The organism is Streptomyces albiaxialis (assembly GCF_039530985.1).
Lineage (GTDB): Bacteria > Actinomycetota > Actinomycetes > Streptomycetales > Streptomycetaceae > Streptomyces > Streptomyces albiaxialis.
On sequence record NZ_BAAAPE010000022.1, the window covers coordinates 225,312 to 282,982 of the forward strand.

Consider the following 57,671-nt stretch of genomic DNA (forward strand, 5'->3'; position numbering starts at 1 on the left):
CGGCGGGCAGCGCGAGCGGCAACTCGACGGCGAGCAGCAGCCGCACGGGCCCGTACCCCATGCCGCGCGCGGCCTGCCGGATGTCCTCGGGCACGTCCCGCAGCCCGGCGAGGATGTTCCGGACGAGGACGGTGAGGGAGTAGAGCACGAGCCCGGCGATCACGAGCGAGGCCGACAGCCCGTAGAGCGGCAGCAGCAGCGAGAACATCGCGAGCGAGGGGATCGTGTAGAGGATGGTCGTCACGCTGAGGACGGGCCCCGCCGCCCAGCGCCAGCGCCGCGCGGCCACGGCCAGCGGCAGCGCGACGGCGAGCCCGAGCGCGACCGAGACGACCGTCAGCTCCAGGTGCTGGACGACCGCGTCCCACAGCACGGCGCTACGGGTCGTCAGGTAGTCGCCGCAGATCCACGCGTTCCGCGCGAGGCAGTCGTCGGGCGCGCGGGCGGCGATGAGGATCACCCCGCCATGGCATCAGCCCCCACGCGCCCCCGCATCCGCTGCTGGGCCGTACGGGGGCCTACAGCGTGCGGCGCCGTCCTACGAGCCGCACGGGTGCTTCTTCACCGCGTGCGGGGCGATGTCCTCGACGAAGGCCGTGATGGCCTTGCGGCGCTCCTGGACGTCCTCGGGGTGGTGCTCGTTCTCGCTGCCGAAGTGGAACTCCAGCAGGAGGCGCTTGTCCTCGGGGGCGCCCTTCTCCTCGCACGGCACGGACAGCATCGCCGCCTCGTCCGCGACGGCCCCCTTGCCCTTCACCGGCATCTCACGCAGAGGCCTGACGTGGTGCTTCTGGTGGGCCTTCAGCGCGGGGACGGGATCGACCGAGCTGGGCAACTCCTGCTTCGTCCGCACGGTGGCCCAGCCGAAGACCACCGCCGGGTAGTGGTCCACCTCCACGGTGCAGCCGTCGTCGGAGTACAGCAGCGTGCGGTCCGTCTCCCTCAGCTTCTTCCCCTCGGGCGGCAGCAGGTCGCCGAGCGCGTCCTTGTCGACGGTCGTGCCGCAGACCTCGCCGGGGACGGCGAAGTCCCTGCCCTCGTCCGCGCAGCCCGTGAGGCCGACGGCGAGGGCGAGCGCCGCCAGGGCGCCCGCCGCCCGCCGGGCCGTGGTTCCGTGTCGCACGCTTCCGCTACTCCAGTCCCACGATGCGCTTGGCCTCGAGCTTTCCATGGTCGGCCGCGTCGGCGAATTTCCCCTGCACGCCCTTCTCGGTGATGTACCCCTCGCGGTCCTGCGCCCAGTGGCCGTGCTCCTCGCGCCACATCCTCGCGAACTCCTCGAGCTGGTTGCTGCGCACCTTGCTGGCGTCGATGTTCTGACCGGTGGCCTCGGCGGCGATACGGGCCTGCTCGTCCTCCGTCCAGTCCTTGGTGAGGGCGAACATGCCGTTGGCGGCGTGCACGCCGTACGGGCCGAAGACCGGGAGGGCGCTGACCTCGGCGACGCCCATGTACTTCCAGAACTCGTTCCAGCCCGCGTCCTTCTTGTCCGCCTCCGCCTGCTCCCCGATGGCCCGGTGCCGTGCCTCCTCCAGGAAACCGACGGCCCGGCCGCTGTTCTCCACGGCGTCCGTGGGGTCCTTGTGCTCGCGCTGGATGTCGTGGACCATCGCCTCGTTCATCGACTGGTTGAGGATCGCGTAACCCTCGGGCGTACGGGAGATCTGCTTGCTGACCTCCATCACCTGGGACTCGTTCAGCGGTCCGTTGCCGAGGCGCGCGCTCATGGTGTCGTAGACACGGTCGCCGTGGTTGCCCATGAGCATCGCCATGTCGTCGCGCAGCTCCGGCATCATGTCGTTCTTCTTCTCGGCCAGATTGTTCAGCACGTGCTTGAAGATCTCGTTGTGCCGGCCCGTGTGCTCCACGAACTTCGCGTCCGGGTCGTCGGGGTCGATGCCGCTGCCCGCGGCGAACATCGCGTCGCCGAGTGCCTCCGCGTTGCGCCGCTTGCCGTCCTCCCGGTACGGGTCCTCGGCCACGTAGTCGCGGTTGAGGTAGAAGTCCGCGTTCTCCTTGTTCGCGAACAGCTCGGTCGCGAACTCCGGGTTGTGGCTGGTGGCCTGGAGGAAGCCGGTCATCGGGTCGACCGCGCGGCCGAGCGAGGAGGGGTCGAGGTCGGTGCCCTGCCACTCGGCGCGGGACCACGCCTTGCCCTCGTCGCCGAGCTTCTTGTCGAACGCGCGCAGCCTCGACCCGTACTCCGCCAGGAAGTCCTTGTCGAACCTGCCCTTGCCCATGAGGCTGCTCATGACCTGGTAGCCGACCGGGTCGTGCATGGCGTGCATGTCCTTGTACGAGACGGGGCGCGGGCCCCAGTCGTAGATGCCCTGCTTCCACTTGTCCATCTGCGGGCTGTCGACGCGGCTGGCGGTGGCGAGGGTGAAGCTGAGGCTGTCGCGCAGGCGCGTCAGCTCCTTGCCGTGGCCGGACTTGGACCAGACCTCGGGGCCGTCGCCGGACATCAGGCGCCAGAACTTCAGCGTGCCCTCGGGGCCCATCTGCGTGGCGAACCGCTCGGCGAACTCGGGGTTGGTGCGCTGGAGGAGCGCCAGCTCGTTGAGCCTGGCGAGCTTGGTGGGGCTGAGGTCGCCCTTCTCGGCGGCCTTGGCGAGGTCCCGGGCGAGGTGGACCGCGCTGTCGGCGTCGAGCCGGCCGGCGACCTCGGTGGCGTCCTTGTAGCTGTTGTAGGTGGCGCCGGAGAAGTCGTTCGGGTCCTTGACCAGGAAGCGGAGGGTCTCGGCGAGGTTCCGCTCGGTACGGGCCGCCGCGATGAGGATCTTCTCGATACGTCCCTTGACCGCGTCGACCTTCCGCTGGGCGGCCTTCTCCTCCTGCTTGTCCGTGTAGCACTTGGTGGCCATCACGGTGCCGTCGCTCTTGATGATGACGTCCTGGCCCTTGGCCGCCTTGACCTCGTCGCGCAGGTCCTGCTGGTGCGTGTGGAGGCGCTTGCGGGCGATGGTGAGCAGCTTGTGGATGCTCCGCGCCGAGCGGGCCGCGTCGTGCACCTCGGCGGCGACCTTGGGGGCCATCTTCTGGACGCGCCGGGCGTTCTCGCCCTTCCAGGTCGCGTTGGCGATCTGCTTCTCGATGGCCGGGGCGTCGGCTCCCTCGCCCTTCCCGGACGACATGTCGCCGAACTTCTCCCTGATGCCGTCCCAGTCGGCGATGGCCTTGTCCAGCTTGCCGAACTCCAACTGGTCCAGGTCGCGGTAGGAGAGCATGTCCTTGGGCACGGTCGCTCCCCCCTACGCCTGCGCGGTGTCGTTGTTGTGGATCAGCCCCTGGATCCGCGAGAACTCCTTCTTCTGCGCGGCGGCGCCGAGCCCCGTCTCGATGTCCCGCTCGTCCTCGGTGTGGGCCTTGCGCGTGAAGTCGAGGTGGTTGGAGATCAGCGCGAACCCCCGCTTGAGGGTGGCGACCTGGGTGCCCCAGTTGTCGTTCACCTTGAGCATGGCGTTGGCCAGGTCGTCGAGCCCTCCGTCGTTGAGGAGGTAGATGGCCGCGTCGTGCGTGGTGACGCGGGCCTCGTCGCCGGCCTTCTGGAGGCGTCCGTGCAGCCCGAACGCGAGATTGCCGATCCTGCCCAGCTCGTCGTCGTGGACCGTGAGGTCCGAGGCGCCGCCTCCCGAGGAACCGCCGCCGTCCGGGGAGCCGCCGCTCCCGCCGTCTCCCCCGCCCCCGGCGCCGTTCAGCTCCATCCGCGCCGAGCGCTCTCCCGCTGCCCTGTGCTCCGCCCATTCCTGCTCGAACGACATCCGCACTCCCCGTGACGATGTCCCACTGTCCAAGATCCTGGAGGCCAAGTTAGGCCTGTCGGTCCATGAGGACAACGTGGTTACGAGTATCCACCGTTGAGGGCGCTTTCGTCCGGCGCGAAGCCGTACGACGGGTCCTGCTCGGCGGCGGCCTCCCGCGAGCCCCGTGCGTACGCGGAGGCGAACTCGACGGGTTCGGCGAAGCGCAGCGCCTCGCCGTCGAGGGCGTACGCGGTGCGCAGCGTCCCCGTGGCGGGCCCGCTCTCCCGGACCGCCTCCAGGGTCCCGCTCTCCACGGACCAGTCCCCCTCGGCGTACCAGCGCTCGCGCAGCTCCAGCACCCCCTCGGCCGGGCAGCTCCAGCCGAACCGGGTGACGGACAGGCTGCCCGAGGCGCTCGCGAGCACGCTCCAGCCGCGCCCGTCGGCGAGGAAGGCCAGGTCGCTGCTCTCCATCGCGCCCAGGTCGAAGGGCGCGCTGCTCCAGTGCCCGAGGAGCGCCGGATCGCGGTCGCCGCCGCGCGACGGCGGCGGGGTCACCCGCTCGCTCACCGGGTCACTCGCTCAGCGCGAGGTGGACGCCGAAGCCGACGATGGCCGTGCCGGTGACGCGGTCGAGCCCCCGGCGCGCGGCGGGACGGCGCAGCCAGCCGCCGATCGCCCGCGCGCAGCCGACGAGGACCGCGGACCACACGGTGCCGAGGAGGACGTGGACGAGGGTGAGCAGCACGCCGGTCGCCAGGTGCGGGGCGCCCTCGGGGATGAACTGGGGCAGCACGGCGACGTAGAAGACACCGATCTTGGGGTTGAGGACGTTGGTGAGCAGGCCCTGCCGCCAGCCCGCCGCGAGCGTGGGGCGCCCGCCGGACGGTGCGGGGGCCTCGACGGACGCGGCGTCCTCGCCGTCGCGTCGGCGGCGGAGCGTGGCGAGCAGCATCCTGCCGCCCATCCACAGCAGATACGCGGCGCCCGCCCAGCGCAGGATGTCGTAGGCGAGCTGGGAGGCCGTGAGCACGGCGGTGATCCCGGCGGAGGTGAGCGTGCCCCAGACCAGCGTGCCGGTCTGGATACCGAGGACGACGCCCCACGCGCGGCGGCGGTGCCCGACGGCGGCCGTCCGCAGCACGAGCGCGGTGTCCAGGCCGGGCGTGAGCGTGAGCAGCCCGACGACGAGCGCGAACGACCACAGAGCGGTGCTTATTGCCATGTGCACGCACTCTATTACGGGCATGCGCCGCCCGGACGGTCAGTGGTCCGTGACGCGCGTCTCGAACCAGGTCGTCTTGCCGCACGGCAGCAGATCGACGCCCCACCGGTCGGAGAGGGTGTCCACGAGGAAGAGGCCGCGCCCGCTGGTGTCCAGCTCGTGCACGGGCAGCAGGCAGGGCAGTCCGCGCGAGGGGTCGCGCACCTCGGCCCGCACCCAGCCGCTGCGCCGCGTCATCCGCAGCCCGAAGGTGTGCGCGCCGGTGTGCCGGACGGCGTTGCCGACGAGTTCGGAGACGAGCAGCACCGCGTTGTCGGTCAGGGAGGGGGGCAGGGCCCAGCGGAGCTGGAGGACGGACTGGGCGAGCTGGCGCGCCAGGCGCGCGGACTCGGGCCGGTTGGGGAGCTGCACCTCCCCCAGGGTCGGGTCGCCCACCTCGTCCAGTACCTTGCGCGCGGCCTCTTCGCCCGCCTCACCTGGGACTTCCGGAACCCGATCGGTCACGCCCGCCACATCTCCCTGTCCCGCCATGGCCACCATGATGGCGTCACCCGAGGGGCCCAGGGGACCGTTCACGGGGATCGGAGGAGGGGCGGCGCGGGCCTCAGGGGCGCCCGCGGCGCGGCGGTGAGCCGTACGGGTCACGCGCATCACGCGGTTGACCTGCCATGACATCCCGTACGCAAGTGATCACAACCGGCCACGAAGAGGCGGAAATCCGTGGCCACTTCAACAGAAGCGCGGTCCCCCACAGGTGGGGCGCGGAGGGGGAGCGTCGCGCGCCACCCCCAGCCACCCCCCACCCCGGGAGGCGACCTCGGCGTCGGTCAGCGGAACTTCGCCTTGCCGGGCCCGTCCTCGACGAAGCTGCGCATGCCGGTCTCGCGGTCCTCGGTGGCGAACAGCCCGGCGAACCAGGTGCGTTCGACGGCGAGGCCCGTGTCGATGTCCGCCTCCAGTCCGGAGTCGACCGATTCCTTGGCGGCGCGCAGCGCGAGCGCGGGCCCCTTCGCGAGCCCCGCCGCCCAGGCGTGCGCCTGCTCGTACACCTCGGCGTCCGGCACGACCCGGTCGACCAGGCCGATCGACAGCGCCTCGTCGGCCCGCACCTGGCGCCCGGTGAAGATCAGGTCCTTCGCCCGCGACGGGCCGACCAGCCGCGAGAGCCGCTGGGTGCCGCCCGCGCCCGGGATCAGGCCGAGCAGGATCTCGGGCTGCCCGAGCTTGGCCTTCTCCCCCGCGATCCGGATGTCGGCGCAGAGCGCCAGCTCGCACCCCCCGCCCAGCGCGTACCCGGTGACGGCGGCGACGACGGGCTTGGGGATACGGGCGACGGCGTTGAAGGACTCCTGGAGCGCGCGGGACCTGACGACCATCGCCGCGTGGTCCATCTCGCGCATCTCCTTGATGTCGGCCCCGGCGGCGAAGACCTTCTCCCCGCCGTAGAGCACCACCGCGCGGACGTCGTCGCGGTCGGTGGCCTCGGCGGCCAGCTCGCGCAGCTTGTCCTGGGTGGCGATGTCGAGCGCGTTCATCGGAGGACGGTCGAGGCGGATCGTGCCCACACCGTCGGCGACTTCGAGAGTAGCGGTCATAGGGGAAGGTTAACGGTCGTTACGCACGACGGGCCCGGTGCTGTCGCTCACAGCACCGGGCCCGCGCGTGACCGTCTCCGCTACTGCGGCGCGGTCCACTTCTCCCAGCTCATGTTCCAGCCGTTGAGGCCGTTGTCCGGCTTGATGGTCTCGTCCTGCGAGTTCTTCACCTCGACGACGTCGCCGACCATCGAGTTGCGGAAGAACCAGGCGCCCGGCGTGCCCTTCATGCCGCCGCCCCGCGCGTCGAACAGGCCCACGCAGCCGTGGCTCCCGTTGACCTCGCCGAACTGGCTCTTGGCCATCCAGTAGTTGCCGTGGATGAACGTGCCCGAGGTGCTCAGCCGCATGGCGTGCGGCACGTCCTTGATGTCGTACTCCCCGCCGAAGCCCACGGTGTCGCCGTTCATCCGGGTCACCTTGAACTTCTCGCTGATCACCATCTTGCCGTTGTACGTCGGGTTGGCCGGGCTGCCCGAGGTGATGGGGATCGTCTTGAGCTTCTCGCCGTTCCGCGTCACCGTCATGGTCTTCTTCTTCGCGTCCACGACGCTCACCTGCTGCCGCCCCACGGTGAACTTCACGGTCTTGCGCTGCTTGCCGTAGACCCCGTTGGAGCCCTCGACGCCGCTGAGATTGAGGTCGACGGTGACCTTGGTCCCCGCCTTCCAGTACTCCTTCGGGCGGAAGTCGAGGCGCTGGTCGCCGAACCAGTGACCCTGGACGTCGACCCCCGGGTCGGCCTTGACGGATATCGCCTTCTCGACCGCCTCGCGGTTGGCGATCGGGCGGTTGAAGTTGACCGAGACGGGCATCCCGGCGCCGACCGTGTCACCGTTCTCCGGCGTGAAGTAGCCGACGAAGGTGTCCTTCGGGACGAAGGTCGTGAAGGTGCCGTGCTTGGCGGACTCACGGCCCTCGGAGTCCTCGGCGACGGCGTCGACCGTGTACTTGGTGCCGGCGTTGAGGTGCGTCGCGGGCTTCCAGGCCGTACGCCCGTCGAGGAACCTGCCCTCGACGGTGTTGTCCTTGCTGTCCTTGACCTTCACCTCGGTGAGCTTGCCCTTGGCGGCCTCGACCCGCAGCTTGCCGGAGGTGGCGACCTCGTCGGCGCCGTCCTTGGGCGCGATCGTGACGACCGCCTCGGACGGGCCCTTGGCCTTCTTCTCCTTGTCGCCCGCGTCGGCGCCCGAGCTGCTTCCCCCGCACGTGGTGAGCACCAGCAGCAGCACGACGAGGAGGACCACCAGACCCGCGGCGGAGCCTCCTATGATCTGCTTCCGGCTCTCCCCGTTGAGCTTGTCCCTGGCGACAGTCTTCAGATCCAAGACGGCCTACTCCCCTCACAAGGCGCCGCGCACCCTTGTGCGCCCCCGAACCGCGCGCGTTCCGGCAGCACCCTCGAACGGGCGGCGGCGCGCGATGCCCTGTTAGATAACCACACCTCACAGAGGGCGGAGTTCCCGCGCGTGTCACCGTTCGGTCGCAGTTTTGAGGAGGGAAGAAGGAGGTGAAGGGAGTGGTCCGGCTTCGGGTGCTCTTGCCCGGGGATCATCCGCTCTTGCCCGAGTCGCCGGGGATTTGCCCGACTCCTACAACGTGCGAGCGCGCCGCGACCACAGCGTCCTACGAGGTCCCGCGAGGGGTCCTACGACGCCATCGCGGAGCCCGCCGTCCAGCGTTCCCAGGACATGTTCCAGCCGCCCAGCCCGTTGTCGGGCGCGACGGTGCGCTCCCGGGAGCCACGCACCGTGACCAGGTCCCCGATGAGCGAGTCCCCGTAGAACCGCCCGGCGGGCGAGCCCGCGCTGCCGCCCCGCTCGTCGCGCAGCCCGACGCAGCCGTGGCTGACGTTGCGCGCGCCGAAGGTGGAGCGTGGGGCCCAGTAGTTCCCGTGCAGGAAGGTGCCGCTGTCCGTCAGCCGCATCGCGTGCGGCACGTCGTCGATGTCGTACTCGCCGCCGAAGCCCACGGTGTCCCCGTTCATCCGTGTGACCTCGTACTTCTCGCTGATCACCATCTTGCCGTTGTACGTCGGGTTGGCCGGGGCGCCCGCCGTCACCGGGAAACGGGCTGCCACCTTGCCGCCCCGGTGGACGGTCAGCGTGCGGCGGCGCGCGTCCACCACGCTGCGCTGGTCCCTGCCGACCGTGAACCGGACCCGCTTGCGCTGCACCCCGTAAGCGCCGCGCGCGCCGCGCACGTCCCGCAGCCGCAGCTCCAGCGTGATCCGCGTCCCGGGCCGCCAGTACGTCCGGGGCCGGAAGTCCAGCCGCGAGCTGCCGAACCAGTGGGCCGCGACGGGCACGGACGGGCGCGCGGTCACCCGGATCGCGCGCTCGAAGGCGGCGCGCTCGGTGACGGGCCGGTTGAAGCGGATGGAGACGATCGCGCCGGTGCCCACGGTCTGGCGGTGCTCCGGGGTGAAGAAGCCGATGATCCGGTGCCGGGGCACCCGCGTGGTGAAGGTGGTGTGCCGGGCCACGCGCCGCCCGTGCCCGTCGCGCGCCACGGCGTCCACCGCGTACTCGCTGGCGAGCGCCAGCGCGGCCGGGCCGTCCTCACCGGCCGAGGGGCGCCAGCTCCGGCGGTCGTCGGAGAACTCCCCGGGCACGGGGACGCGTTCGCCGCCGCCCCTGCGGACGACCGTGACCCGCTCCAGCCTGCCCTCGGGGGCCGTGACCTCCAGCCGGGCGCGCGCCCGTACGCCCCGGGAGTCGTCGTCCGGGGTGATCAGGATCGCCTCCTCCGGCGGCTTCTCGTCGCTCAGCGGGCCGCAGCCCGCCGCGGCCAGCGCGCCGAGCGCGCTCAGCGCCGCCGCCCACCGCAGCAGCCGTCCCCCGCGCCGCCCCTGCCCCCGGGCGTGCCAGCGTCCCGGCTCCTGTCCCCGGCCCATCGCCGTCCCCTCCCTCTCGCACCGTCCTCCGTCCGGCGCAGGGACCAACGACGGGTGTCCCCCGGGGAAACGAATCATTTTGCGAGGGAAGCGCGGTAATGGGGAAGTATCGGAGGGAGGACCACGCGCACGCGGCCGGGACACCGCGCGCGGGGTCCGAACGAGCCGCGAGCCGCGGGAGGCGGTCACGTGTCGCACGCACCCGAACCGGGGGCTCTCACCGACGACCACGCCCCGTCGCGCCCCAACGGCCACCGGCCGGGCCGCGCCCTGCCCCGCCCCGAGGCCGCGCCCCCGCTCCGGCCCGCGCCGCACCCCGCCGGGGGTCCGGTCCCGCCGGTGTGGCCCGGCAGCCCGCAGCCGCTCGGCGCGCGCTTCCACACGGGTCCCGGCGGTGTCGCCGGGACCAACTTCGCCCTGTGGGCGGGCGGCGCCGAGGCCGTCGAGGTGTGCCTCTTCGACGACGAGGGGCGCGAGACGAGGCGCCCGCTGGCCGAACTCACGCACGAGATCTGGCACGGCTTCCTGCCGGGCGTACGCCCCGGGCAGCGGTACGGCTACCGGGTGCACGGCCGCTGGGACCCGTGGACCGGCGCCCGCTGGAACCCGGCGAAGCTGCTCCTCGACCCGTACGCACGCGCCGTGGACGGCGAGTTCACGCTGCCGCCCGAGGTGTACGGGCACGTGCGGGACTGGCCCCAGCAGCAGACCGCCGACACCGTGCGCGACGAGCGGGACTCGGCACCGTACGTCCCCAAGGGCATCGTTCTCGACGGTCCCGTCGGCCCCGACGGCCGGGACGACTGGGACGACGACCGCAGGCCGAAGACCCCGTGGACCGACTCCGTCATCTACGAGCTGCACGTGCGCGGCTTCACCATGCGCCACCCCGGCATCCCCGAGCGGCTGCGCGGCACCTACGCCGGGCTCGCGCACCCGGCGGCCACCGACCACCTCAAGCGGCTCGGCGTGACGGCCGTCGAGCTGCTGCCCGTGCACCAGTTCGCGCACGAGGACCATCTGCTGCGGCGCGGGCTGCGCAACTACTGGGGGTACAACTCCGTCGGCTACTTCGCCCCGCACGCGGGGTACGCGGCCTCCGGCACGCGCGGCCAGCAGGTCGGCGAGTTCAAGGGCATGGTGCGCGCCCTGCACGCCGCCGGGATCGAGGTCCTGCTCGACGTCGTCTACAACCACACGGCCGAGGCGGACGAGCGCGGCCCCACCCTCTCGCTGCGCGGCATCGACAACCGGGGCTACTACCGCCTCGCCCCGAACGACCCGCGCCGGTACGCCGACTACACGGGCTGCGGCAACACCCTGCACGTCGTCCAGCCCCATGTGCTGCGCCTCATCACGGACTCGCTGCGCTACTGGGTGCAGGAGATGGGCGTCGACGGCTTCCGCTTCGACCTGGCCGCGGCGCTGGCGCGCTCGATGCACGACGTGGACATGCTCTCGCCGTTCCTCGCGGTCATCGCCCAGGACCCGGTCCTGCGCCGCGTGAAGCTCATCGCCGAGCCCTGGGACGTCGGCAGCGGCGGCTACCAGGTCGGCGCGTTCCCCCCGCTGTGGACCGAGTGGAACGACCGCTACCGCGACACCGTCCGCGACTTCTGGCGCGGCGCCGCGCCGGACGTCCGCGACCTCGGCTACCGGCTCTCCGGCTCCAGCGACCTGTACGCCTGGGGCGGGCGGCGCCCGTACGCCTCGGTGAACTTCGTGACCGCGCACGACGGCTTCACCCTGCGGGACCTGGTGAGCTACGAGCGGAAGCACAACGCCGCGAACGGCGAGGGCAACCGGGACGGCACGGACGACAACCGCTCCTGGAACTGCGGCACCGAGGGCGAGACCGACGATCCGTCCGTGCGGGCGCTGCGGCACCGCCAGTTGCGCAACCTGCTGACCACGCTGCTGCTCTCGACCGGCGTGCCGATGCTCGTCGCGGGCGACGAGATGGGGCGCACCCAGGGCGGCAACAACAACGCCTACTGCCAGGACGGCGAGGTGAGCTGGGTCGACTGGTCCCTGCTGGACGATCCCGAGTGGGCCGGGCTGTGCGCGCTGGTCTCGAAGCTGGTCCGGCTGCGCCGGGCCCATCCCGTGCTGCGGCGCAAGGCCTTCTTCTCCGGGCGCCCGCAGGGGGCGGAGGGACTGCGGGACCTCGCCTGGTTCCACGCGCGCGGCGAGGAGATGACGGAGGCCGACTGGTACGCGCCGGGCACGACCCTCGGCATGTACCTCTCCGGGCGCGACATCCCCCAACGGGACGCCCATGGCCGCCCGGTGCGCGACGACAGCTTCCTCCTGCTGCTCCGGGCGGAGGACGAGGCGGGCGTCTTCACCTTGCCGGGCCCGGAATGGGGCGCGGGGTATGAGGTCGTGGTCGACACCTCGTCCGACTCCGTCGAGGACCCCGGCCCCGTGTACCCGGCGAGCACCCCCCTCCCCCTCCCCGCCCGCGCGGCCCTCCTCCTCAAGGCCCACCCCTAGCCACCCGGGGAACGGCGGAACGGTAGAGAGGAGCCCGGTAAAGGAATGGCCCGGGAGGGTCGGGTCGGGCCAGACTTCTGGCCCGTGACTGTTTCCGACTCGCTGAGGTCCGGCCCCTTCCTTCTCTTCTTCTCGGCGCGTGTCATCGCCAAGCTCGGGGACGCGATGCTGCCCATCGCGCTCTCCGCCGGTCTCATCAAGGCCGGGCACGGGCCGGGCGCGATCGGCGCCGCGCTCGCGACGTTCACCGTCTGCTTCGCCGGGTTCGTCATCTTCGGCGGTGTCTTCAGCGACCGGTTCAACACCCGATGGCTGATGATCGGTTCGGATCTGGTCCGGCTCGGCACGCAGTCGCTCGCGGCCGTACTGTTCCTGACGGGCCACGTCGAGCTGTGGCACATGTGCGCGATCGGCGCCGTCAACGGCGTCGCGGGCGGCATGTTCCAGCCGGGCGTGGCCGGCACCATCCCGCGTATCGCGCGGGACGTGCAGGCGGCGAACGGCGCGATACGCACCGCCGAGGCCCTCGCGATGCTCGCCGGGCCCGCGCTCGCGGGCATGCTCGTGGCGACCATGTCCGCGGGCGCGGTCTTCGCCGCGCACGCGGGCACGTACGCGCTCAGCGCGCTCTGCCTCTTCCTCCTGCGCCTCCCGCCCAGGGACACGCGGCCGGAGAGGACGAGCTACCGCGCCGATCTCGTCGAGGGCTGGCGGGAGTTCCGGGCGCACACCTGGATGTGGAGCGTGATCGTCATCTGGATGGCGCTGATGCTCACCTCGACGGGCCCGCTCGTCCCGCTGACCGCGAGCGAGATCATCTCGACGGACGGCGCCAAGGTCTACGGCCTGGTGAACTCGGCCCTCGGCGCGGGCACCGCGCTCGGCGGGCTGCTGGCGATGCGGATCCGGCCCGTACGGCAGCTCCGCGCGGGCTCGTTCGCGCTGCTCGGCTGCTGCTGCTTCCCGACCGCCGTCGGGCTCGGCACGCCGGTCGCGGTGATGGCGGGCGGCGCGGCCCTGTCCGGCGCGGGCATCGGCTTCTGGGGCGTGATGTGGTCGACGAGCGTCCAGACGCAGGTCCCCGCGCCGGTGCTGAACCGTATCCACGCGTACGAGGTCGCGGGCTCCCTCGCGATGATGCCGGTCGGCCAGGCGCTCGCGGGACCGGCCTCGGCGCTGTTCGGCACGCGGGCCATGCTGCTGGTGTGCGGGGCGGCGCCGCTCGCCGTGAGCTGCGCGCTCCTGCTGGTCCGGCCCGTACGGGAGTTGCGTTCGGTGACGGCTCGAAAAGCACATGAGGGATGTCGGACCCGGCCCGTAACCTCACGACAATGACCGACAGCACCCTTCCCGCCGACGCTCCTGCACCGGAACCGACGCGTCCGCGCTCCACCGCACGTTCGCTGCTCCGCCTGTGGCCGTACGTCAGGCCGGTCCGGGTGCGGCTGTTCTCGGCGGCGTTCGTGGCGATCGTCGCGTCCTGCCTGGGCCTGGTCATCCCGCTGGTGCTCAAGTGGATCGTGGACGGGCCCGTCGCGGAGAAGGACACGGGCGGGGTGTGGCTGGGCGGCGGGCTGCTGCTCGCCGTCGGCCTCGCGGAGGCGCTGCTCTTCGGGCTGCGCCGCTGGCTGGTCGCGCGGCCGCTCGCCGGGGTCGAGGCGTCGATGCGCGCGGCGCTGTACGGGCGGCTGCAGCGGCTGCCGGTGTCGTTCCACGACCGGTGGCCCAGCGGCCAGTTGCTGTCGCGGGCGACGACGGACCTCCAGCTCCTGCGGATGTTCTTCGCCTTCCCCATGACCTTCCTGCTGGTCAACGGCTCGACGGTGCTGGTCGGCTGCGTGATCCTGCTCGTCCAGCAGTGGACGCTGGGCCTGGTGCTGCTGGCGCCCGTGATCCCGCTGGTGCTGCTGTGCGCGGTCTTCGAGGTGCGGTACGCGGTGGCGGCGCGCCGCGCCCAGGACCAGCTCGGCGATCTGACGACGGTCGTCGAGGAGGCCGTGCTCGGCATCCGCGTCGTCAAGGGCTTCGGCCGCCACCGCAGCCAGGCCCGCGCCTTCCGGGCACTGTCCGAGCGGCTGCTCCACACGGAGCTGCGCAAGGCGCGGCTGCTGGCCGCGATCTGGGCGATGATCATGACGCTGCCCGAGATCGCGATCGGCGCGGCGCTGGTCCTCGGCACGGTCCAGGTCGCCGACGGCGAGCTGTCGGCGGGCACGCTCGTCGCGTTCCTCTCCACCGCGCTCGCGCTGCGCTGGCCGGTCGAGTCGATCGGCTTCCTGCTGGCGATGTGCAACGAGTCGGCGACGGCGGCCGACCGCTTCTTCGACGTGATGGACGAGCCGGTCCCCGACGATGTGCTGCGCGAGCCGGACGGCGCGACGGACGGCGGACGGGGGGAGGCGGGGCTCCGGTTCGAGCACGTCGTCTTCCGCCACCCCGACGCGCCCCCGTCGCAGCGCCCCGCGCTCGACGGCGTGGACCTGCACATACGCCCCGGCGAGACCATGGCCCTGGTCGGCGCGACCGGCAGCGGCAAGACGACGCTGACCTCGCTCGTCTCCCGGCTGCACGAGGTGAGCGGCGGCCGGATCCTGCTGGACGGCGACGATGTCGCGACGCTGCCGCGCGCCGAGCTGCGCGCCCGCGTGGCGGTCGCGTTCGAGGAGCCGACGCTGTTCTCCGCGTCCGTACGGGAGAACGTGCTGATGGGCGCGGACGACGGCGCCGCCGGGCCCGGCGGGCTGGAGCGGGCGCTGCGGGTGGCACAGGCCGAGAAGTTCGTCGGCGCCCTGCCGCAGGGCGCCGACACCCAGGTCGGCGAGCAGGGCCTGAGCCTGTCCGGCGGCCAGCGCCAGCGGCTGGCGCTCGCCCGCGCCGTCGTCGGCAACCCCCGCTTCCTCGTCCTGGACGACCCCCTCTCCGCGCTCGACGTGCGCACGGAGGCCGCCGTGGAGGCCGCGCTGCGCGAGGTGCTGGCGTCCACGACCGCCCTCGTCGTCGCGCACCGCCCCTCGACGGTGCTGCTCGCGGACCGGGTGGCGCTGCTGTCCGCGGGGCGCGTCGCCGCGGTCGGCACCCACCACGAGCTGCTGCGCGAGAGCGCGGAGTACGCCTGGCTGATGTCCGGCGCGGACGGAACGGAGAGCGGCGGGGCCGGGGAGCGGACGGAGGAGAGCGCACGATGACCACGACCGTGCGGGGCGGGGCACGCCCCGAGGAGGACCCGGAGGAACGGGAAGGCCCGAAGGACCCGCAGGCCCCGAAGGACCCGCAGGGCCCCTCGAAGGGAGATCAGGACCCCTCGAAGGGCGACACCGGCTCCGCCGGGCCCGGGCGGGCGGCGGCGTCCCCCGAAGGCCCGCCCGGGGACGACGCGTTCGACAAGGACGTGCTGCCCACGCCCAAGGGCGCCTCCCGCAGGCTGCTCGGTTCGCTGCTGCGCCCGCACCGGCGCCGGGTGACGGGCGCCGCCGTGCTGCTCCTGGTCCAGCAGGCCGCCGTGCAGGCCGGTCCGCTCCTCGTCGCGTACGCGATCGACAGCGCGCTCCCCGCGCTCCGGGGCGAGCGGGATTACGGGCCGCTGATCGCCGTGGCCGTGGGCTATCTGGTGTGCGCGGTCGCCTCGGGCGGGTTCCAGCACGCGTTCATCCTCGCCGCCGCGCGGATCAACCAGCGGGTGCTGCTGGAGCTGCGCGGGCGGATCTACCGCCACGCGCAGGCCCTCGACGTCGACTTCCACGACCGTTACACCTCGGGGCGGCTGATCTCCCGTTCGACCACCGACGTGGAGGCGCTGCGCGAGCTGCTGGACGAGGGGCTCCAGGAGCTGCTGGCCGTGATCCTCTCCGTCGTGTACATCCTGGTGACGCTCGTGTGGCTGGACCCCGGCCTCGGCGGCGCCGCGCTGCTCTCGTTCGTGCCGCTCGCGCTGCTCGTACGGAACTTCCGGCGCCGTTCCCTCCGCGTCTACCGGGGCAAGTCGACGGCGATCGCGGCCGTCATCGTGAAGTTCGCGGAGACCATGAACGGGATCCGTCCCGTCCAGTCCTTCCGCCGCGAGCGGGCCAACGACACCGCGTTCGAGCAGCTCAACGGCCGCCATCTGAAGGCCAACGGGGACGCCATCCTGGAGATGGCCCGCTATGTGGTGCTGTCCCGGCTGGTGGCGAACACGGCGGTCGCCGCGATCGTCGTCTGGGGCGCGTACCGGGTGGCGTCCGGCGGCCTCGCGCTCGGTGTGCTGGCCGCCGCCGCGCTCTATCTGCGGCGGCTGTACGACCCGATCGACCGGCTCGGCATGTTCCTCAACTCCTGGCAGTCGGCCGCCGCCTCGCTGGAGAAGATCGCCGGGCTGCTCGCGCGGCGCCCCGCCGTGCCCGAGCCCGAGCGCCCGCGCGAGCTGCCGCCGCGCGACCCCGGGCTGCCGGGCCGCGAGGTGGTCTTCGAGCGCGTCCGCTTCGCGTACCGCACCGGCGGCGAGGTGCTGCCGGAGTTCAGCCTGACGCTGCCCGCCGGGCAGACGGTCGCCGTCGTCGGCGCGACGGGCGCGGGCAAGTCGACGCTCGCCAAGCTGCTGGCCCGGTTCTACGACCCTTCCCCAAGCTCTCCGACAAGCTCCGAGCAGGGGAGACCCCAACCAAGCTCTCCGACAAGCTCCGAGCAGGGGAGACCCCAACCAAGCTCTCCGACAAGCTCCGAGCAGGGGAGACCCCAACCAAGCTCTCCGACAAGCTCCGAGCAGGGGAGACCCCAAGGGGGCACGGTGCGGCTCGACGGCGTGGACCTGCGCGAGCTGGACGTCTCGGCGCTGCGGCGCGGCGTGGTGATGGTGACGCAGGAGGCGTTCCTCTTCTCCGGCACGGTCGCGGAGAACATCGCGCTCGGCCGCCCGGACGCGGGACGCGAGGAGATCGAGCAGGCCGCGAAGTCCATCGGGGCGCACGACTTCATCGCGGGCCTGCCCGACGGGTACGACACGGACGTCCGCAAGCGCGGCGGCCGTATCTCCGCCGGCCAGCGCCAGTTGGTCTCCTTCGCCCGCGCCCTGCTGGCCGACCCGTCGGTGCTGATCCTGGACGAGGCGACGTCCTCGCTGGACATCCCCGGCGAGCGGGCCGTGCAGCGCGCGATGGAGACCGTGCTGCGTGGCCGTACGGCGGTGGTGATCGCGCACCGGCTCTCGACGGTCGCCGTCGCGGACCGGGTGCTGGTGATGGACGGGGGCCGGATCGTGGAGGACGGGCCGCCGGACCGGCTGATCGCGGGCACGGGCCGCTTCGCGGAGCTGCACAGCGCCTGGCGCGACAGCCTGACGTGAGCACGCCCAGGGGCGCAGGACGTGAGCGCGCCCCTGGGCGTAGTACGCGAGAGCTACGCGTGCCGTCCTCCAGCGGGACGCCGCGCCGGGGCCGCGTGCCTAGTCTGAGGGCGTGACGAGGGGGATGAAGGCGGTGGGGCAGGCGGCGCCGGGTGCGCTGCGGATGCTCCGCGCCGACCTGGGGAAGGGCGCCGTCGACCGGCTGTCGCCGGACGCGCGGCTGTGGTTCCCGGTGCACACGCTGGGGCTGGTGCTGTACGGGATCGGGATCGCGGCCTTCGGCGTCAACGAGCTTCTCGGGGACGGGGCGCGGCTGGGCACCGCGCTCGGCACGCTGCTCGGCGTCTGCCAGGCGTCGGCGCCGCTGGTGGCGCTCTACCGGCCGCTGACCGGCTGGTGGCTGGCGACGGCGGTGATGGCCGTCGTCGCCTGCGCGGGCGCGTCGGCGCAGGACGCGGAGCTGCTGCCGTGGACGGGCACGGGGCTCGCGGCGCAGGCCGCGGCGCTCTTCCTGCTCGCGCTGCGGGTTCGGGCCCGCGCCACCGTGGAGGCGCTGCTGCTCGGTGTCCTGGTGGGGCTGGCCTGCGTGCCGTTCTCGCCGCCGGGCGCGGCGCCCGCCGACTTCGCCCGTGCCTGCGCGGTGCTCGGCACGGCGGCCGTGGTGGGCGCGGCGCTGCGGGGCGTACGGGCGGCCCGTACGGAACTGGTCGCGCAGGAGGAGCTGACCGCGGAGGAACGGGCGCGGCGCGCGCTGCTGGAGGAGCGCAACCGCATCGCGCGCGAGCTGCACGACGTCGTCGCCCACCACATGTCCGTGATCTCCATCCAGGCGCAGGTCGCCCCGCACCTGGTCGAGGACCCGCCCGAGGAGCTGCGCGAGAACCTGGCCGGGATCCGCGAGAACGCGGTGGAGGCGCTGGCCGAACTCCGCCGCGTGCTGGGCGTCCTGCGCGCGGAGGACGCGGCGGCCGACGGCGTACGGCACGCGCCGCAGCCCACCCTCGACCGGCTCGGCGAACTGGTCGAGCCGGTGCGCGGCGCCGGGGTCGAGGTCACCACCGAGGTCACGGGCGAGCCGCGCCCCCTGCCGCCGGGCGTCGGCCTGTCGGCGTACCGCATCGTGCAGGAGGCCCTGAGCAACGCGCTGCGCCACGCGCCCGGCGCCGCTGTACGGGTCGAGATCGGGCACCGCCCGGCGGGCGTCTCGGTGCGGGTCACGAACACGGCGCCGTCTCCCGCACCCCGCGCGTCCCGCACGTCGCCGCCCGGCGTCGGCCACGGGCTGCTCGGGATGCGCGAGCGCGTCACGATGCTCGGCGGCGAGCTGGCCACCGGGCCCACCCCCGACGGCGGCTACGAGGTGACCGCCCTGCTGCCCGCCGCCCCCGTGAAGGAGACCCCATGACGCCCGACACCGTACGCGTACTGATCGCCGACGACCAGGCGATGGTCCGCCAGGGCTTCACGGTGCTGCTCGACGCCGAGCCCGGCATCCGCGTCGTGGGCCAGGCCGAGGACGGCCACGCGGCCCTCGCACGCTGCGCGGAGCTGGCCCCGGACGTCGTGCTGATGGACATCCGCATGCCGGGCCTCGGCGGCATCGACGCGACCCGCCGCCTCAAGGAGTCCGGCGACCCGGCCGTGAAGGTCCTGGTGCTGACGACCTTCGACCTCGACGAGTACGTCTACGAGGCGCTGCGCGCGGGCGCCTCCGGCTTCCTCCTCAAGGACGCCTCGGCGGCCGAACTCGCCCACGCCGTAAGGGTCGTGGCCGCGGGCGAGGCGCTGCTGGCGCCGAGCGTGACGCGGCGGCTGATCGCGGAGTTCGCCCGGCTGCCCGGCACGCCCTCCGTCCCTCCCGGCCGCGCGGCGGACCTGACGGAGCGCGAGACGGAGGTCCTGGCACTGGTCGCCCGGGGCCTGTCGAACGCGGAGATCGCCGCGCGCCTGGTGGTGGCCGAGCAGACCGTGAAGACCCATGTCAGCCGCATCCTGGTCAAACTGGGACTGCGCGACAGGACGCAGGCCGCGGTCTTCGCCTACGAATCACGGCTCGTGCACCCGGCATGATCGTTTACGCGGTACCTTTGCCCCCGGCTCCACGGGGGAGCCTCTTCTCAACTCATCGGAGAACGCATGAAGATGAAGCTGAAGACGCTGGGCATCACGGCGGCCGCCGTGGCGTTCGCGGGTACCGCTTTCATGACCGGTACCGCCGTCGCCGGGGAGACCACGGCGCAGCCCGCGGCGCAGTCCGCGAACACGGCGGCCAAGGCGTACCCCAAGGACTGCTCGCGGGGTCTCAGCCCGTACAAGGTGAAGGCCAACGTCAAGCAGCGCACGCACCCCAAGTCGAGTGCCACCGCCGTCGCCCTCTGGACCACCAGCGAGAAGGGCAAGATCTGCAACGACGGCAAGTCGTACAACGGCGGCACGTACACGAAGTGCGGCAAGAAGAGCAACAACTGGGTCTACGCCGCCGCCGGCGGCCGCGTGGGCTGGGTCCCGGAGACGTGCGTGAAGGGCCGCTGAACCACGGCCCGTTGAGCGAAGGGGCGGACGGTATGACACCGTCCGCCCTTTTCCTATGGCCGGACGTGTCCGTTATGCGCGCACAGGACTCGTACTAACGAACAAAATCTGGCCATCCTCCCACTGGAGGTGGTCATTCCAGTGACATGTCCACGGCAATAGTGGCAGTCTTCGCTGCGCACCACGCACTTCAGTTCTGCCCGGACGGCGCCCCACCATGCCGCCCGGTCCCCACGGCAGAAACGGCAGAAGGAGCCTGAGTGAGACCCCTCACGAAGAAGCAGCGGATATCCGCCCTCGCCGCCACCGCGGCGCTTGTCGCCGCGGGCGTCACCGCGGGTACCGCGGGAGCCGCCCCCTCCGGCTCGGCGGACGCGAAGGCGAACGGCGCACTGCCCGCGAAGCTCTCGGCGTCCCAGCACACCTCGCTGGTCAAGAAGGCCGACACCAAGGCCGCGAAGGCCGCCGACGCGAAGGCCCTGGGCCTCGGCGCGAAGGAAGCCCTGCACGTCAAGGACGTCATCAAGAACAAGGACGGCGCGACGCACACGCGTTACGAGCGCACCTACGACGGCCTGCCCGTCCTCGGCGGCGACCTCGTCGTCCACAAGACGGCCGACGGCAAGGTGACCCGCACGACGAAGGCCACCAAGGCCAAGATCGCCGTGAAGTCCACCAGGGCGGCGGCGTCGCACAAGCCCGCCACGGCCGAGGCCAAGGGCAGCAAGGCCCCCCGCAAGGTCATCTGGGCCTCCGACGGCAAGCCCGTCCTCGCGTGGGAGACCGTGGTCGGCGGCACCCAGAAGAGCGGCGCCCCGAACCAGCTCCACGTCATCACGGACGCGAACACCGGCAAGAAGCTGTTCGAGTTCCAGGGCGTGAAGGAGGGCACCGGCGAGAGCCAGTACAGCGGCTCCGTCGAGCTGGGCACCTCCGGCTCGGACGGCAAGTTCACGCTGGTCGACGAGGGCCGCGGGAAGAACGAGACCACGGACCTCAAGAACGGCCAGAGCGGTGACGGCGAGCTGTTCACCGACGAGGACGACAAGTGGGGCACCGGCAAGCCCGAGGACGCGCAGACCGCGGGTGTCGACGCGCACTACGGCGCGGCCACGACCTGGGACTACTACAAGAACGTGCACGGCCGCGAGGGCATCGCCGGTGACGGCAAGGGCGCCCGCAGCCGGGTCCACTACGGCGACAACTACGTCAACGCCTTCTGGGAAGACGGCTGCTTCTGCATGACGTACGGCGACGGCGAGGGCAACAAGAAGCCCCTCACCTCGCTCGACGTCGCGGCCCACGAGATGTCGCACGGCGTGACCTCCACGACCGCCAACCTGGAGTACGCGGGCGAGTCCGGCGGCCTGAACGAGGCCACCTCGGACATCTTCGCGGCGGCCGTCGAGTTCAGCGCCAACAACAAGGAGGACGTCGCCGACTACATGGTCGGCGAGAAGATCGACATCAACGGCGACGGCACCCCGCTGCGCTACATGGACGAGCCGAGCAAGGACGGCCAGTCCCTGGACTACTGGGACACCAACGCCGGTGACGTCGACGTCCACTACTCGTCCGGCATCGCCAACCACTTCTTCTTCCTGCTCTCCGTCGGCAGCGGCGAGCGCGAGGTGAACGGCGTGAAGTACAACTCGCCGACGAAGAACGGCGAGAAGCTCGAGGGCATCGGCATCGAGAAGGCCGAGAAGATCTGGTTCAAGGCCCTCACCGAGGAGATGACCTCGACCACGGACTACAAGGGCGCGCGGGCGGCGACGCTCAAGGCCGCCGAGGGCCTCTACGGCGCGGACAGCGCCGAGGTCAAGGCGGTCGGCGCCGCCTGGACCGGGGTCAACGTGACCGGCTGACCAGCCCGATAGGCAAGCACGAGGGAGCCCCACCGCCCGAGCGGCGGTGGGGCTCCTTCGTGCCTTCACCCCTGTGAGGGATGCACATAACGGATAAGCCCGACTTAACCTGAAGTCAGGTCAACTTCCTTGACCTTCACGTCATTTGGAGGACATCCAGTATGGCTCAAGTCAAGTCGGCTCTCCGTAAGGCCGGTCTCGCGGCCGCCGGTGTCACCGCGGCGCTGGGCATGGCGTTCACCCTGGCACCAGGGGCGTCCGCCGCCGCACCGCACCAGGCGTCCGCCCGGGTCGACGCGGTCTGCACGGTGAACGACAACGGGGTGAATTACCGCGGCGGTCCCGGCCCCGAGTACAGGGTGCTCGGACAGGTGAACCGAGGACAGAAGATGAACCTGAAGGGACACCAGGGCAACTGGGTCCACGGAGACCTGTGGGGAGGTCGCACGGGGGTCTGGATCCACACGGCCTACCTGGACGGCTGCTGAGATCCGGAACCGGCTGCTGAGGCCCGGCCGCCCGCGCGGCGCCGCCTAGCGCATCAGCAGCCCGCCGGTTCCGTCGGAGGACGAGGCCGCGTTCTCCGACGGAACCACCAGGAGCCCCATCTCCGCCCCGCCCGCCAGCAGCCGGTGGGCGGGCAGGATGCGGACCGTGTAGCCGAAGGCGCCGGTGCGGTCCAGGGCCAGCGGTCCCTCGTAGAGCCAGCGCCCCTCCATGTCCGGGCCCCGCGTCGGCTTGAGCGGGGTGCGCACGGCGCCCCGGCCCGCGATGCGGTCCGACTCGTCGACGCAGCCCGACACCGCCTGGACCTCCACATCGTCCGGGCCCAGCCCGCCGAGGCCCACGCGCACGCGCAGCCCCAGCGAGGCACCGACCTCCAGCGCCTCGCCGCTCCCGGCCTCGCCGGAGGTCTCGACGTGGTCGATGACCACGCCCGGCCACGCGGCGCGCACCCGCGCCTTCCACGCCGCCAGCTCCTCCGCCGCCGGGGGCGTCAGCTCCCGCTGGGAACGGGCCGCCGGGGCGTAGAGCCGCTCCACGTACTCGCGCAGCATCCGGTCGGCGAGGACTTTGGGGCCCAGCCGGGTGAGGGTCTGGCGCACCATCTCGACCCAGCGGTCGGGGACGCCCGAGCCGTTCCGCTCGTAGAACTGCGGCGCGATGTGGTCCTCGACCAGCTCGTAGAGCGCCGCGGCCTCGATGGCGTCGCGCCGCTCCGTGTCGTCGGCCGCCGCGCCGTCCGCGCTGGGCACGGCCCAGCCGAAGTCCGGCTCGAACCACTCGTCCCACCAGCCGTCCAGCACCGAGAGGTTGAGGCAGCCGTTGAGCGCGGCCTTCATGCCGCTGGTGCCGCAGGCCTCCAGGGGGCGCAGGGGGTTGTTGAGCCAGACGTCGCAGCCCGCGTAGAGATGGCGGGCCATGGCCATGCCGTAGTCGGGCAGGAAGACGATCCGGTGGCGCACGCGCGGGTCGTCGGAGAAGCGGACCAGCTCCTGCACGAGCCGCTTGCCGCCCTCGTCGGCCGGGTGCGCCTTGCCCGCGACGACGATCTGCACGGGCCGCTGCGGATGCAGCAGCTGCTCCATCAGCCGGTCCCGGTCGCGCAGCATCAGCGTGAGCCGCTTGTAGGAGGGGACGCGGCGGGCGAAGCCGACGGTGAGCACGTCGGGGTCGAAGACGCCGTCGATCCAGCCGAGTTCGGCCTGTGCGGCGCCGCGCTGCCGCCATGACGCGTACAGCCGCCGCCGCACCTCCTGGACGAGGCGTTCGCGCAGGCTCCTGCGCAGCTCCCACAGCTCGGCGTCCTTGAGGTCGCGCGCGTCGGCGGGGACGGCGGGCGCGGTCCAGGTCGGGGCGTGCACGCCGTTGGTGAGCGAGCCGATCGGCACCTCGGAGGAGTCGAAGCCGGGCCACAGCGGGGCGAACATCTCGCGGCTGACCTGGCCGTGCAGGGTGCTCACGCCGTTGGCGCGCTGGGCGAGGCGCAGGCCCATCACGGCCATGTTGAAGACGTTGGGCTCGCCGCCCGCGTAGCTCTCCATGCCGAGCCGCAGCACGTCCTCGACGGCGATGCCGGGCAGCTCGCCGTCGTCCCCGAAGTGCCGGGCGACCAGCTCGCGGTCGAAGCGGTCGATGCCCGCGGGGACGGGGGTGTGGGTGGTGAAGACGGTGCCGGCGCGCACCTTCTCCAGCGCGGCGTCGAAGCCGAGCCGGGTCCCGTCCGGTCCGCCCTCGCCCAGTTCGCGGATGCGCTCCAGGCCGAGGAAGCCCGCGTGGCCCTCGTTGGTGTGGAAGACCTCGGGCTCGGGGTGGCCGCTGACGCGGCAGTACGCCCGTACGGCGCGGACGCCGCCGATGCCGAGCAGCATCTCCTGGAGGAGACGGTGCTCGCTGCCGCCCCCGTAGAGCCGGTCGGTGACGTCGCGTTCGCCGGGGGCGTTCTCCTCGACGTCCGAGTCGAGCAGGAGCAGCGGGACGCGCCCGACGCAGGCCTTCCAGACGAACGCGCGCAGCACGCGCCCGCCGGGGAGCCGCAGCTCGACGCGGACGGGCGCGCCGTCCCCGGGCTCGCGGAGGATCTGGAGCGGCTGCTCGTTGGGGTCGAAGACGGGGTAGTGCTCCTGCTGCCAGCCGTCGTGGGTGAGGGACTGGCGGAAGTAGCCGTGCCGGTAGAGAAGTCCGACGCCGATGAGCGGGACGCCCAGGTCGCTGGCGGTCTTGAGGTGGTCCCCGGCGAGGATGCCGAGCCCGCCCGAGTACTGCGGCAGGGCGCCGGTGATCCCGAACTCGGGCGAGAAGTAGGCCACGCCGGAGGGCAGGACGCCGTCCGCACGCTGGTACCAGCGGGGCTCGCTCACGTAGTCCGCGAGGTCCCCGGCGGCCACCGCGAGGCGGCGCAGGAAGCCCCGGTCCTCCGCCAGCTCGGCGAGCCGCTCGGCGGGCACGGCGCTCAGCAGCCGTACGGGGTTCCCGGCCGAGGCACGCCATGCCTCCGGGTCGAGGGAGCGGAACAGCTCGCGCGTCTCGGGGTGCCAGGACCAGCGCAGATTTCTGGCCAGGTCGCTGAGCGGGCGGAGCGGTTCGGGGAGGACGGGGCGCACGGAGAACCGGCGGATGGCCTTCACGGTTCGACAGTAACCGTCCGCGGGGAGTCGGCAACCTTTCCACGCGCCGTGGCGACTCCCCCGCGAAAGAACCCGGCCGCGCACCGGACGGGCCCCGGCCGGACCGGAAGAACACCATCCCCCCACACGACGGGAAGAGACCATGGGCAGCACTCACCGCAAGAAGTTCCTGACCAGACGCAGAACGGTCGTCGGCGGTCTCGGCGCCGGTCTCCTGGTGGCGGGCGCGCTCACCACGACCTCGCTGATGTCCACCGCCTCGGCCGCGGAATGGCCGACTCCCAGCGGTGACAGGAAGGTCAGCGAGACGCAGGAGATCAGCGGCGTCGTCGACGGGAAGATGACCCGTTACATCGGCGAGGGCGACCTCGGCGGCGGCGACCAGGGCGAGGGCAAGGACCCGATCTTCGAACTGGCGGACGGCGCCACGCTCAAGAACGTCGTCCTCGGCTCCCCGGCCGCCGACGGCATCCACTGCATGGGCTCCTGCACGCTGGAGAACGTGTGGTGGGAGGACGTCGGCGAGGACGCGGCCTCCTTCAAGGGCGGCGAGGGCTCCACGTACGAGGTGATGGGCGGCGGCGCCCGCAAGGCCGACGACAAGGTCCTCCAGTTCAACGGCGGCGGCACGCTCAAGGTCAGCGGCTTCGCCGTGGAGGACTTCGGCAAGCTCGTGCGCTCCTGCGGCAACTGCTCCGAGCAGACCGACCGGCACGTCGAGCTGAAGGACATCGAGGTCAAGGCCCCCGGCAAGGCGCTCGTCGGCGTCAACGAGAACTACGGCGACACGGCGAGGCTCAGCGGCATCCGGATACTCGGCGACGAGGACAGGAAGATCGAGCCCTGCGTCCGCTACCAGGGCAACGACTCGGGCGACGAGCCGGAGGAGACCGGCAAGGGCCCGGACGGCAAGACCTGTCTCTACAAGGAGGGCGACATTTCCTACGAGTAGCGGGAGACAACCCCCGTGAGGTTTCGGGCGGTCGCGGTGCCCTCGGGCAGCGCGACCGCCCGCGCCGTTCCACCGGACTCCCGCCGCGCCCTTGCGGGACGGCCGCCATTCCGTACGGTCGAGAACACCGCCCCCGACGCGGTGCCTCACGAGTACGACGGAACCCCCACCCGAGTGAACGCGGACAGGAGCCGTCATGCCCGCAGCACGGAAGGTGTCCGCCGAGCGGATACAAAGTAGGGCGAGCCCGTTATCTCCCCTTATGACCCCAGGTGAGCCGATGATTGGTCGCATTCCCGTGCTCGACGTCCGCCCCGTCGTGGAGTGCGGAAGCCGTCCCGCAAAAGCCGTGCCCGGCGAGACCTTCCAGGTCTCGGCCACCGTCTTCCGCGAAGGCCACGACGACGTCGGGGCGAACGTGGTGCTGCGCGGCCCCGCCGGTCGCGCCGGGCCCTGGACACCGATGCGCGAACTCGCGCCGGGCACCGACCGCTGGGGCGCCGAGGTCACCCCGGACGCCGAGGGGCGGTGGACGTACGCCGTCGAGGCGTGGGGCGACCCGGTCGGCACCTGGCGGCGCCACGCGAAGATCAAGATCCCGGCGGGCATCGACACCGAACTCACCCTGGAGGAGGGCGCGCTGCTGCACGAGCGCGCCGCCGCACAGGTGCCCAAGCGGGACGGGCGCACCGCCGTGCTGGAGGCCGTGGACGCGCTGCGCGACACCGGGCGCACGGGCGCGGCGCGGCTCGCGGCGGCGCTCGCCCCCGAGGTCACGGCGGTGCTCGACCGCTATCCGCTGCGCGAGATGATCACGTCCTCGCGCCCGCTGACGCTCCAAGTCGAGCGCCGCCGCGCGCTGTTCGGCTCCTGGTACGAGCTGTTCCCGCGCTCGGAGGGCGCGGTCGTGCCGGAGATCGGGCCGCCGGTGAGCGGGACGCTGCGGACGGCGGCCGAGCGGCTGGACGCGGTGGCCGCGATGGGCTTCGACGTGGTCTATCTGCCGCCCGTGCACCCGATCGGCGAGGCGTACCGCAAGGGCCCGGACAACGCGCTGTCGGCCTCGGCCGAGGACGTCGGCTCGCCCTGGGCGATCGGCTCGGCGGAGGGCGGGCACGACGCGCTCCACCCGGACCTGGGCACGATGGAGGACTTCGACCACTTCGTGGAGCGGGCCGGCGAGCTGCGGATGGAGGTCGCGCTCGACTTCGCGCTCCAGTGCTCGCCGGACCACCCGTGGGTCAAGGAGCACCCGGAGTGGTTCGCCAAGCGCGCCGACGGCACGATCGCCTACGCGGAGAACCCGCCGAAGAAGTACCAGGACATCTATCCCGTCTCCTTCGACAACGACCCCTCGGCGTACGCGGGCCTCGTCCGGGAGACGCTGCGCGTGCTGCGCTTCTGGATGGCGCACGGGGTACGGATCTTCCGGGTCGACAATCCGCACACCAAGCCCGTGGCGTTCTGGGAGAAGGTCCTCGCGGACATCAACCGGACGGACCCGGACGTGGTGTTCCTGGCGGAGGCGTTCACGCGTCCGGCGATGATGCACACGCTCGCGAAGATCGGCTTCCAGCAGTCGTACACGTATTTCACCTGGCGGAACACCAAGCACGAGCTGACGGAGTACCTCACCGAGCTGTCCGGCGAGGCCGCCGCCTACATGCGGCCGAACTTCTTCGTGAACACCCCGGACATCCTGCACGCCTACCTCCAGGAGGGCGGCCGTCCCGCGTTCGAGGTCCGGGCCGTGCTCGCGGCGACGCTGTCCCCCTCGTGGGGCATGTACGCCGGTTTCGAACTGTGCGAGAACACCGCGCTGCGTCCGGGCAGCGAGGAGTACCTGTCCTCGGAGAAGTACCAACTGCGGCCCCGGGACTGGACGGCGGCCGACCGCGAGGGCCGCTCGATCACCCCGCTGATCACCGCGCTCAACCGGCTGCGCCGCCACCGTCCCGCGCTCCAGCAACTCCGCGACCTGCGGTTCCACCCCACGGACAACGAGAACGTGCTCGCGTACTCGAAGCACTGCGTGGAGCCCTACGCCGACACGGTGCTCATCGTGGTCAACCTCGACCCCCACCACACCCACGAGGCGACGGTGTCGTTGGACATGTCGCAATTCGAAGCATCCGGACTGAGTGCCGCTCAGATGAGCGGTGCGGAGTCCTTCCCGGTGCGCGACGAGCTCACCGGCGAGACCTACCACTGGGGCAGGGACAACTATGTGCGCCTGGAGCCGGGAGGTGACTCCCCCGCACCGGCCCACATCCTCACCCTGCGACCGTCCTCACCGACCGGAGGGTCACCCACACATGATCGTCAATGAGCCCGTCCCCGACACCTTCGAGGACACCCCTGCCAGGGACCGCGACCCGGAGTGGTTCAAGCGCGCCGTCTTCTACGAGGTGCTGGTGCGCTCCTTCCAGGACAGCGACGGCGACGGCATCGGAGACCTCAAAGGGCTCACCGCGAAGCTGGACTATCTCCAGTGGCTGGGCGTCGACTGCCTGTGGCTGCCGCCGTTCTTCAAGTCGCCCCTGAAGGACGGCGGTTACGACGTCTCGGACTACACGTCCGTGCTCCCCGAGTTCGGCGACATCGCCGACTTCGTGGAGTTCGTCGACGCGGCCCACCAGCGCGGCATGCGGGTCATCATCGACTTCGTCATGAACCACACCAGCGACCAGCACCCGTGGTTCCAGGAGTCCAGGAAGGACCCGGAAGGACCGTACGGCGACTACTACGTATGGGCCGACGACGACAAGCAGTACCAGGACGCGCGCATCATCTTCGTGGACACCGAGGTGTCCAACTGGACGTTCGACCCCGTACGCAAGCAGTACTACTGGCACCGCTTCTTCTCGCACCAGCCGGATCTCAACTACGAGAACCCGGTCGTCCAGGACGAGATGATTTCCGCTCTGCGTTTCTGGCTGGACCTCGGCATCGACGGATTCCGGCTCGACGCGGTCCCCTATCTGTACGCGGAAGAGGGCACCAACTGCGAGAACCTGCCGCGCTCCCATGAATTCCTCAAGCGGGTGCGCGCGGAGATCGACGCGAGTTACCCGGACACCGTGCTGCTCGCCGAGGCGAATCAGTGGCCGGAAGACGTCGTCGACTACTTCGGGTCCTTCGAGAAGGGCGGCGACGAGTGCCACATGGCGTTCCACTTCCCGGTGATGCCGCGGATCTTCATGGCGGTGCGCCGCGAGTCCCGCTATCCGGTCTCGGAAATCCTCGCGAAGACCCCGGAGATCCCCTCCGGCTGCCAGTGGGGAATCTTCCTGCGCAACCACGACGAGCTGACCCTGGAAATGGTCACCGACGAGGAGCGCGACTACATGTACGCGGAGTACGCCAAGGACCCGCGCATGCGCGCCAACATCGGCATCCGCCGCCGGCTCGCCCCGCTGCTCGACAACGACCGCAAGCAGATCGAGCTGTTCACAGCCCTGCTCTTCGCCCTGCCGGGCTCGCCGATCCTCTACTACGGCGACGAGATCGGCATGGGCGACAACATCTGGCTCGGCGACCGGGACGCCGTGCGCACCCCCATGCAGTGGACCCCGGACCGCAACGCGGGCTTCTCCTCCTGCGACCCGGGACGGCTCTTCCTGCCGACCATCATGGACCCGGTCCACGGATACCAGGTGACGAACGTCGAGGCGGCCATGAGTTCGCCGAGTTCGCTGCTGCACTGGACCCGCCGGATGATCGAGATCCGTAAGCAGAATCCGGCCTTCGGCCTCGGCACCTACGAGGAGCTGTCCTCGTCGAACCCCGCCGTTCTGGCCTTTCTCCGCGAGGTCAGGCTCCCCGAGGGCGGTGACGACCTGGTGATGTGCGTGAACAACTTCTCGCGGTTCCCGCAGCCCACCGAGCTGGATCTCCGCGCGTGGGAAGGGCGCGTTCCCGTCGAATTGATCGGCGGCGTACGCTTTCCCCCGATCGGCGAATTGCCGTACCTTCTCACTCTCGCCGGTCACGGGTTCTACTGGTTCCGGCTGCGCCGCCAAGGTTGACGGGCCGGACAGGGGGTACCCCTGACGGTCTCGTCGGGGTGCCCCTCGAAGGGGCGCGGGACATTCGCGTCCGGCCACAGCGATCCCGCGGCCCGCAGAGCACGGCGAGTGGCGCCCCGGCCCCAGCACTCCCGTAAGACGACACGAGTGAATCCGCACGACACTGCTCGCACACCCGGACATCCCATGCCGCAATCCGGGACACTCTGCGTACCTTTCGTGTGCCCGGGGAAAGGACGCCATGTCGGACAGCTCCTTGCCCCTCGCGGCCGTGCCCTCGGCCGCCGCCGCGTACGACGGACACGGCGGCACGGCCCTGCTCCGCTCGCTCTCGCCGCTGCTGGCCGAATGGCTGCCGCGGCAGCGGTGGTTCGCGGGCAAGGGTCGGCCGCTCACCGGCTTCTCCCCGGTCTCGGCCGTGGAGCTGCTGCCGTGCGGCGCGGGCGGCGCGACGCCGGGCCTGCTCCATCTCCTGGTCCGGGCCCGGCAGTCCGCCGCGCCCGGCACCGGCGACGACTGCTACCAGTTGCTGCTCGGCGTCCGCGAGGCGCTGCCGCCGGAGCTGGCCCCCTCGCTGCTCGGCCGCCCCTCGACCGGGCCGCTGCGGGGCCGCGCCGTCTACGAGGCGCTGCACGACCCCCGGCTCACCGGGCTGCTCCTCGAACGCCTGCGCGCCCCCGGGCGGCTCGGCCCGCTGCGCTTCTCCCGCGACCCCGAGGCCGTCATCCCCTCGGGCCTGCGGCCCCGGCCGCTCACCGCCGAGCAGTCCAACTCCTCGGTGATCTACGGCAGCGCGTACATCCTCAAGCTCTTCCGCCGCGTCGGCCCCGGCGTCAACCCCGACCTGGAGCTGCCCCTCGCGCTCGCCCGCCAGGGGCGTACGGCCGTGCCCGCGCCCACCGCGTGGTTCGAGGCCGTGACGCGCGGCCCCTCCCCCGACCCGGTCACCCTCGGTGTGCTCCAGCCGTTCCTGCCGGGCGCCGCCGACGGCTGGCAGCTCGCGCTGCGGGCCCTCGCCGCGCGCCGCGACTTCACCGGCGCGGCCTCCGCGCTCGGCCGTACGACCGCCGAGGCGCACACGGGCCTCGCGCGGGCCCTGCCGACCTCCGTGCTCGGCGGCGAGCAGCTCGAACACCTGGCCGCCGGGATGGCGGCGCGCCTCGACTCCGCGAGCGCCGCGGTGCCCGCGCTGCGCCCGTACCGCCCGGCGCTGCTCGACGCGTTCCGCGAGCTGGCCGAGCGCGGACGGGACGGCGGGGGCTGCCACGCGCAGCGCGTCCACGGCGACCTGCACCTCGGCCAGGCACTGCACACCGCGGACGCGCCCGCCGCCGAGGAGCCCGGGGGTCCCAGGGCCAGCGAGGGCTCAGGGGCTCCCGAGGGTTCCGGGGACGCGGCCCTCGACGCGCACCACGACGGGGCCGACGGCCGCTGGACGCTGATCGACTTCGAGGGCGAGCCCGCGCGGCCGCTCGCCGAGCGCCGCGCCGACCAGCCCGTCGTCCGCGACATCGCGGGCATGCTGCGCTCCTTCGACTACGCCGCCTGCCAGTGCCCCGCGGGCCCCGGTGACGCGTGGTCCCAGAGGTGGGCCGCCGCCAACCGGGCCGCGTACTGCGCCGGTTACGCGGACGCGTGCGGCTCCGACCCCCGCGACGACGCGGTGCTGCTGCGCGCGTACGAGACGGACAAGGCCGTCTACGAGGTGCTGTACGAGGCCCGTAACCGGCCGTCCTGGCTGTCCATCCCGCTGTCGGCGATCCGCAGGCTCGCCGACGAGAAACGTTCCCCCTCTTCCTGATCAGGAGGCCCCCTCCCGTGACACCCGACCGGCCCTCGGCTCCCCAGATCCCCGCCACGTTCCTCCGTGAGCCGGACGCCCCCGCCGCCACCCGGCGCCACACCCCCGCCCCCCGGCGGGAACAGGCGGGCCCGGCGCGGGCGGCGGAGCGGGAGGCCCGGCGCGGCGTGCGGCCCGCCCCCGAGCTGCCCGGCGGGGACCGCGAGCGGCTCCTGACCGGCACCCACCACGACCCGCACGCCCTCCTCGGCGCCCACCCGGTGCGCGGTGGCGTCCTCTTCCGCACGCTGCGGCCGTACGCGAAGGGCGTCACCGTCGTCGGCAAGGGCCTGCGTGCCGAGCTGTACGACGAGGAGGACGGCTTCTTCGCCGCGGTGCTGCCGCTCAACGCGATCCCCGGCTACGAGCTGCTGGTCCGCTACGGCGACGAGCCCGGCACCGACGACGTGCGCACCGCCGACCCGTACCGCTTCCTGCCCGCGCTCGGCGACCTCGACCTGCACCTGATCACCGAGGGCCGGCACGAGCAGCTCTGGCGCGCCCTCGGCGCGCACCCCATGACGCACGAGGGCGTGGCGGGCACCCGCTTCACCGTGTGGGCGCCCAACGCGCGCGGCGTGCGCGTCGCCGGGTCCTTCAACTACTGGGACGCGACGGCCTGCCCCATGCGCTCGCTGGGCTCGTCCGGGGTGTGGGAGGTGTTCCTGCCCGGTGTCGAGGAGGGCGCGCTCTACAAGTTCGACGTCGCGCGGCCCGACGGCAGCCACACGCTGCGCGCCGACCCGATGGCCCGCGCCGCCGAGTGCCCGCCCGCCAGCGCCTCCGTCGTCCACACCTCGCACCACGTGTGGAGCGACCAGGAGTGGACGGCCCGCCGCGCCCAGGCCGCGCCGCACAGCGAGCCGCTCTCCGTGTACGAGGTGCACCTGCCGTCCTGGCGCCCCGGACTGAGCTACCGGGAACTCGCCGAGCAGCTCCCCGCGTATGTGACGGACCTCGGCTTCACGCACGTCGAGCTGATGCCGGTGGCCGAGCATCCGTTCGGCGGCTCGTGGGGCTACCAGGTCACCGGGTTCTACGCGCCGACCGCGCGGCTCGGCGGGCCCGACGACTTCAAGTTCCTGGTCGACGCGCTGCACCGGGCCGGGATCGGGGTGCTGATGGACTGGGTGCCCGCGCACTTCCCCAAGGACGACTGGGCGCTGGCCGCCTTCGACGGCACGCCGCTGTACGAGCACGCCGACCCGGCGCGGGCCGAGCACCCCGACTGGGGCACGCTCGAATTCGACTTCGGGCGGCGCGAGGTGCGCAACTTCCTCGTGGCGAACGCCGTGTACTGGTGCGAGGAGTTCCACATCGACGGCCTCCGCGTCGACGCCGTCGCCTCGATGCTCTACCTCGACTACTCGCGCGAGGAGGGCGAGTGGACGCCGAACGAGCACGGCGGGCGGGAGAACCTCGACGCGGTCGCCTTCCTCCAGGAGATGAACGCCACCGTCTACCGCCGCTGCCCCGGCGTGATCACGGTGGCCGAGGAGTCCACCGCCTGGGACGGCGTCACCCGCGCCACCCACCACGTCGGCGAGGGCGGCTTCGGCGGGCTCGGCTTCGGCTTCAAGTGGAACATGGGCTGGATGCACGACTCGCTGACGTACATGACGAAGGAGCCGGTGCACCGCAAGTTCCACCACGGCGACATGACGTTCTCCATGGTCTACGCCTACTCGGAGAACTACGTGCTGCCCATCTCGCACGACGAGGTCGTGCACGGCAAGCGCTCCCTCGTGAGCAAGATGCCCGGCGACTGGTGGCAGCGCCGCGCCAACCACCGCGCGTACCTGGGCTTCATGTGGGCCCACCCGGGCAAGCAGCTCCTCTTCATGGGCCAGGAGTTCGCCCAGGGCGCCGAGTGGGCCGAGGGCCACGGGCCCGACTGGTGGCTGCTCGACCCCTCGTACTCCGCGGAGGCCGACCACCGGGGCGTACGGGACCTGGTGCGGGATCTCAACGCCGGGTACCGCGCGCGGCCCGCGCTGTGGGACCAGGACACCCGGCCCGAGGGCTTCGCCTGGGTCGCGGGCGACGCGAGCGACGACAACACCCTCGCGTTCCTCCGCTTCGCCGCCGACGGCTCCCCGCTGCTCTCGGTCAGCAACTTCTCGCCGGTGGTCCGCGAGGAGTACCGGCTGGGCGTGCCCGCCGAGTGGACGTCCTGGCGCGAGGTCCTCAACACCGACGAGGAGCGGTACGGCGGCGGGGGCGTGCACAACCCCGAGGCGCTCAAGGCCGAGCCGGTCCCCGCCCACGGCCGCCCGCACTCGCTGGCCCCGACGCTGCCGCCGCTGGCCACGGTCTGGCTGACGCCCTGCTGACCGCCTCGCGGCCGGGAGCCGGAATCGGTCCTCCCGCTTGCCACGGCCCCCCGAACAGCGGTGTACTGCACCACGACGGGGCCGGCGTGGACGAGAGCTGGAGGCAGCACGCATGCGCGACCGTACGCGGACCCGTCTGTACCGCCAGGTCATCTGCCGTGCCCTGTGCCCGGGGTGCGGTGGGGACACCCTGACCACGAACGACGACGGCTGGAAGATCTGCTATGCCTGCGGCTACTCCTCACCCGCCTGAGCGGCGCCGCGCGGTGGTGCTGGCGTCGCTCGTCCCGCTGTCCGAGCTGGAGGACAGCCCGTTCCTGGTGGACACCCGCCGCCAGTACGCCGCGTGCCGCGACTGGGCCGAGCGGAACGGCTACGCGATCGCCGCCACCGTCGAGACCAACAACGCGCCCGTCACCACTCCCGCCCTCTGGCAGGACGTGGAGGCGGGCGCCGAGGCCTTCCTGTGCGCCGGGCCCCGGATCCTGGACGCGGCGCTGGAGTCGGCGTCCGACTTCGCCGAGCACTGCGCCTCGCGCGGCATCAGGCTGATCACCGTCGAGTGCCCCGAGCCCGCGTACACGGCGGAGATGAAGGCCGCCGTGCACCGCCGCCTCTCCCTCCCGACCGCCGGGTACGACGGCTGCTGACCTCCGGTTTCGCCTGCTGCTAGCCTCGGCCCCCGCAAGGGAGTTCGAGTCGGGGGTGTGCGGCGTTGCGGGGGCGCGTACTGAGCGGGCGTTACGAGCTGGCGGAGAAGCTCGGCGCGGGCGGCATGGGCGAGGTCTGGCGGGCCCGCGACCGGGACCTGGGGCGCGAGGTCGCCGTCAAGCTCTTCTCGCCGCCCGCCGACGTGCAGCCGGAGGAGCGGACCGAACTCCTCGGCCGCTTCCGCCGCGAGGCCCGCGCCGCCGCCGCGCTCGACAGCCCGCACATCGCGACCGTCCACGACCACGGCGCCGACGACGGCGTCCCGTACCTGGTGATGGAGCTGGTCGAGGGCCGTTCGCTGGAGCGGGTGCTGCGGGACGAGGGGCGCGTCCCCGTCCGCGACGCGCTCGGCTGGAGCGCCCAGATCTGCCGGGCCCTGGCCACCGCGCACGCGGCGGGCGTCGTGCACCGCGACATCAAGCCCGCCAACGTCGTCGTACGGCCCGACGGTACGGCCGTCGTCCTCGACTTCGGCATCGCGCGCTTCCAGGAGGCCGTCGAGGCCGAGTCGAAGCTGACGCGCACGGGCCACATGCCGCTCGGCAGCGTCCTGTACATGGCGCCGGAGCGGTTCCGCATGGAGCCGGGCGACGGGCGCGCCGACCTGTACGCGCTGGGCTGCGTGCTCTACGAACTCCTCGTGGGCCGACCGCCGTTCGTGGGCCCCGCGGCGGGCGTGATGTTCAACCACCTCAACGACGTGCCGCTCCGCCCGAGCCGCGCCCGCGACGGGCTGACGCCCGACGTGGACCGGCTCGTCCTGGACCTGATGGCCAAGTCCCCGGACGACCGCCCCGCGGACGCGGAGGAGGCGGCGGCGCGGCTGGAGGCGGTACGGGAGGGGCGGGCGGAGAACGCGCCGGAGCCGGTGCAGGAGCCCGAACCGGAGGCGGAACCCGTACGGGAGCCGGAGCCCGTACGGGAATCGGAGCCCGTACGGGAATCGGAGCGGGAGTCCGGGCCCGAGGACGCCCCGCCGCCGCGCCCCGCGCCCACACCCACCCCCGCGCCAGTACCCGCTCCCGCGCCCCCGCGGATCACCACCGTCATCCACCCCCCGGAGCGGCGCCGCAGGCCGTCCCGCCGTGCCGTGCTCGCGGGTGCCGCCGCGCTGCTGGTGCTGGGCGGCACGGGGGTGACGCTGATGGCCGCGGAGGAGGAACCGCCCGACCCCGACTGGACCGTCGTCTACGCCCGCCCCGCCGACAACCACGGCGCCGACGACGCGGCCGTCGAGAAGGTGGTCCGGAAGGGCGTGAAGGCGTCCGGGCTGGACGGCACCGTCGAGGTCACCCCCGTGGACAGCACCACCCTCGAACTGGACGACGAGGTCAGGAAGCTCCCCCACGTCGTGGCCGTCATCGGCGAGACCGACCTCTCGCCGGGCGTGCCCGGCGACGACGTGCGGGAGTACGGCTCGGGGGACGGGTCGCTGCCCGTCACGGTCAACTCCTGCCCCGATCCCGGCGGAGACGGCGACATGGACCCCGCCACGGACAAGGCCTTCCCCCTGCGCGTCTCCCCGACCGCAACCGCGGACCGGCTCGCGGCCCGGCTGCGGAGCGACTCCGGCGTCCGTTCGGTGCTGGTCGTCTCGGGCGGCGGCTACGACACGGACTTCCGCGACCGCCTCCGCGAGGCCCTCTCCGGGGACGGACGCAGGGTCTTCGAGCACCGCATGACCGGGGACATGAGCCAGGAGCGGCGGAAGGACGTCGCCGAGAGGCTCCGGAAGACGAAGGCCGACACGCTCGTGCTGCCGGGGGATCCGTACGAGGGCCCGTTCACGGCACGGGAGCTGCGGAAGGCCGGGTTCCGGGGCCGCGTCGTCACCCCGTACGCCGCTCCCTGCGACAACGGAGCCGGGGCGGACGGGCGGCCCCGGGGCGGGAGCGCGCGCGGCGTGGAGCAGTACCGCTACCGCGACGTGGAGCCCGGCCGCGGCGCGGCCCGGCGCAACGCGCTCGACGCCGCGCACGCCCTGGCCACGGTGCTCGGGCGGCAGAGCGGGACCCCGGCCCCGGCGTTCCTGAGCGACCGGCTGGCGGACGACCTCAAGAAGGCCCGGGTCCGGGGCGCGAACGGCACCTTCGTGTTCACGGAGGAGGGCTATCTCAAGAACCGGCCCCTCCGCTTCGACCGCTTCGACGGGAAGCGGTGGCGCGAGGAGCAGCCCGTCACGCGGCGCTGACGTCCGCGACGACGCACGCGACGTTGTCGGGGCCGCCCGCCGCGATCGACAGGCCGACCAGCGCGCGCACGGCGTCGGCCGGCGCCCCGCTCCCCGCGAGCGTACGGCGCACGTCGGCGTCCGGGACCACGCCCGACAGCCCGTCCGAGCACAGCAGATAGCGGTCGCCCGGCAGCGCGTCGTGCAGCTTGAGGTCCGGCGGGGACGTCGCGACGGCGCCCAGGGCGCGGGCCAGCAGCGCGCGCTGGGGGTGCGCACGCGCCTCCTCCGGCGTGATGCGGCCCTCGTCGACCTGGGACTGGACGTGGGTGTGGTCGTGCGTGATGCGGAACAGTCCGCCGCCGCGCAGCAGATACGCGCGCGAGTCGCCGATGTGCACGAGCGCGAGCCGCGAGCGGGCGGCGTCCCAGACCATCGCCGTGAGCGTCGTCCCGGACTCCTCCTCGCCCGAGTCGACGCCCCGGACGTCGTCCTCGGCCGCGCGGACGGCGTCCTCCAGCGCGTTGAGCAGGCCGCCGGCCGGGAGGGGCCCGGTCTCCAGGCGGCGCAGGGCCGCGACGGCGGCCGAGCTGGCGCTCTCCCCCCGGGCGCCGAAGCCGTCGGCGACGGCGAGCAGCCGGTCGCCCGCGTACGCCACGTCCTGGTTGCGCTCGCGGACGCGGCCGGTGTCGGAGAGCGCGGCGTAACGGATCGTGAGCGGTGTGCCGTTGGTCCCTGTGGTCCCCATCATCGGGTGGTCCCCTCGTGCGAGGTGGGCGATGAGGAAGGAGGCCAGCTCGCGGCGGGCGGCCGTCTCGGACTCGACGGACGCCCAGAAGGCCCGCACCTCGTCGGCGGCTCCGGCGTCGTCGAGTTCGCAGACCGTACGGATACGGGCCAGCGGCATGCCCAGCCGCCGCAGCCACGCGACGAGCCGCGCGCGCTCGACCTGCGCCGGGTCGTAGTACCGGTACCCGGAGAACGGATCGACGCGGGCCGGCGTCAGCAGCCCCAGCTCGTCATAGAGCCGCAGCGCCTTGGGCGACAGCCGCGTCAGCCGCGCGAACGTCCCGATGGTCACCAGCCCCATGCCCGCTCCCTCCCTCATCCTGACCCGCCCGAGCCTGTGCCTTCCCCCAGGGTGAAGGTCAACGCGGCCACCGCCGACAACAGGACGGCCGGGCGGGGCGGTGCCATGCTGGAGGCGGGAGGCGAGTCACCATGCTGAGCACCGCATACGTGCCGGGTTCTCCGAACTGGATCGACCTGGGCACTCCCGACACCGCCGCCAGCAGCGACTTCTACGCCGCGGCCTTCGGCTGGGGTTATCAGTCCGCCGGGCCCGAGGGCGGCGGTTACGGCTTCTTCACACAGGACGGCAAGATGGTCGCGGGCATCGGCCCGCTCACCGAGGAGGGCGCGGGCGCCGCCTGGACCGTCTACTTCCACTCGCCGGACGCGGACGCCACCGCCCGCGCCGTCGAGCGGGCGGGAGGCACCGTCCGCTTCGGCGCGACGGACGTCTTCAGCTTCGGACGGATGGCCGGGTTCACCGATCCGACCGGCGCCGAGTTCGCCGTCTGGCAGCCGTTCGAGACGGGCGGGCTGGAGGTCGTCGGCGTCCCGGTCTCCCTCACCTGGACCGAGCTGTACACGACGGACGCCGGGGCGGCCCGGGACTTCTACCGCGCGGTCTTCGCGTGGGAGGCCGAGGACATGGACATGGGCCCCGGCATGACGTACACGGTCGTACGGCCCGAGGGCACGGACCCGGACGCCGCGCACGGTGGGCTCATGCGGCTCCCCCAGGAGCACGTGGACGCCGGGGCGACGTCCGAGTGGCACCCGTACTTCGAGGTCGCCGACTGCGACGCCGTGGCCGACGCCGCCACCGCCGCCGGGGCGACCGCGCTCGTCCCGCCCGTCGACGCGGAGGGCATAGGCCGCCTGGCCAGGTTCACCGACCCGTCCGGCGCCCCCTTCGCAGTCATCAAGGGCGCGACGTCCTGACCGGAATTCCCGGTCGGGGCAGGGCGAGGCCGGGCAGGATGGGCGCGTGCTGCCCCAGGAAGACGTCCAGGTCCTCGCGGCGGTCCGCCGCTACGTCATGCCGGGGCGCCCGTACGCGAAGCTCCACGGCTGGAACCTCAAGCACCGGCCCGCCCCCGACGCCCACGCCCTCGCCGCGGAACTCGCCGCGCGCGGGGCGGTGATCGGCGATCACGAGCTGGTCTGCCTGTTCCACGGGGAGTGGCGCGCGCGGCTGACCGGGGCGTGGCTCGTGGCGCTCGGGGGTCGCACCGCGTTCCGGGAGCTGCTCGGCGAGCTCCTCACGCGTCACGGGGGCGGCAAGGACGCGCGGGGATACGTTCTCGCCCTCGCGTCCTTCGGGACGGAAGAGGACGCCGCCCTCCTGCGCTGCTACGCCGCTCGCACGCCCGACTCCGATCAGCACCGCTTCTCCCGCGACTGGGCCCTCGGCGCGCTGCGCCTCCTCTCCGGCCGGCCGGACCTTCCTCCGGCCCCGGAGGACGAACTCGTCGCGTTTCTGGCTGACTTGATCACCTCGCATGTCCGTCCGGCTCCGGCCGGTGCGGAGTCCCCCGCCGAGAGGTTCCGCGCCTGGCGGCCCACCGTGCTCCCGGAGGCCTGGCGCGTCGTCACCCCGGAGTCGGCCCGTCGCGCGCTCGACGCCCGAGCTGTCGCCCTGGCTGCCATGGAGCCCCTGGCGGTGGCCGTCGCGGGAGCCGGTGAGGTGGTCCTCTGCCGGCTGAGGTCCCCGACGCATCCCTGGGCCACCGTCATCTCCTCCGGCGGGTGCCACGAGTATCGCCTCTTCACGACCGTCAGCGAGGCCCTGCGGAGCGGGGCGACAGGGGATGTGTCCGCGTGAAGTGACGGAGCCCGGGTCCGGTCCGGGGCGTCCCGGACCCGGTGCGTCAGGCCGTCACCTTGTTCGAGGCCGGGGATGGGATCTCCTTGCCGGAGCCCGTGCCGGAGCCGGAATCGGAGCTCTGGGCCGAGGGGTCGTGGTCGTCGGCGACCAGTGTGGTCTCGTCGAAGGGGAGCTGCCCGGCCAGGACCTGGCCGACGCGGTCCTTGTCGATCTCCTTCGTCCAGGTGCCGACGAGCACCGTCGCGACCGCGTTGCCCGCGAAGTTGGTGAGGGCGCGGGCCTCGCTCATGAAGCGGTCGATGCCGACGATGAGGCCGACGCCGTCGACGAGTTCGGGGCGGTGGGACTGGAGGCCGCCCGCGAGGGTGGCGAGGCCGGCGCCGGTGACGCCCGCCGCGCCCTTGGAGGCGATGAACATGAAGATGAGCAGCGAGATCTGCTGGCCCAGCGAGAGCGGGTCGCCCATCGCCTCGGCGACGAAGATCGAGGCCATGGTCAGGTAGATCATCGTGCCGTCGAGGTTGAAGGAGTAGCCGGTCGGCACGGTGATGCCGACGACCGGCTTGCTGACGCCCAGGTGCTCCATCTTCGCGATGAGCCGCGGCAGCGCGGACTCGGACGAGGAGGTGGAGAGGATCAGCAGGAACTCCCGGCCCAGATACTTCAGCAGCTTGAAGAGGTTGACGCCCGTGAAGACGCGCAGGATCAGGCCCAGCACGACGAAGACGAAGAGGAAGCAGGTGACGTAGAAGCCGATCATGATGACGGCGAGGGACTTGAGCGCGTCCACGCCCGTCTCCCCGACCACGGCGGCCATCGCGCCGAACGCGCCGACCGGCGCCGCCCACATCACCATCGCCAGCACCCGGAAGACCAGCTTCTGGATGTGCCCGATGCCGCGCAGCACCGGCTCGCCCGCGCGGCCCATGGCCTGGAGCGCGAAGCCGACGAGGAGCGCGATCAGCAGGGTCTGGAGGACCTCGCCCTCGGTGAAGGCGGAGACCATCGTCGTCGGGATCATGCCGAGCAGGAACTCGGTCATGCCCTCGCCGCCCTCCTTGGCCTGCTCGGCGCCCGCGTCCCGCGCGGCCTCCGTGAGCTGCAGGCCGTGGCCGGGCTCCAGCACGTTGCCGACGGCCAGTCCGATGGCGAGCGCGACGAGCGACATCGTCAGGAAGTAGCCGAGCGCGAGACCGCCGACGGCGCCGACCTTCGCGGCCTTCCGGACGGAGCCGATGCCGAGCACGATCGTGCAGAAGATGATCGGCGAGATCATCATCTTGATCAGATTGACGAAGCCCTCACCGAGCGGCTTCAGCTCCGTGGCCACCCCGGGCGCGGCGAAGCCCAGCGCGACACCCAGCACGACGGCCGCGATGACCGCGATGTACAGATAGTGGGTTCGGTCCCGCTTCGTCCGTGGCTCTGGCGGTGGCGTCTGCTCGGTCACGTCTCCGGACACGTCGGCGGCTCCTCGTCCATGCGTCATCGCATCATCGCTGGCACGACTCGTTACGAGTCCCGGCGACTATGCATCAGCACGTGACGCCCGTCACCCTTACGTGCATTACGTGCACGAAATCAGCCACGGCAGACTGTTTCCATGCCCGCGCCGCCCCCTACCGCCCCTCGCCGCGTCCGCCGCCTGCTGCCGCGCAGCCTGGCGGGGCAGCTCTTCGCGATGCAGGTCGGGCTGGTCGCGGTCGTCGTCGCCGGGTGCGCCGTGTTCGCGTATCTGAGCGCCCGGAGCCAGGCGGAGAGCTCGGCGCGGCACCAGACCACCGCGACGGTACGGACGCTGGCTGATTCTCCCTCCGTCCGCGAGGCCATCCGCTCGAGCCACCCTTCGGCGGGCCTGCAGCCCTACGCCGAGCAGGTCCGGCACGGCGCGGGCGTCACCTGGGTGACGATCATGGACCCGGAGGGGACCCGCTGGACCCACCCCCGGCCCCATCTGATCGGCAAGCGCTTCTCCGGGCACATCGGCCCGGCGCTGAAGGGGCGGACGTTCACCGAGACCTACACCGGCTCCTTCGGGCCCTCGGTGCGCGCGGTGGCCCCGATCCGGGACGGCAAGCGCATCGTGGGACTGGTCGGCGCGGGGATCACGGTGGAGCGGATCAGCGAGAAGGTCCAGGAGCAGGTCGCCGCCATCGCGGCCGTCGCGCTGGTGACGCTGGCACTGGGCGGCGTCGGGACGTATCTCGCGAGCGCCCGGCTGCGCCGCCATACGCACGGGATGAACGCGGCCGAGCTGAGCCGTATGCACGACTACCACCAGGCGACGCTGCACGCCGTGCGCGAGGGCCTCGTCATGCTCGACGGGCGGGGCAGGGTGGCGCTGGCCAACGACGGGGCCCGCGAGCTGCTCGGCCTCACCGGCACGGAGCCCGTGGGCCTGACCGTGGCGGAGCTGGGGCTGCCGGACGCGCTCACGGAGGCGCTGCTCTCGTCCGCGCCGCGCATCGACGAGGTCCATCTGACCGCCGAACGCGTCGTGGTCGTCAACACCTCGCCCGTGGACGGCGGCGAGCACCGCGGCACGGTCGTCACGCTGCGGGACCACACCGAGATCCAGGCGCTCGCGGGCGAGCTGGACTCGGTCCGCGGCTTCGCCGAGGCCCTGCGCTCGCAGGCCCACGAGGCCGCGAACCGGCTCCACACGGTCGTCTCCCTGATCGAGCTGGGGCGCACGGAGGAGGCCGTGGACTTCGCGACGGAGGAGCTGGAGCTGGCCCAGGCACTCACCGACCACGTCGTCGCGTCGGTGAGCGAGCCCGTCCTCGCGGCGCTGCTGCTCGGAAAGGCGGCGCAGGCCAACGAGCGGGGCGTGGAGCTGACCCTCACAGAGGACAGCCACCTGGACGACACCCCGCTCCCGCCCCGGGACCTCGTCACCCTGCTCGGCAATCTGATCGACAACGCGGTGGAGGCCGCGTCCCCGCCCCGCCCGGGCACGCCCCGCGTCCGGGTCACCGTCCGCCAGGAGGAGGACGGCACGCTCCTGATCCGCGTCGCCGACAACGGCCACGGCCTCCCGGCCGACGGCGCCGACGTCTTCGCGCGCGGCTGGTCCACCAAGGGCAGCGGGCTCGGCCTCGCGCTCGTCCGCCAGACGGCCCAGCGCCACGGCGGTACCGCCGACGCCGCGCAACTCCCGGACGGGGGCGCGGAGTTCACCGTACGGGTACCGAAGGCGCGACAGGAGCAGGAGGCGCGGCAGGGGCAGGAGGTGGCGGCCCGATGACCGCGCTCCGGGTCCTCGTCGTCGAGGACGACCCCGTCGCCGCGGACGCGCACGCGCAGTACGTGGACCGCGTGCCCGGCTTCCGTACGGTCGCCGTCGCCCACTCCCGCGCCGAGGCCGTCCGCGCGCTGGACGAGCACCCCGGCGTCGACCTGATCCTGCTGGACCTCTACCTCCCCGACGGGCACGGGCTCGCGCTGCTGCGCTCGCTGCGGGCGGCCGGGCACGGGGCCGACGCGTTCGCGGTGACCTCCGCGCGGGACCTGACGGTGATCAGGGAGGGCCTCTCGCTGGGCGTCGTGCAGCACGTGCTGAAGCCGTTCACGTTCCGGACGCTGAGCGACCGGCTGCGCCAGTACGCGGAGTTCCGTACGGCCGCCGACGCGCGGGGCGAGGCGGGGAGCCAGGACGAGGTGGACCGGGCGCTGGCGGCGCTGCGCGCGGCGCCGTCCTCACCGGCCGCGCTGCCGAAGGGGCTGAGCGCGCCCACGCTCCGCAGGGTCACCGAGGCGCTGCGGACGGCGGGCGAGGAGGGGCTGACGGCGGGCGCCGCGGGCGAGCGGATCGGGGTCAACCGGATCACCGCGCGCCGCTATCTGGAGCACCTGGTCACGACGGGCGGCGCGGACCGGAGGCCGCGGTACGGGCATGTGGGGCGGCCGGAGTTCTGCTACGTGTGGCGGCTCCGGCACTGAGCGCCCCTCCGGGACGGCAGGACAGTAAAGGTTCCTGCACATTCACTCCGACCTATTGTCTATACCAATACCCCTCGCTAGCGTGCGGCGGCGGCACCACTCGCACCTCAACCGTCCCTCAGGAACGGAGAATCGACGTGTCCCCCCACTCCCCCCACTCCCCGCGCTCCTCGCACCGCCGCAGGAACCGGGCCCGCCGCCGGATCGCGCTCGCCGCGGGCGCCGCGGCGCTGCTCACCACGGGCGGCGCCCTCGCCATGACCGCGCAGGCGGCCCCGGAAGGCGAGACACAGACGAAGGCGGCGGCCAGCGGCCTCAACGGCCCCTACCTCTACCTCGGCTGGGGCAACCCGCCCGAGGCCACGAAGTTCATGCAGGACACCGGGACCGAGCAGCTCACGATGGCGTTCATCCTGTCCGACGGCGGCTGCGCGCCCGCCTGGGACGGGCAGCGCCCGCTGACCGGCGGCCAGGACGAGCAGACCATCAAGGCCGTCCAGCAGGCGGGCGGCGACATCACGCCGTCGATCGGCGGCTGGAGCGGCAACAAGCTCGGCGAGGCCTGCAAGAGCCCCGAGGAGCTGGCCGCCGCGTACCAGAAGGTGATCGACGCCTACGGGCTCAAGTCGATCGACATCGACATCGAGGCCAGCGAGGTCGAGAACGCCGAGGTCAGACAGCGGGTGATCGACGCGCTGAAGATCGTTCAGGACAAGAACGACGGCATCAAGATCTACCTGACCTTCGGCACGACCACCAAGGGCCCCAACGAGAACGGCCAGGACCTCATCAAGAAGGGCGCCGCCGCCAAGCTGGACGTCGCGGCCTGGACGGTCATGCCGTTCGACTTCGGCGACGGCACCACGGACATGGCCGGTGCGACCAAGTCCGCGGTGGACGGCCTCAAGGACCAGGTCAAGGCCGCGTACGGCCTCTCGGACGAGGAGGCCTACGCGAAGTCCGGGCTCTCCTCGATGAACGGGAAGACGGACGTCGAGGGCGAGTCCGTCTCCCCGGCGGACTTCCAGGAGATCGTCGACTGGGCGAAGACCAAGAAGCTCTCCCGGGTGAGCTTCTGGGCGGTCAACCGTGACCGCTCCTGCGCGGGCGGCGGCAGCCCCGGCGACTCGTGCAGCGGCATCGACCAGAAGGAGTGGGAGTTCTCCAAGATCCTGGCCGGATACGGCGGCTAGTCACCCCGTTTCGGCCGGGGCCGCACGCGGGCGCCGTGCTTACGGGTTGGCGTGCATCGGGTGGACCAGGGCCGTGGCGTTCGACATGCCCTTGATCGCGCCCGCGGGCCAGTGCAGCTTCGTGAAGCCCTTGCCGTGCGGCGGCGTCACCTGGAGCTCGACCGGGTCGGAGTCGTTGGGCTCACCGCCCTTGGACTTGTCGAACGAGATGTTGAAGACGGCCTTCTCGTTGGGCTTCAGGACCGCTATGCGCGGCTGATTGTTGTCGCGCTTGAGCGGGGCGCTCGTCGTGTGGTCGGCGTCCGTCAGCCTGACGGTCGGGAAGCCGGACACGGAACAGGTGGCCCCGGTGGTGTTCGTCATGGTGACGACGACGTTGCCGCTCTCCTGGTCGGTGCCCTCGTCCGTCGCGGTCATCGACAGACCGGCCGTCTCGCAGTACTTGACGCCCTGACCGTCCTGGCCCGCGCCGTTCTTCGCGGCGCGGGCCTCGGTGTCCTCGCCGGAACCGGAGCCGGAGCCGGTCTTGGCGCCCCCGGCCTGCGAGCCGCCCGAACCCCCGTCGGACGAGCCCCCGTCGGACGAGCCCCCGTCGGACGAGCCGCCGCCCGAGGAGGACGAGGAGGAGGACGAGGACGAAGAGCCGGTCTTGCTCTTGCCCGAGGCGTCGCTCCCCGAGTCGTCCCCTCCGCAGGCGGTCAGCGAGAGGGCGGCGGCGACACCGAGGGCGGCGAAAGCGGCGGTGCGGGTGTACTTCATGGTGTTCCCCCAGAAGCAATGTGGTGCGTGTGGTCTGAACTCTTTGTATCCCGCAACGAGTTACGAGCGGTCTCCCGCGACGTCTTCGTTCTGTCACGGGCGTATTGACCTCGCGGCCCGCCAGGCGCCACCGTACGGTCACCAGCCTGGCCCGAGGAGGTCGTGCCGTGCGCCCCACCGCTCCACTGATCCTCACCCTCACCGGCATCCTCGCCGCCGGGACGCTGACCGCCTGCGGCGGCGGCTCCGGCAGCGGCGACAAGAACACCATCAAGATCGCCTTCCACAAGGAGACCGACAACAAGGTCACCTTCCGCGACGACTACATCAAGTTCGTGGCGAAGAAGTTCGAGAAGCAGAACAAGGGCAAAAAGGTCGAGCTGGTCCCCATCCAGGCGCCCCAGCAGGACTACTACTCCAAGATCCAGCAGATGATGCGCTCCCCGAAGACCGCGCCCGACCTGGTCTACGAGGACACCTTCCTCATCAACTCCGACATCAAGAGCGGCTATCTGCGCCCGCTGGACGACTACCTGGCCAAGTGGAAGGACTGGGACAGGTTCGAGCCCGCGGCCAAGCGCGCCGCGAGCGCCGCCGACGGCAAGACGTACGGCGTGCCCGACGGCACCGACACCCGGGGCCTGTGGTTCAACAAGAAGCTGTTCAAGAAGGCCGGGCTGCCCGCCGACTGGAAGCCGAAGACCTGGGACGAGGTCCTGGAAGCGGCCCGTACGCTCAAGAAGAAGGTCCCCGGCGTCATCCCGCTCAACGTCTTCGCGGGCAAGGGCGCGGGCGAGGCGACCGCCATGCAGGGCTTCGAGATGCTGCTCTACGGCACCGGCAAGGACCCGCTCTACGACCCGAAGAGCAAGAAGTGGGTCAAGGGCAGCAAGGGCTTCCGCGACAGCCTCGACTTCCTCGACACCCTCTACGGCGACAAGCTCGGCCCCGAGGACGAGCAGGTCGTCGACGCGAACGTCTCCACCGACGTCGTCACCCAGCTCCTGCCCGAGGGCAAGCTCGCCATCGCGCTGGACGGCTCCTGGCTCAGCCAGAACTGGATCAAGACGGGCGGCAAGCCCTGGCCGGAGTGGAAGGAGACGATGGGGCTCACCCCCATGCCCACCCAGGACGGGCAGGCGCCCGGCGAGGTCAGCATGTCCGGCGGCTGGACCTGGGCGATCCCGCAGAAGTCGAAGAACCCCGACCTGGCCTGGAAGATGATCCGGACCATGCAGACCAAGGAGAACGCGGTCGAGTGGTGCATCCGCGGTTCCCAGGTCGCCGTCCGCGAGGACGTGGCGAAGGACCCCCGCTATCTGAAGTCCATGCCGGGCATCAAGTTCTTCACCGACCGCGTCGAGCACACCCACTACCGGCCCGCGCTGCCCGTCTATCCCCAGGTCTCGACGGCGATCACCGAGGCGACGGAGGCCGTGGCGACCGGTGACTCCTCGCCCGAGGAGGCGCAGAAGGCGTACGACGAGCAACTCGACGGCATCGCGGACGGGGCGGTCACCGAGAAGTGAGCGCCACCACTGCCTCGGCCAGGGGCCCCCGGCGCTACTGGCGCTGGCTGCCCCTCTCCCCCGCGACCGTCCTGCTGCTGCTCTTCCTCGTCGGCCCGATCGGCTACTGCGTCTGGATCGCGTTCACCGACCTCCAGCTCACCGGCCAGGAGTCCTCGTCGTTCGTCGGCTTCGACAACTTCACGCGCGCGTTCGGCGACGAGCACTTCCGCAACGCGGTCGTCCTCACGCTCGTCTTCACGCTGCTCTCGTCGATCGTCGGCCAGAACACGCTGGGGCTGGCGCTGGCCGCGCTGATGAAGCGCGCCTCGCGGCCCGTACGTTCGCTCACCGGGGCGATCGTGATCAGCGCGTGGGTGCTGCCGGAGATCGTGGCGGGCTTCCTGCTCTACACGTTCTTCAGCAAGGACGGCCAGCTCAACGCGATCCTCGACTGGCTCCGGCTGCCCGAGCAGAACTGGATGTTCAGCCTGCCCATCCTCGCCGTGTCCTTCGCGAACGTCTGGCGCGGCACGGCCTTCTCGATGCTCGTCTACTCCGCCGCGCTCTCCGAGATCCCGAAGGAGGTCACCGAGTCCGCCGAGGTCGACGGCGCGAACGGCTGGAAGCGGCTCTGGCACGTCACGCTGCCCATGATCCGGCGCTCCATCGGCACCAATCTGATGCTCAACACCCTCCAGACGCTCTCCGTCTTCGGGCTCATCTGGGCCATGACGAAGGGCGGCCCGGCACACCGCAGCGAGACGCTGCCGGTGTTCATGTACGACCAGGCGTTCACCAAGTCGCTCATCGGCTACGGCACGGCCGTGGCCCTGCTGCTGCTCCTGGTGGGCGCGCTGTTCTCGGTGGTCTATCTGCGGCTGATGCGCGAGGAGGTCCGGTGACGTACGCAGGACATGCCGCGCCCGGCGGCCGGGTGGGGCGGGCCGCCGGGCAGGTGGTTCAGGTGGTGCAGATACTGCAAGTGCAGGACCGTACGGGGGTGTCGGTCCTACGAGGAGCGGCGCTTGCGGGCGAAGGCCACGAGGGCGCCACCGAGGACGACCACGGCGGCCGCGATCCCGGCGATCATCGGGGTGTTGCTGGAGGAACCGGTCTCGGCCAGGTCCTCACCGCCACCGGTCTGCGGCTTGGCCGCCGGGGCGCTGCTGGAGGTCTCCGGCGAGCTGGGCGCGGGCTTCTCGCTGGCGCTCTGGCTCGGCGAGGCGCTGGTGGACGCGCTCGGCGAGGGCTCGGAGGGCTTCGACTCGGTCGGCGAGGGCGAGGGCGACTCGCTCTCGCACACCGGCGAGTTCTTCGAGTCCTCCCACGAGAACTTCTCGTCGTCCCCGGCCGTCACCTTGACGGTGACCGGAAGCTCCTTGCTGTGCTTCGGCAGGTCGATCTTCTTGTGGAACTCACCCTTGAACGCGGTGTGCAGCAGGGACTTCTCACCGGCCGTGATGGTGAGCTTGTTGTCCTTCTCCTTGCTGTAGTTCGTCAGATCGACGGAGACCGCGTAGCAGTCCACCGACCAGTCCTTGCTGTGGGCCTGGGCGGGCGTCGCGGCTATCGCCGTGCCGAGGAAAGCCGCCGCCCCCGTCGCCACGATCGCCGTCGACCGCTGCCACCTTCGGCGCAGTGCTGTCATGTTCTTCCTTCCGATAGGGCCACGCCGTGTGGAGAGCACACACGGCGGCGACAGCACGGTACTCCCCTCAGCCACGCGAAACACAACGACCCCGGAATATCCCGCTGTTACCTCCCAACGATCACTTGTCCCGCCCCGGCGCTGGGGGCCGCATGAAGCGGGTTTTCACACGGAGGACGCGGCAGAGGATCGCCGCCGACCTCGGACTGCTGGTCGTCGCGGCGGCGTTCGTGGTGCCGCTGGCCTGGCTCGTACTGGCCTCGGTGGACGCCGAGGCGACGCTGCGCGTACGGCCGCCGGAGTCCGCGACCCTCGACAACTTCTCGGCGGTCCTCACCGACGAGATCACCTTCACCCCCATGCGGAACAGCCTCGTGCTGTGCGGGGGCGCCACGGCGCTCACCGTGGTGTGCGCGGCGCTCGCCGCGTACCCCCTCTCCCGCTTCCGCTCCCGCTTCAGCCGCCCGTACCTGCTCGGCATCCTCTTCACGACGTGCCTGCCGGTGACGGCCGTCATGGTGCCGGTGTACGGGCTGTACGTGCAGATCAACCTCATCGACACCATGTACGGCACCGCGCTCTTCCTCGCGGCCTCGCAGCTCCCGTTCGCCGTCTGGCTGATGAAGAACTTCATGGACGGCGTGCCGGAGGTCCTGGAGGAGGCCGCGTGGACGGACGGCGCGTCGTGGTTCCAGTCGCTGGTCCGCGTCATCCTGCCGCTGATGGGGCCCGGCATCGCGGTCGTCGGCATCTACAGCTTCGTGATGATGTGGGGCAACTTCTTCGTCCCCTTCATGCTCCTGCTGAGTCCGGACCAGCTCCCGGCGTCGGTCAGCATCTTCACGTTCTTCGGCAACTACGGGGCCGTCGTCTACGGCCAGCTCGCCGCGTTCTCGATCCTCTACTCGACGCCGGTGATCCTCCTCTACGTCCTCATCTCCCGGAAGCTGGGAGGAGGCTTCGCGCTGGGCGGCGCGGTGAAGGGCTAGACCGCGAGGCCGCTAGGCCGTTTCCTTCGGACCACCGGGCTCCCGGGCCGACGGCCGGGCGGGCTCGGCGGCCTTCTCCCCCAGGAACCACACCAGCTCGGAACGCTGCCGGATCCCCAGTTTGCGCAGGATGCTGCTCACGTGCGCCTTGACGGTCTTCTCCGATATGAAAAGCCGCCGGGCGATCATCGCGTTGGTCATCGACTCGTGAGCGATCAGATCGGCGATCTCCCGCTCCCTCGCCGTCAGCGTCTCGGGGTACGTACGGTCGTGCGGCATCGGCATCTTCAGCACCATCATCGCCAGCTCGGTGCCGACGAGCCGGCACTGGTCCTTGATCCGGCCCAGTTCCTCCCGCAGTTGCGTCCCGTCGAGCAGTTCCACGCGCGATTGCAGCGTCTCCACCGAGCCCGCCACCTCGTCCAGGCAGTCGGTCGCGGTGTGCAGCATGTCGGTCGGGAAGTCGAGCCGACTGGGGTCCAGTTCGGGGAAATTCCGGTACAGCCGCTCCCGCGCCTGCCGCCGGGCACCGCCCTCCAGGGACAGCGCCAAGGCCTGGGCCAGCCATTCCAACGCCGTCACGAAGGTGTCGTCGAAGACGCCGGAGTGGGGCGACTGCGTGTTGACCATGCCGATGACCGTGTCGTCCTCGGGCCCGAGCATCGGCACCGCGACCGCGTCGCGACTGAGGACGCCGTTCCCCATCGGGGCACCGACATGGCAACGGCGGCCGTCGTCGTACGCGTACCGGTACGGCTTGGCCTTCGCCCTGACCCAGTGCGACATCCCGTCCTTGCCGAACCGGGAGGTATCGGCACTGAGATGCTCACCGTCGCTGAAGATGTAGGGCAGCACCAGCGTGTTGTCGCCCTGGTAGAGGCCCACGTAGAACGTCTCGACCGGCCCGATCGCGGTCGCGGCCCGGCGGACCGCGGCGCACATCCCGTTGACGTCGTCGGGCGCCAGCATCCGCAACTGACGGTCGGCCAGACGCAGCGCGCCTCTCACCGTCTCCGGCAGTTCCCTCTCCAAGGCGATCCTCCAGTGACTGGCGTCGCGGCCGCGGCGGAGCAACGACGATAGCCCGAACCACGCCGTCAGGGGGCTCCCCCGACCTTCCGGTGCGACGGCCGGACGGCACGGGGGCCGGCCCGCGTGGGGTGTGCCTCTAGTCCGAAGACCTAGGCCCCGCCGCCCCCAGAATCGGTCGAAGTCGTAGCCCCACGACAGGGGTCCGGTCATTAGGGTCGACGGCAGGCCGACGCCGCTGGATGTCCGCCGCAGCGATCACACGACCGAGCCGGGCGCGGCCCGCCCCACAGTCCTGGTCACACCGACCCGGCCGCGCCTCGGCCCCCCCATTCCCTCGTGAGAAAGGCCCGACCCATGCCCACCCGACGTACTCTCCTGAGGTCCATAGCCGCCGGTGCGGGCGCCGCCGCTCTCGGCATCCCCGGCGCGCAGGCGTTCGCCGGGACGGCGGCCGCTCCGTCCCCGCGCGAGGTGGACCTCAGACCGGGCTCGACCGGCTCCGAGGTCACCGCGATGCAGCACCTGCTGACCGAATACGGGCACAAGACCTCGGCCGACGGGTACTACGGCCCGGTGACCGAGAAGTCGGTCGCGAAGTTCCAGGGCGCCCACAGCCTGGTCAAGGACGGCTGGGCCGGGCCGCTCACCATGAAGAAGATGCTCGACAACGGCAAGGCCACCGCCGAACAGGGCTCGGACAACCGCGGCGCCGTCCGGGCGGCCCAGACCCTGCTGGTCGAACGCGGCTACGAGATGGCCGTCGACGGCGACTTCGGTCCGCTCACCTCGTCCAGCGTCGAGAAGTACCAGTCCACGTGCAAGCTGAAGGCGTCCGGCACCGTCGACCACACCACCTGGACCTTCCTGTTCAGCCCGCCGCGGAAGCCCGGGCCCGGCCCGGTGGACGGCAAGGCCGTGCTGGTGGCGCAGTCCGGCAGCGGGCTGTCGACGTGGGCCTACGACTGCGGCCCGGCCGCCTTCGTCTCGGTCCAACTGCGGCTGGGCCGCAAGCCCGGCAAGTGGACCGACGTCGCCCACCGCGGCGACGCCATCGACTACGCCCGCCGCACCGTGCTGCGCATGACCGACGACACCCGCGGCACCGGCCAGATCGGCGACGAGGTCGGCCTGGTCGCGGGGTTCGAGCGGATCGGTGTGGACCGGGCGGGAACCGGCGGTTTCGACGACGCGCTCTCGACGGTCCGCGCCGGCGGCGTGTCGATGCTCGGCGGCGACCTCGCGGTGTGCGCCGAGTGGAACGGCCGCTCCACCGGTTCCACCCTGCACTGGATCGCCCTCCTCGACCACAGTGCCGAGTCCGGCGAGTACCAGGTCGCCGACTCCAGCAGCAAGCACAACAAGCTGGTCTGGGTGACCAGCGGCCAACTGGCCGCCTTCGCCCGCACCTGGGGCGCCTCAGTCTGCCTCAAGTAACCCCCCAAGGTGCGCTCCTCCCTCCCCTGCGCTTGCCATGTGCCCCGGACTTCTGGGCTGGGTTCGGGGTGCCCCGCTGTGTGCTTCGCAGGCTGCGAGTGCGTCGTGGCTTGTCGCGAAGTTCCCCGCGCCCCTGATGGGGCAGGCCCCGGTGTGTGGTGACCGGGCGCGCCCACGCGGCGGAGCCGCACAACGAATACAGCCCCGCGCCCCTGAGGGGGCCAGCACTAGGACGGGAGGGCTCGGCACAGGGAATCGAGGGCGGAGGCGTAGGCGTGGTCGGGTGGGGTGGCGTAGCCGACGACCAGACCGTCGGGGTGCGGGCCCGTCGCCCGCGCGTGCCGGAAGGACGCGAGGCCGTCGACGGCGACCCCCTGCCACGCGGCAGCCTTCAGCACCGACGCCTCCGTCCCCGACGGCAACCGCAGCACCGCGTGCAGCCCCGCCGCGATACCCGTGACCTCGACGTGCGGGGCGTGCCCCGCAAGCGCCGCCGTGAGCTGGTCGCGCCGGCGCCGGTACCGCTGCCGCATCCTCCGCACGTGCCGGTCGTACCGCCCCGAGGCGAGGAACTCGGCGAGCGTGAGCTGGTCCGGCACGCTCGCCCACGCCTCGCGCTCGCCCTTGACCCCGACCACGGCCCCGACGAGATGCTCGGGCAGCACCATCCAGCCCAGCCGCAGCGCCGGGCTGAGGCTCTTGCTGACCGAGCCGAGGTAGACGATCCGTTCGGGGTCGAGGCCCTGTACCGCGCCGACCGGCTCGCGGTCGTAGCGGAACTCGCCGTCGTAGTCGTCCTCCAGGAGCAGCCCGTCGTGCGTACGGGCCCAGTCCACGGCGGCGTTGCGCCGCTCCGGGTGGAGCGGACCGCCGGTCGGGAACTGGTGCGCGGGCGTGAGCAGCGCGCCGCGCACCCGCTCCAGCGCGCCCAGCTCGCCGGTCCGCGCCCCGTCCTCGTCGAGCGCCAGCGGCACCGTACGGACGCCGGACTCCTCCAGCACCCCGTGGTGGAACGTCAGCCCGTACGACTCGACGGCGAGCCGCCCCCGCAGCACCCCGCGCCCGCCCGTACCGGCGACGCCGCCGAACAGCAGCCGCAGCGCATGCACGAAGCCGGAGCAGATCACGATCCGGTCCGGCGCGGTGCGTACGCCGCGCGCCCGCGCCAGGTACTCCGCGAGCGCCTCGCGCAGTTCGGGCCGCCCCTGCGGGTCGCCGGGGCCGAAGGCCTCGTGCGGCGCCGCGTTCAGCGCCCGGCGCGCGGCGGCCAGCCAGGCGGAGCGGGGGAACGAGGAGGCGTCCGGCTGCCCCTGCCGCAGGTTGTGGACGGGCCCGCGCCGCGCCCCCTCCCGTACGGGCGCCCGCTTCGGCACCCGTACCGGCCGGGGCGGTGCGGCACGCTCGGCGACGCGCGTCCCGGAGCCCTGGCGGGCCACGAGCCAGCCCTCGGCGACGAGTTCGGCGTAGGCGGAGGCCACGGTGTTACGGGCGAGGCCGAGGTCGGCGGCGAGCGAGCGGTACGGCGGCAGCCGGGTGCCGGGGGCGAGCCGCCCCTCGCGGACGGCGTCCCGCAGCGCGCCGGTCAGCGCGGCCTGGCGGCTGCCCTCCCGCGGGAGCCGCAGATGCAGGTCGGCGCCGATGCGCTCGGCGGAATTGACCCAGGATTCCGACATGAAAGTGAACTCTACCGGGGGTCTTTTACTCCGTAGATTCATGGCCATGACGCAGACGACGCACACGACGCACCCCGCGCACCCCACGACCCCCGCGAACCCCCGGTCACCCGCCTCGCCGAGGGCGGCGTCCCGGACGGCGTCTACGCCCGTGCAGCCCAGTACTTCGACGAGGAGGAGCTGGCCCATCCGCTGGCGCTGATCTTCGCCATCAACACCTGGAACCGCATCGCCCTGAGCACCGCCCCGCCAAGGTCGCGGGCACCGACGAGCGGAAGGCCCGGTGACATGACCGGCGCCTGATCCCGGGGTGACGGTGCGGGGCGTCAGACCACCGGCGCCGTAGGCCCGTCCGGGGACTCGGCGCGGGATTCCAGGACCTCGCGGGCGATGGCGGCGACCTCCTCGTCGGGGAGGCGGCGGTAGCCGTCCTCCGTGACGAGGGCGACGAGGGGGAAGAGCTTGCGGGTGAGGTCGGGGCCGCCGGTGGCGGAATCGTCGTCCGCCGCGTCGTAGAGCGCCTGGACGGCGGCCGTGACGATGTCGCGCTCGGCCATGCCGGACCGGTACAGCTTCTTGAGGGCGCCCCGCGCGTACATCGAGCCGGAGCCCGTGCCCGCGAAGTCCCGTTCCTCGGTGCGGCCCCCGGTCACGTCGTAGGTGAAGATGCGGCCCTTGCCCTCGCGGACGTCGAACCCGGCGAAGAGCGGGACGACGGCGAGGCCCTGCATGGCCATGCCGAGGTTGCCCCGGATCATGGTGGTGAGGCGGTTCGCCTTGCCGTCGAGGGAGAGCTGGGCGCCCTCCACCTTCTCGTAGTGCTCCAGCTCCAGTTGGAAGAGGCGGATCATCTCGACGCCGAGACCGGCGGTCCCGGCCATGGCGACGGCGGAGTGCTCGTCGGCGGGGAAGACCTTCTCGTACTCGCGGTGGGCGATCACGTTGCCCATCGTCACGCGCCGGTCGCCCGCGACCAGCACCCCGTCCTCGTAGACGGCGGCGATGATCGTGGTGCCGTGCGGGGCCTCGAACCCGCCGTGCGAGGACGGCAGGGCGGCGGCGCGGGCCGAGGGCAGCAGCTCGGGCGCCTGGACGGACAGGAAGTCGAGGAACGACGACGAGCCCGCCGTCAGGAACGCGGGCGGCAGACCGCCGACCCCGTGCGGACCGTTCTCGCCGTGAGCCGTACGAGCCATGCGAACCCCTCCCCGTGCGGGCCCGCGCGCGGGCGCACAAGTTCGATCTCCCCTGCGGGCGCACCATACCCCGGCCCACGGAGATTACGCCGAATCCGCCACCGCCTCCGCGAAGGCCCGCAGGAGCGCGGTGTCGCCGCCCTTCGGCCAGACCAGGGCCAGTTCGGACGGCGGGAGGCCCGCGACGGGCACGAACGCCACGTCCTTACGGGCGTGCGTCTCGGCCGTGGGGCGGCACAGCAGCATCCCGCCCCGGCCCGCCGCGGCCGTCGCCAGGCCCTCCTGGAGCGTGGTGACGGACGGCCCGCGCGGCACGGCGCGGCCGCCCGGCGTGACGCGCGGGGCCTGGTGGTCGCGCCAGTACGGCGGGGCGGGCTCGGCGGAGGCGATCAGCGGGCAGTCGGCCAGATCCTCCACGGAGAGCGAGGGCCGCCCCGCGAGGGGGTGCCGCACGGAGACCGCGAGGGTCCAGGGCTGCCGCTCGAAGCGCGGGCCCAGCTCCAGGTCGGGCTCGCGCACGGGCAGCAGCACGATCGCCGCGTCCACCTCGCCCCGCCGCACCGGGCCGAAGGGGTCGGCCATGGTCACCTCCGCGACCGTCGACTCCGCCGCCGGATGCCGGGCATGGAAGAGCGCGAGGGCCTCCGTCATCCGGGAGCTGCCGCTGCCCAGGAAGCCGAGCCGCAGCTCGCCCGCCACGCGCCGCGCCGCCGCTCGCGCGTCGTCGACGGCCGCCGCGAGCTGCCCGTACGCGGGACGCAGCCGGTCCAGGAATCGCTGCCCGAGCGGGGTCAGCGCGACGGAACGGCTCGTACGCTCGACCAGGCGCGCGCCGATGCGGCTCTCCAGGGAGCGCAGAAGCTGGCTGACCCTGCTCTGCGAGACGTACAGCCGTTCCCCCGCGCGGCCGAAGTGCAGCTCCTCGGCCAGCACGAGGAAGCACTCCAGCTCCCTGATCTCCAGCGCGCGGACCTCGGCTGCGGCGGTACCCACTGTTCCTCCCGTGACGATCGCGATCGATGAGCCCCGCTCATGGAAGGATGAGGACTTCGCCGTTGTTCCCGCTGGTCGTACGGCCAAGGCTGGGGGCATGTCTGAAACCACCCCCGACACCCGGAAAGCCGCCTCGCGCCGCGCCTCGGCGCGCGAATGGTTCGCGGTCGTGTCCCTCACGGCCGCGACGTTCTCCATCACGGCGACGGAGATGCTCCCCGTCGGCCTCCTGACCCCGATGAGCGAGGGGCTCGGCATCACCGAGGGCGTCGCCGGGCTGACCGTCACCCTCGTCGGTGTGACGGCCGCGCTCGCGGCGCCCGCCGTGCCCCTGCTCCTCGGACGGCTGGACCGCCGCACCGCGCTCGTCCTGCTGATGTCCCTGCTGACCGCTGCCAACGCGCTCTCCGCCGCGGCCCCTTCCCTCGGCGTGCTGCTGGCGGCGCGCGTCGCCGTCGGCGTGGCGCTCGGCGGCGTGTGGGCCGTCGCCGCGAGCCAGGCCGTGCGCCTGGTGCCGGCGGGCTCGGCGGGCGCGGCGATATCCGCCGTCTTCAGCGGCATCGGGCTCGCCTCGGTGCTCGCGGTCCCGGCGGGCACGATGCTCGCAGAACTCACCGACTGGCGCATGGCGTTCACCGCCGCCACCGGGCTGGCGCTGTCCGTGACGGCGGCGCTGGCGCTGCTGCTGCCCTCGCTGCCGCCGGAGGCGCCCGTACGCCCGCGCGAGCTGTTCCGGCTCTTCGGCAACCGGCGGCTGCGGCTCGGCCTCGTCTTCCTCGCGCTGCTGGTGACGGGCCACTTCGCCGCCTACACCTACGTACGCCCGGTGCTGGAGAAGGTCTCCGGTGTCGCCCCGGGGCTGATCGGGGTGGTGCTGCTGGCGTACGGGGTCGCGGGCATCGCGGGCAACTTCGGCGCGGGCGCGGTCGCCACCCGCGCGCCCCGCGCCGTACTGCTCACGCTCAGCGCGGGCATCGCGCTGGCGACGGCGCTGCTGGCGCTGGGCGGCGGACTCACGCCGTTCGCCGTCGCCGTGCTGCTCCTGTGGGGCGTCGCCTACGGCGGGGTCTCCGTCAGCGGCCAGGCCTGGATGCTCGCCACGGCGCCCGGCTCCCGCGAACCGGCGGGCGCGCTCTTCGCCTCGGTCTTCAACGCCTGCATCGCGCTGGGCGCGTTCACCGGCGGGCGCGTGGTCGACGGGGCCCCGCTCCGTACGGTCCTGTGGCTGGGCGCGGCGCTCGCCGCGGTCGCGCTGGTGGTGATGGCCGTGGGCGGACGTACCCGGGGCCCCGGGTCCGGGCGTACGCGGCACGACGGCGACGCGGGGGCGGCGGGACGGCGGACGGGACAGGACCGTGAATCTGTCGTCGCGTCCCTGTCATGAGCCCTGTCTAACCTGTGCCCATGAGAGGTCGTCTGCTGAACGGCCGTTACGAGCTGCGGGAACTGCTCGGCTCGGGCGGTATGGGGGAGGTCTGGCGGGCGCGCGACGCCGAGCTGGACCGGGACGTGGCCGTGAAGGTGTTCCTGCCGCGGCGGGGCGCTTCCGAGGACACGAGCCACGAGGAGCTG

At 72.2% G+C, this 57,671-nt stretch carries 46 protein-coding genes and 2 pseudogenes (2 of these 48 cut by a window edge); 29 read left to right on the plus strand and 19 right to left on the minus strand.

Annotation, left to right across the window (positions count from 1 at the left end; genetic code table 11):
* The 10 genes from ABD343_RS35985 to ABD343_RS36030 all read right to left on the minus strand — a co-directional run.
* Nucleotides 1-451, minus strand: partial view of an ABC transporter permease gene (locus tag ABD343_RS35985; protein WP_344534501.1) — the 5' portion only. 242 nt of this gene lie to the left of the window's left edge; 451 of the gene's 693 nt are visible here — the first part of the coding sequence; it begins with the start codon at nucleotides 449-451; its stop codon lies beyond the left edge, outside the window.
* 87 nt (nucleotides 452-538) lie between these two features.
* A complete protein-coding gene (locus ABD343_RS35990) occupies nucleotides 539-1,123 on the minus strand; it encodes a hypothetical protein (protein WP_344534400.1) in 585 nt (194 codons plus the stop codon).
* Nucleotides 1,124-1,130: 7 nt separating this feature from the next.
* The gene (locus ABD343_RS35995; protein WP_344534402.1) at nucleotides 1,131-3,239 is read right to left on the minus strand and encodes a DUF6571 family protein; all 2,109 of its coding nucleotides are present in this window, start codon (nucleotides 3,237-3,239) and stop codon (nucleotides 1,131-1,133) included.
* A gap of 12 nt (nucleotides 3,240-3,251) precedes the next feature.
* The gene (locus ABD343_RS36000) at nucleotides 3,252-3,761 is read right to left on the minus strand and encodes a hypothetical protein (RefSeq protein ID WP_344534404.1); all 510 of its coding nucleotides are present in this window, start codon (nucleotides 3,759-3,761) and stop codon (nucleotides 3,252-3,254) included.
* An 80-nt stretch (nucleotides 3,762-3,841) separates the two neighbouring features.
* Entirely contained in the window at nucleotides 3,842-4,312 is a 471-nt protein-coding gene (locus ABD343_RS36005; protein WP_344534406.1) for a hypothetical protein, read from the minus strand.
* 4 nt (nucleotides 4,313-4,316) lie between these two features.
* Nucleotides 4,317-4,967, minus strand: coding sequence for a LysE family translocator (locus ABD343_RS36010; RefSeq protein ID WP_344534407.1), 651 nt, complete (start codon nucleotides 4,965-4,967; stop codon nucleotides 4,317-4,319).
* 39 nt (nucleotides 4,968-5,006) lie between these two features.
* On the minus strand, nucleotides 5,007-5,498 hold the full coding sequence (locus ABD343_RS36015; RefSeq protein WP_344534408.1) for an ATP-binding protein: 492 nt from the start codon (nucleotides 5,496-5,498) through the stop codon (nucleotides 5,007-5,009).
* 296 nt (nucleotides 5,499-5,794) lie between these two features.
* Nucleotides 5,795-6,562, minus strand: a complete 768-nt coding sequence (locus tag ABD343_RS36020; RefSeq protein WP_344534410.1) for an enoyl-CoA hydratase/isomerase family protein — start codon at nucleotides 6,560-6,562, stop codon at nucleotides 5,795-5,797.
* A gap of 80 nt (nucleotides 6,563-6,642) precedes the next feature.
* Nucleotides 6,643-7,890 (minus strand): L,D-transpeptidase, encoded by a 1,248-nt coding sequence (locus ABD343_RS36025; RefSeq protein WP_344534412.1) that lies wholly within the window; start codon nucleotides 7,888-7,890, stop codon nucleotides 6,643-6,645.
* Between the two features lie 320 nt (nucleotides 7,891-8,210).
* Entirely contained in the window at nucleotides 8,211-9,458 is a 1,248-nt protein-coding gene (locus ABD343_RS36030) for a L,D-transpeptidase (protein ID WP_344534413.1), read from the minus strand.
* A 270-nt stretch (nucleotides 9,459-9,728) separates the two neighbouring features.
* Between ABD343_RS36030 and glgX the strand changes: the two genes are divergently transcribed.
* From glgX to ABD343_RS36075, 9 genes are all read left to right on the plus strand, one after another.
* The gene (gene glgX, locus ABD343_RS36035; RefSeq protein ID WP_425578360.1) at nucleotides 9,729-11,954 is read left to right on the plus strand and encodes a glycogen debranching protein GlgX; all 2,226 of its coding nucleotides are present in this window, start codon (nucleotides 9,729-9,731) and stop codon (nucleotides 11,952-11,954) included.
* Nucleotides 11,955-11,999: 45 nt separating this feature from the next.
* Nucleotides 12,000-13,289, plus strand: coding sequence for an MFS transporter (locus ABD343_RS36040; RefSeq protein WP_344534415.1), 1,290 nt, complete (start codon nucleotides 12,000-12,002; stop codon nucleotides 13,287-13,289).
* On the plus strand, nucleotides 13,286-15,139 hold the full coding sequence (locus tag ABD343_RS36045; RefSeq protein ID WP_344534417.1) for an ABC transporter ATP-binding protein: 1,854 nt from the start codon (nucleotides 13,286-13,288) through the stop codon (nucleotides 15,137-15,139). The genes ABD343_RS36040 and ABD343_RS36045 overlap by 4 nt, the downstream gene beginning before the upstream one ends.
* Nucleotides 15,136-17,271 carry an ABC transporter ATP-binding protein gene (locus ABD343_RS36050; protein WP_344534419.1) on the plus strand — a complete coding sequence of 712 codons (2,136 nt, stop codon included), beginning with the start codon at nucleotides 15,136-15,138 and terminating at the stop codon, nucleotides 17,269-17,271. The genes ABD343_RS36045 and ABD343_RS36050 overlap by 4 nt, the downstream gene beginning before the upstream one ends.
* Before the next feature lie 124 nt (nucleotides 17,272-17,395).
* Complete coding sequence (locus ABD343_RS36055) at nucleotides 17,396-18,676, plus strand: sensor histidine kinase (protein WP_425578361.1); 1,281 nt, start codon at nucleotides 17,396-17,398, stop codon at nucleotides 18,674-18,676.
* Nucleotides 18,673-19,341: a response regulator gene (locus tag ABD343_RS36060; RefSeq protein ID WP_344534423.1), complete on the plus strand. Its 669-nt coding sequence runs from the start codon at nucleotides 18,673-18,675 to the stop codon at nucleotides 19,339-19,341. The genes ABD343_RS36055 and ABD343_RS36060 overlap by 4 nt, the downstream gene beginning before the upstream one ends.
* A 66-nt stretch (nucleotides 19,342-19,407) precedes the next feature.
* On the plus strand, nucleotides 19,408-19,803 hold the full coding sequence (locus ABD343_RS36065; protein ID WP_344534424.1) for an SH3 domain-containing protein: 396 nt from the start codon (nucleotides 19,408-19,410) through the stop codon (nucleotides 19,801-19,803).
* 260 nt (nucleotides 19,804-20,063) lie between these two features.
* Entirely contained in the window at nucleotides 20,064-21,671 is a 1,608-nt protein-coding gene (locus ABD343_RS36070; protein WP_344534426.1) for a M4 family metallopeptidase, read from the plus strand.
* 161 nt (nucleotides 21,672-21,832) lie between these two features.
* Nucleotides 21,833-22,159 carry an SH3 domain-containing protein gene (locus ABD343_RS36075; RefSeq protein WP_344534428.1) on the plus strand — a complete coding sequence of 109 codons (327 nt, stop codon included), beginning with the start codon at nucleotides 21,833-21,835 and terminating at the stop codon, nucleotides 22,157-22,159.
* A gap of 45 nt (nucleotides 22,160-22,204) precedes the next feature.
* Here the strand turns inward: ABD343_RS36075 and glgP are convergent, their stop codons facing one another.
* Nucleotides 22,205-24,799 carry an alpha-glucan family phosphorylase gene (gene glgP, locus ABD343_RS36080; protein WP_344534430.1) on the minus strand — a complete coding sequence of 865 codons (2,595 nt, stop codon included), beginning with the start codon at nucleotides 24,797-24,799 and terminating at the stop codon, nucleotides 22,205-22,207.
* A gap of 142 nt (nucleotides 24,800-24,941) precedes the next feature.
* Here glgP and ABD343_RS36085 point away from each other — a divergent pair, with 142 nt between their 5' ends.
* The 8 genes from ABD343_RS36085 to ABD343_RS36120 all read left to right on the plus strand — a co-directional run bounded on the left by ABD343_RS36085 (nucleotide 24,942) and on the right by ABD343_RS36120 (nucleotide 36,854).
* Nucleotides 24,942-25,751, plus strand: a complete 810-nt coding sequence (locus ABD343_RS36085; protein ID WP_344534432.1) for a pectate lyase — start codon at nucleotides 24,942-24,944, stop codon at nucleotides 25,749-25,751.
* A 280-nt stretch (nucleotides 25,752-26,031) separates the two neighbouring features.
* Nucleotides 26,032-28,080 (plus strand): alpha-1,4-glucan--maltose-1-phosphate maltosyltransferase, encoded by a 2,049-nt coding sequence (locus ABD343_RS36090; protein ID WP_344534433.1) that lies wholly within the window; start codon nucleotides 26,032-26,034, stop codon nucleotides 28,078-28,080.
* Nucleotides 28,067-29,779: a maltose alpha-D-glucosyltransferase gene (gene treS, locus ABD343_RS36095; protein WP_344534435.1), complete on the plus strand. Its 1,713-nt coding sequence runs from the start codon at nucleotides 28,067-28,069 to the stop codon at nucleotides 29,777-29,779. Before ABD343_RS36090 ends, treS begins: the two co-directional genes overlap by 14 nt.
* 241 nt (nucleotides 29,780-30,020) lie before the next feature.
* Nucleotides 30,021-31,580, plus strand: a complete 1,560-nt coding sequence (locus tag ABD343_RS36100) for a maltokinase N-terminal cap-like domain-containing protein (protein WP_344534437.1) — start codon at nucleotides 30,021-30,023, stop codon at nucleotides 31,578-31,580.
* A 167-nt stretch (nucleotides 31,581-31,747) separates the two neighbouring features.
* Nucleotides 31,748-33,952, plus strand: a complete 2,205-nt coding sequence (gene glgB / locus ABD343_RS36105; protein WP_344534505.1) for a 1,4-alpha-glucan branching enzyme — start codon at nucleotides 31,748-31,750, stop codon at nucleotides 33,950-33,952.
* 112 nt (nucleotides 33,953-34,064) lie between these two features.
* Nucleotides 34,065-34,205 (plus strand): hypothetical protein, encoded by a 141-nt coding sequence (locus ABD343_RS36110; RefSeq protein WP_344534439.1) that lies wholly within the window; start codon nucleotides 34,065-34,067, stop codon nucleotides 34,203-34,205.
* Nucleotides 34,206-34,218: 13 nt separating this feature from the next.
* Nucleotides 34,219-34,602: a hypothetical protein gene (locus ABD343_RS36115; RefSeq protein WP_344534441.1), complete on the plus strand. Its 384-nt coding sequence runs from the start codon at nucleotides 34,219-34,221 to the stop codon at nucleotides 34,600-34,602.
* Nucleotides 34,603-34,667: 65 nt separating this feature from the next.
* Complete coding sequence (locus tag ABD343_RS36120; protein ID WP_344534443.1) at nucleotides 34,668-36,854, plus strand: protein kinase domain-containing protein; 2,187 nt, start codon at nucleotides 34,668-34,670, stop codon at nucleotides 36,852-36,854.
* On the opposite strand, the gene ABD343_RS36125 is transcribed toward ABD343_RS36120, so the two are convergent.
* On the minus strand, nucleotides 36,841-37,923 hold the full coding sequence (locus ABD343_RS36125) for a MerR family transcriptional regulator (protein WP_344534445.1): 1,083 nt from the start codon (nucleotides 37,921-37,923) through the stop codon (nucleotides 36,841-36,843). The genes ABD343_RS36120 and ABD343_RS36125 overlap by 14 nt on opposite strands.
* A gap of 131 nt (nucleotides 37,924-38,054) precedes the next feature.
* Here ABD343_RS36125 and ABD343_RS36130 point away from each other — a divergent pair, with 131 nt between their 5' ends.
* Both ABD343_RS36130 and ABD343_RS36135 read left to right on the plus strand, forming a co-directional pair.
* On the plus strand, nucleotides 38,055-38,843 hold the full coding sequence (locus ABD343_RS36130) for a VOC family protein (RefSeq protein ID WP_344534447.1): 789 nt from the start codon (nucleotides 38,055-38,057) through the stop codon (nucleotides 38,841-38,843).
* Nucleotides 38,844-38,889: 46 nt separating this feature from the next.
* Nucleotides 38,890-39,726, plus strand: coding sequence for a DUF6000 family protein (locus ABD343_RS36135; RefSeq protein WP_344534449.1), 837 nt, complete (start codon nucleotides 38,890-38,892; stop codon nucleotides 39,724-39,726).
* A 46-nt stretch (nucleotides 39,727-39,772) separates the two neighbouring features.
* Here ABD343_RS36135 and ABD343_RS36140 read toward each other — a convergent pair whose 3' ends face one another.
* Nucleotides 39,773-41,218 (minus strand): cation:dicarboxylate symporter family transporter, encoded by a 1,446-nt coding sequence (locus ABD343_RS36140; protein WP_344534450.1) that lies wholly within the window; start codon nucleotides 41,216-41,218, stop codon nucleotides 39,773-39,775.
* A gap of 114 nt (nucleotides 41,219-41,332) precedes the next feature.
* On the opposite strand from ABD343_RS36140, the gene ABD343_RS36145 reads away from it, so the two are divergent.
* From ABD343_RS36145 to ABD343_RS36155, 3 genes are all read left to right on the plus strand, one after another.
* Nucleotides 41,333-42,976 carry a sensor histidine kinase gene (locus ABD343_RS36145; protein WP_344534452.1) on the plus strand — a complete coding sequence of 548 codons (1,644 nt, stop codon included), beginning with the start codon at nucleotides 41,333-41,335 and terminating at the stop codon, nucleotides 42,974-42,976.
* Nucleotides 42,973-43,671, plus strand: a complete 699-nt coding sequence (locus tag ABD343_RS36150) for a response regulator (RefSeq protein WP_344534454.1) — start codon at nucleotides 42,973-42,975, stop codon at nucleotides 43,669-43,671. The genes ABD343_RS36145 and ABD343_RS36150 overlap by 4 nt, the downstream gene beginning before the upstream one ends.
* 137 nt (nucleotides 43,672-43,808) lie before the next feature.
* Nucleotides 43,809-44,864: a chitinase gene (locus ABD343_RS36155; RefSeq protein WP_344534456.1), complete on the plus strand. Its 1,056-nt coding sequence runs from the start codon at nucleotides 43,809-43,811 to the stop codon at nucleotides 44,862-44,864.
* A gap of 39 nt (nucleotides 44,865-44,903) precedes the next feature.
* On the opposite strand, the gene ABD343_RS36160 is transcribed toward ABD343_RS36155, so the two are convergent.
* On the minus strand, nucleotides 44,904-45,623 hold the full coding sequence (locus ABD343_RS36160) for a DUF4232 domain-containing protein (protein WP_344534458.1): 720 nt from the start codon (nucleotides 45,621-45,623) through the stop codon (nucleotides 44,904-44,906).
* A gap of 167 nt (nucleotides 45,624-45,790) precedes the next feature.
* Here ABD343_RS36160 and ABD343_RS36165 point away from each other — a divergent pair, with 167 nt between their 5' ends.
* On the plus strand, nucleotides 45,791-47,152 hold the full coding sequence (locus ABD343_RS36165; RefSeq protein ID WP_344534459.1) for an ABC transporter substrate-binding protein: 1,362 nt from the start codon (nucleotides 45,791-45,793) through the stop codon (nucleotides 47,150-47,152).
* Nucleotides 47,149-48,036, plus strand: a complete 888-nt coding sequence (locus ABD343_RS36170) for a carbohydrate ABC transporter permease (protein ID WP_344534461.1) — start codon at nucleotides 47,149-47,151, stop codon at nucleotides 48,034-48,036. Before ABD343_RS36165 ends, ABD343_RS36170 begins: the two co-directional genes overlap by 4 nt.
* A 107-nt stretch (nucleotides 48,037-48,143) precedes the next feature.
* Here the strand turns inward: ABD343_RS36170 and ABD343_RS36175 are convergent, their stop codons facing one another.
* Complete coding sequence (locus ABD343_RS36175) at nucleotides 48,144-48,782, minus strand: LAETG motif-containing sortase-dependent surface protein (RefSeq protein WP_344534463.1); 639 nt, start codon at nucleotides 48,780-48,782, stop codon at nucleotides 48,144-48,146.
* Nucleotides 48,783-48,934: 152 nt separating this feature from the next.
* Here ABD343_RS36175 and ABD343_RS36180 point away from each other — a divergent pair, with 152 nt between their 5' ends.
* On the plus strand, nucleotides 48,935-49,771 hold the full coding sequence (locus tag ABD343_RS36180) for a carbohydrate ABC transporter permease (protein ID WP_344534465.1): 837 nt from the start codon (nucleotides 48,935-48,937) through the stop codon (nucleotides 49,769-49,771).
* A 12-nt stretch (nucleotides 49,772-49,783) separates the two neighbouring features.
* On the opposite strand, the gene ABD343_RS36185 is transcribed toward ABD343_RS36180, so the two are convergent.
* The gene (locus ABD343_RS36185) at nucleotides 49,784-50,803 is read right to left on the minus strand and encodes a LuxR C-terminal-related transcriptional regulator (protein WP_344534467.1); all 1,020 of its coding nucleotides are present in this window, start codon (nucleotides 50,801-50,803) and stop codon (nucleotides 49,784-49,786) included.
* A gap of 354 nt (nucleotides 50,804-51,157) precedes the next feature.
* Between ABD343_RS36185 and ABD343_RS36190 the strand changes: the two genes are divergently transcribed.
* Complete coding sequence (locus tag ABD343_RS36190; protein ID WP_344534469.1) at nucleotides 51,158-52,237, plus strand: peptidoglycan-binding domain-containing protein; 1,080 nt, start codon at nucleotides 51,158-51,160, stop codon at nucleotides 52,235-52,237.
* Nucleotides 52,238-52,464: 227 nt separating this feature from the next.
* On the opposite strand, the gene pdxR is transcribed toward ABD343_RS36190, so the two are convergent.
* A complete protein-coding gene (gene pdxR / locus ABD343_RS36195) occupies nucleotides 52,465-53,910 on the minus strand; it encodes a MocR-like pyridoxine biosynthesis transcription factor PdxR (RefSeq protein WP_344534471.1) in 1,446 nt (481 codons plus the stop codon).
* A gap of 105 nt (nucleotides 53,911-54,015) precedes the next feature.
* Here pdxR and ABD343_RS36200 point away from each other — a divergent pair.
* A pseudogene (locus tag ABD343_RS36200) lies at nucleotides 54,016-54,197 on the plus strand (carboxymuconolactone decarboxylase family protein); the annotation flags it as partial.
* A gap of 39 nt (nucleotides 54,198-54,236) precedes the next feature.
* Here the strand turns inward: ABD343_RS36200 and prcB are convergent.
* Both prcB and ABD343_RS36210 read right to left on the minus strand, forming a co-directional pair.
* Nucleotides 54,237-55,106 carry a proteasome subunit beta gene (prcB, locus tag ABD343_RS36205; RefSeq protein ID WP_344534473.1) on the minus strand — a complete coding sequence of 290 codons (870 nt, stop codon included), beginning with the start codon at nucleotides 55,104-55,106 and terminating at the stop codon, nucleotides 54,237-54,239.
* Between the two features lie 84 nt (nucleotides 55,107-55,190).
* The gene (locus ABD343_RS36210; protein WP_344534475.1) at nucleotides 55,191-56,099 is read right to left on the minus strand and encodes a LysR family transcriptional regulator; all 909 of its coding nucleotides are present in this window, start codon (nucleotides 56,097-56,099) and stop codon (nucleotides 55,191-55,193) included.
* Between the two features lie 97 nt (nucleotides 56,100-56,196).
* On the opposite strand from ABD343_RS36210, the gene ABD343_RS36215 reads away from it, so the two are divergent.
* Both ABD343_RS36215 and ABD343_RS36220 read left to right on the plus strand, forming a co-directional pair.
* Entirely contained in the window at nucleotides 56,197-57,483 is a 1,287-nt protein-coding gene (locus tag ABD343_RS36215) for an MFS transporter (RefSeq protein ID WP_344534477.1), read from the plus strand.
* A gap of 20 nt (nucleotides 57,484-57,503) precedes the next feature.
* Nucleotides 57,504-57,671: pseudogene (locus ABD343_RS36220) on the plus strand (serine/threonine protein kinase) (its annotated part continues 96 nt past the right edge of the window); the annotation flags it as partial.

What these genes read in the sequence shown, in the direction of transcription:
- treS (WP_344534435.1), top strand. Translation starts at nt 28,067, where the DNA reads ATGATCGTCAATGAGCCCGTCCCCGACACCTTCGAGGACACCCCTGCC.
- ABD343_RS36030 (WP_344534413.1), bottom strand. Translation starts at nt 9,458, where the DNA reads ATGGGCCGGGGACAGGAGCCGGGACGCTGGCACGCCCGGGGGCAGGGG.
- ABD343_RS36050 (WP_344534419.1), top strand. Translation starts at nt 15,136, where the DNA reads ATGACCACGACCGTGCGGGGCGGGGCACGCCCCGAGGAGGACCCGGAG.
- ABD343_RS36175 (WP_344534463.1), bottom strand. Translation starts at nt 48,782, where the DNA reads ATGACAGCACTGCGCCGAAGGTGGCAGCGGTCGACGGCGATCGTGGCG.
- ABD343_RS36090 (WP_344534433.1), top strand. Translation starts at nt 26,032, where the DNA reads ATGATTGGTCGCATTCCCGTGCTCGACGTCCGCCCCGTCGTGGAGTGC.
- ABD343_RS36125 (WP_344534445.1), bottom strand. Translation starts at nt 37,923, where the DNA reads ATGGGGCTGGTGACCATCGGGACGTTCGCGCGGCTGACGCGGCTGTCG.
- ABD343_RS36215 (WP_344534477.1), top strand. Translation starts at nt 56,197, where the DNA reads ATGTCTGAAACCACCCCCGACACCCGGAAAGCCGCCTCGCGCCGCGCC.
- ABD343_RS36065 (WP_344534424.1), top strand. Translation starts at nt 19,408, where the DNA reads ATGAAGATGAAGCTGAAGACGCTGGGCATCACGGCGGCCGCCGTGGCG.
- prcB (WP_344534473.1), bottom strand. Translation starts at nt 55,106, where the DNA reads ATGGCTCGTACGGCTCACGGCGAGAACGGTCCGCACGGGGTCGGCGGT.
- ABD343_RS36145 (WP_344534452.1), top strand. Translation starts at nt 41,333, where the DNA reads ATGCCCGCGCCGCCCCCTACCGCCCCTCGCCGCGTCCGCCGCCTGCTG.
- ABD343_RS36160 (WP_344534458.1), bottom strand. Translation starts at nt 45,623, where the DNA reads ATGAAGTACACCCGCACCGCCGCTTTCGCCGCCCTCGGTGTCGCCGCC.
- ABD343_RS36100 (WP_344534437.1), top strand. Translation starts at nt 30,021, where the DNA reads ATGTCGGACAGCTCCTTGCCCCTCGCGGCCGTGCCCTCGGCCGCCGCC.
- ABD343_RS36010 (WP_344534407.1), bottom strand. Translation starts at nt 4,967, where the DNA reads ATGGCAATAAGCACCGCTCTGTGGTCGTTCGCGCTCGTCGTCGGGCTG.
- ABD343_RS36020 (WP_344534410.1), bottom strand. Translation starts at nt 6,562, where the DNA reads ATGACCGCTACTCTCGAAGTCGCCGACGGTGTGGGCACGATCCGCCTC.
- ABD343_RS36180 (WP_344534465.1), top strand. Translation starts at nt 48,935, where the DNA reads ATGAAGCGGGTTTTCACACGGAGGACGCGGCAGAGGATCGCCGCCGAC.
- ABD343_RS36000 (WP_344534404.1), bottom strand. Translation starts at nt 3,761, where the DNA reads ATGTCGTTCGAGCAGGAATGGGCGGAGCACAGGGCAGCGGGAGAGCGC.
- ABD343_RS36110 (WP_344534439.1), top strand. Translation starts at nt 34,065, where the DNA reads ATGCGCGACCGTACGCGGACCCGTCTGTACCGCCAGGTCATCTGCCGT.
- ABD343_RS36085 (WP_344534432.1), top strand. Translation starts at nt 24,942, where the DNA reads ATGGGCAGCACTCACCGCAAGAAGTTCCTGACCAGACGCAGAACGGTC.
- pdxR (WP_344534471.1), bottom strand. Translation starts at nt 53,910, where the DNA reads ATGTCGGAATCCTGGGTCAATTCCGCCGAGCGCATCGGCGCCGACCTG.
- ABD343_RS36140 (WP_344534450.1), bottom strand. Translation starts at nt 41,218, where the DNA reads ATGACGCATGGACGAGGAGCCGCCGACGTGTCCGGAGACGTGACCGAG.
- ABD343_RS36045 (WP_344534417.1), top strand. Translation starts at nt 13,286, where the DNA reads ATGACCGACAGCACCCTTCCCGCCGACGCTCCTGCACCGGAACCGACG.
- ABD343_RS36055 (WP_425578361.1), top strand. Translation starts at nt 17,396, where the DNA reads ATGAAGGCGGTGGGGCAGGCGGCGCCGGGTGCGCTGCGGATGCTCCGC.
- ABD343_RS36060 (WP_344534423.1), top strand. Translation starts at nt 18,673, where the DNA reads ATGACGCCCGACACCGTACGCGTACTGATCGCCGACGACCAGGCGATG.
- ABD343_RS36150 (WP_344534454.1), top strand. Translation starts at nt 42,973, where the DNA reads ATGACCGCGCTCCGGGTCCTCGTCGTCGAGGACGACCCCGTCGCCGCG.
- ABD343_RS36190 (WP_344534469.1), top strand. Translation starts at nt 51,158, where the DNA reads ATGCCCACCCGACGTACTCTCCTGAGGTCCATAGCCGCCGGTGCGGGC.
- ABD343_RS36015 (WP_344534408.1), bottom strand. Translation starts at nt 5,498, where the DNA reads ATGGCGGGACAGGGAGATGTGGCGGGCGTGACCGATCGGGTTCCGGAA.
- ABD343_RS36130 (WP_344534447.1), top strand. Translation starts at nt 38,055, where the DNA reads ATGCTGAGCACCGCATACGTGCCGGGTTCTCCGAACTGGATCGACCTG.
- ABD343_RS36040 (WP_344534415.1), top strand. Translation starts at nt 12,000, where the DNA reads ATGGCCCGGGAGGGTCGGGTCGGGCCAGACTTCTGGCCCGTGACTGTT.
- ABD343_RS36075 (WP_344534428.1), top strand. Translation starts at nt 21,833, where the DNA reads ATGGCTCAAGTCAAGTCGGCTCTCCGTAAGGCCGGTCTCGCGGCCGCC.